Genomic DNA, 54833 nt, shown 5'->3' with positions numbered 1-54833 from the left:
GGATGGTCACCGGGCCGCACGCGCCGGTGCCGTTCAGCCCCGAGCTGGAGGACGCCTTCGCCCCCGGCCCGGACCAGGTGGTCGCCGCCGTGCGCGCCACCGGCCTGGTGAAGGACGCGGCCGTCCTGCCGCGCTGACGATCGACCAGTTTCCGCACCGCTGTTCCGCCGGGCCCCGACCGGGGCCCGCCGACCGAGGAGGAACCGAGTGACGTCCCAACCGTTCGTGAAGCAGCCCGACGAGGGTCGCGCCATCTGGCACGTGGGCGCGCTGCTCCAGTTCAAGGCGACCGGCGCCGAGACCAACGGGCAGTTCTGGCTCGCCGAGCAGCTCTCCCCGGCGGGCTACGCCTCGCCGGTCCACCTGCACACCCGCGAGGACGAGTTCTTCATCGTCCAGGAGGGTGAGATGGTGCTGCGGATCGGCGACGACGAGCACAAGGTCGGTCCGGGCGCCACGGTCTTCGCGCCGCGCGGCATCGCGCACCAGTACCGGGTGGAGACCGAGGGCACCCGCTTCCTGGTGCTCGGTACCCCGGCCGGTTTCGAGGAGTGGTTCTTCAGGACCGGCGAGCCGGCCACCAGCCTCGAACTGCCGCCGCCGCTCCAGGGCCCGCCGGACTTCGCCCGGCTGCTGGGCGAGCTCGCGCCGCTCGGAGTGCAGCTGGTCGGGCCGCCGCCCGGTGTCGGCGGGCCCGCCGGGCCGCCCCGCTGAGCGGCGCCACCGCTGAAGCCTGCCCCGCCGGCCCCGGCGCCCCTCGCGGGCGGCGGGGCCGGCGCGCCGTTCGGGGTGCCCGGCGAAACCGGTGAGCGGGTACTCACCTGCGCGCTATCCTTCGGGTGCCCCTCCGCAGCCGCGGCCCGCTCGGAAGCCGGCCGCCCCATCCCTTCGGAGCCTTCATGAGTATGCGCGAGCAGATCGTCGACGCCGCCGAGCGGGTGATCCGTGACCTCGGCATGGCCCGCTGCACCACCAAGGAGATCGCCGAGGTCGCGGGCTGCTCCGAGGGCACCATCTACCGGCACTTCCGCAGCAAGGAGGACGTCTTCCTGGCGGTCCTCGCCGAGCGGCTGCCCGGCCTGCTGCCGGTGCTGCGGGCGCTGCCGGAGGAGATCGGCAGCGAGGGCGAGGTGCGGGCGTCCCTCCAGCAGGTGGCGGAGGAGGCGCTCGCGTTCTACCGCGCGTCGATGCCGATGCTGCTGTCCGTCTTCGCCGAACCCAAGCTGCTCGACCGTCACCGGGAGTGGATGCAGGCCAACAACGCCGGCCCGCACCGGGCCGTCGAGCTGCTGGCCGACTACCTGCGCCGGGCCCAGCGGACCGATCTGGTCAGCCGGGACGCGGATCCGGTGGCGGCCTCCCAACTCCTGCTCGGCGCCTGCTACCTGGCCGCCTACGGGGGCGTGTTCGCGGCCCCGGGCACCGGATCGGAGCCGCTGCGGGAGGCGGAAGCCTTCGTCCGGCAGCTCTGGCGGACGCTGGCCCCGGCCCAGGCTCCGGCGGCCGCGCCGGCGCGGGGTCGCGCCAAGGCCCGCTGAACCACCGGGCCCGCCCGCCCGCGGAGCGGCCCGTCGCCCGGTGAGCAGCACCGGGCGACGGGCTTTCGCATGCCCGCGGCCGGCCCGCCGGCCGCGCCCGGGCGAGGTCCGTACGGGCGAGGTCCGTACGGACCCGTACGCGGGTGCCACCACGACACCCGGCAACGGGGAGGGGGGGGGGGGGGGGGGGGGGGGCGGGGCCCCCCCCCCCCCCCCCCCCCCCGCCCCCCCCCCGCGGCCCCCCCCCCCCGCCGGCGGGGCGGCGCCCCCCCCCCCCCCCCCCCCCCCCCCCCTCCCCGCGCTCCCGCCGTGGTCAGCCCTGGAGGCCCAGCACCTGGGCCGCCGCCTCGACCTGGCCGAGGTCCCCGGCGCAGGGCATCAGCAGCAGCTCGTCGCAGCCCACCTCGGCGTACTTGCCGACCAGCCCGCGCAGCTTGCCCGGGTTGTCGGCCGCGCCGCGCAGGATGTGCTCGACGAACGGCCCGGCGTCGCGGTAGTACGACCGCAGGTAGCCCTCGGTGTGCTTGGTGCCCTCCGCGCCGAGCGCGAAGTAGGCGAGCGCCACCAGTCGGGGCGCCCCCTCCCGGCCCTCGGCCGCCCACTGCTCGCGCAGCGCCTGGGCACCCTGGGCGAACATGATCGGGCCGGTACCGCCGCCGATCCATCCGTCGCCCAGTCGGGCCGCCCGGGCCAGCGCGGCCGGAGAGTGTCCGCCGAGGATCAGCTCCGGCCCGTTCGGCCGGATCGGGGCCGGCCCGACCGAGGGCTCCCGGCCGGACTGCGCGTCGGCCCAGTGCCGGCGCAGCTCGGCGACCTGGGTGCCGGTCCGGGCGCCGCGCCCGGCCTTCTCGACCTGGCCGACCTCGAAGTCGTCCGGCCGCGAGCCGACCGCCATGCCGAGGGTGAGCCGGCCGCCGGAGAGCCGGTCCACGGTGGCCGCCTGCTTCGCCAGCAGCGCGGTGTTGGCGCGCAGCGGCGAGATCAGAATGCTGGTCGCCAGGCCGATCCGCTCGGTCACCGCGGCGGCGGCGGCCAGCGTGGTGAGCGGTTCCCAACTGCTGTGCACCAGACGGTCGATGGTGCCGAGGGTGGAGTACCCGGCCTGCTCGGCGAGGCGGGCCCAGGCGACCACGTCGGCGCCGGCCGCGCCGGGCAGCGAGGTGGGGAGTCCGATTCCGATCTTCATCGCGCTCACTCGCCTTCGAGCGGCTGGTCGTGGCGGCGGGAGAGCACGTTCTCCATCGAGGCGAGCCGGAAGAACGCCTGCGCGCCCTCACGGCTGGTCATGTCGCGCGGGACGGCGAGGTGCTTCTCCAGCTCCCGCTCGAACTCGCGGACGGCGGGCTGCTGGCTCATGTGCGCGGCCACCAGCGGCAGCGGGCCCTCGATCTCGATCACCCGGACGGCCAGTTCCTTGCCGACGAACGCCTGGGTGCCGAGGAGCTTGCCGACCACGGTGCCGTCGGGGCTCTTGACGTCGAAGTCCGGACGGCCGCTCCTGCGGAACAGGTCCTTGACGATGTCCTCGCTGCCCGGCAGCAGCGGGTAGTACAGCGCGTGCCACGTGCTCATGGTCGTCTCCTGGGTTCTCCGGGCCGGGCGCGGCCCGTCGGTGGGTGTGGGGCGGGGCGGGCGGGTCCTCACTGGCTGGTGGTGACGCCGCCGTCCACGTACAGCACCTGGCCGCTGATGAAGCCGGCCCGGGGCGAGGCGAGGAAGGTGACCGCGTCGGCCACCTCGTGCAGTTCGGCGGTGCGGCCCAGTGGGATCCGGCCGAGCACCATCCGCATGAACTCCGGGTTGCTCGCGTTCTCCTGGACGAAGTCGGTGCGGACGAAGCCGGGGGCGACCGCGTTGACCGCGATCCCGTGCCGGCCCCATTCCGCGGCCAGCTGCTTGACCAGCAGGTCCAGCCCGGCCTTGCTGGCGCCGTAGGCGCTGAAGCCGCGCCGGGCGCCGAACTTGCCGCGCACGGAGGAGAGGTGGACGATCCGGCCGCCGCCGGCCGCGATCATCGCCCGTCCGACCGACTGGGAGAGCCAGAAGGCGCCCAGCAGGTTGGTGTCGACGATGGTGCGCCAGTCCTCCTCGGAGATGGTCTCGGCGCCGACGGTGACCAGCGCGCTGGCGCAGTTCACCAGGACGTCGACGCCGCCCCAGTCGGCGGTCACGTCCGCGACCAGCCGGTCCACGTCGGCGCGGTCGGCGACGTCCACCGCGTGGGGCACCACCGTGCCGCCGCGGGCGGCCAGCGGGGCGAGCCGCTCGGCGGTCTCCTGGGCCTTCTTCAGTGAACGGCCGGCCACCGCGACCCGGGCTCCCTGGGCGGCGAGGTCCTCCGCGACGGCGGCGCCGATGCTGCCGTAGCCGCCGACCAGCAGGACCCGACTGCCGAGGAACTCCCGGTCGGCGGGGACGCGTTCGGGCGCCGGGCGGGGCGGGGCGGCGAAACCGGGAGGCGGTCCGCCGACTCCCGGAGGAGGCCCGCCGAAGCCGGGGGGCGGTCCGCCGGCACCCGGGGGCGGTCCCCCGAAGCCCGGTGGTGGCCCGCCGAAGCCGGGGGGCGGTCCGCCGGCGCCGGGCGGCGGTCCGCCGCCGGGGCGTCCGCCGGGCGGCCCGGACGGTGGGGTCGGTGCGGCTGCCGTCATGACAGCACCTCCCTGTCGCGTGTCGGTGGTGCGGGGAATCCGACGGAGCGTCGGATCGGGGGACGCCGGGGGTGGTGATGAGCCCGGGCCCGGTGCTGTCCGGGTCCGCTCGACCGGCGTCGGGTCCGGTTCCGCCCGGTGCGGGCGGGACCGGGTTCAGGTCGCGTCGGGTGCGCCGGGCAGGCCGAACAGCCCGGCGGCGTTGCCGTGCCGGATCCGCGCGACGTCGGCCGGGTCCAGGCCGAGCCCGTTCAGCCGGGTCAGCGAGGCGTCCAGCGGCGCGCTCATCGGCGGGGAGTCGGTGCCGAACATGACGTTGCCGGCTCCGAAGGCGTCGACGGCGGCGGCCACGGCCCGCAGGCTCGGGGTCGCGGTGTCGACGAAGACCCGGCGCAGGGCCTCGGCCAGCGGGGGAACGGCGGGTCCGGCCTGAGCGGCGCCCGGTGCACCGGGTCCGCCCGGTCCGCCGGGCCGTCCCGGCCCACCGGTCCCCGGTCCGCCGGGACCACCGGCACCGGGACCACCGACCCCCGGCGGAGGCCCGCCCGGAGCCCCGGCGGGAGCCCCACCGGGAGGCCCGCCCGGGGCCGCGCCGGGCCGGCCGAAGGTGACCGGCATCCGCCGGGCCAGTTCCAGCCGCTCCAGCAGCAGCGGCAGCCCGCCGCCGCAGACCGGGGCGACGATCCGCAGTTCCGGGTACTTCTCCAGCCACCCGGCGAACAGCACCGCCGCCGTCCCCAGCGTGACGTCGCACGGCCGGGCGATCTGCTCGACCAGCCGCAGGTCGTCGAGCTCCCCGGCCCCGGCCGGTTCGGCCGGCGGGTGCAGCATCACGGGGGTGCGGTACTGCGCGGCCATCGCGAAGAAGGCGTCGGCCTGCGGAGTGTCCAGGAACCGGCCCTCGACGCTGGAGTTGACCATCAGCCCGACGAACTCGTCCTGTTCCAACCGCTTGGCGGCGGCGGCGAGTTCGACGTCGGAGCCGAGCGGGTTGGTGTAGACGTAGCCGCGCAGTGCCGCGGGCCGGGCCCGGACCTGCTCGCCCAGCCAGTCGTGGAAGCGTTCGAGGGTGTCCAGCGGCTGGCGGTAGTTGTCCAGTCCGGGCGTGCGCACCATGGTGCCCGCGCCGACGGGACTGCCGACCAGGGACATGGTGATCCCGGCCGCCGCCTTGAGTTCCACCATGCCGTCGACGTCGACGAGGCTCGGCGGCATGGGGAAGCGGCGGAAGAGTTCGGGCGACGTGATGTGGCCGTGCACATCGATCGTCATCGGCTCGGCACCTCCTGGGATGTCCGCCGGCCGGTCGGCGCGGCGGGCTGGTCGCGGGCCCCGGGCTCTCGGTGAGTGAGTGCCCGCTCGCACCGTAGGGTGCGTCCGGTGGGCGCGTCAACATGGCCCGGAAGTCGGGCGGTTGGTGCAACGAACCGGCTGGGCGAACGGCCCGGAACGGCCGGGACGCGGTCCGTGACGGCCGGGGCGACGTCCCAGCCCGGTGGAGACGGATGCCTCCTGACACTGGGACCACCCGGCGGCAAGGATGAGGCCGCGGGGCAGCCCCGGGGGCCGAGATGCCCCGGCCTCCGGGGTCCCGCGTCTCTCGCATCGGGCGACCCCGCCCCGGTTCGCCGCATCGACGCGGCGGACGTTCCGCGATCCCGGATCGATTCGAGGAATCGATATGAAGGACATGAAGGACAATTCGGACGTCTGGTTGGTGACCTCGTCCAGCGTTCAGCTCGGCACGCTCTGGATCATGAAGACCTCGATCCTGCCGATGCTCAACTCCCTGCCCTACGACCGGTATGTCAACACCTGCCAGCTGATCGACATGCACGTGTTCCACCCGATCGCCTTCTGGAACGGCCTGGCCACCGCCGCTGTCGGCGCGACCAAGGCGGTCCGGTCGGAGAGCAAGGTGGCCAAGGTGCTGTACGCGGCCGGCACCGTCGGCATGGCGACCGTCGCGGTCGCCTCCGAGGGGGTCAACCGGCCGATCTGGCGCCAGATCGAGCGCTGGAGCCCCTACCGCGACACCGACGCCGCCTGGCGCGGCAAGCGTCGCCGCTGGCACCTGGCGCACGAGACCCGGACCATGGGCGCGATCGGCGCGGCGGCCTGCTTCGTCCTCGCCTCGCTCATCTGACCGGTCGGCTCCCCGCACCTCGCGCCGCAACGCGCACCGGCCGGCTCCCGGAGCCTCCCCGTTTCCCGGGCCGGCCGCCGCCCCACGCCCACCCGGACCACCCTCGGCCGTGCACCGGCCGGGGTCGTCCGCCGAGCAAAGGACTGTCATGACCTCGTCCAGCGAGAGCGTGGTGGAGGCCAACAAGGCCCTCATCCGCAACCTGACCGAGCGGGCGTTCAACGACGGCGACCTCTCCGCCATCGGTGACCGCTTCGCCGAGGACTACGTGGTGCACGCCCCCGGCCTGCCCCCGATGCCCCCCGGCCCGGACTCCTTCCGGGAGGCCGTGCTGCTCTGGCGCAACGCCTTCCCGGACGTCCACGTGACCGTGGAGGACGTGGCCGGCGACGGCGACCGGGTCTACGCCCGGTTCACCACCCGCGGCACCCACCAGGGGAACCTGTTCGACATCCCGCCGACCGGCAAGCCGGTCACCGTGCACGAGATGTCCTGCCACCGGATCGTCGACGGCCGCGTCGTCGAGTCCTGGATCGGCGACAACGTGCCCCGGATCCTGCTCGACATCGGCGCCATCCAGCCGGTCGGCCGCCCGCAGCACTGAACCGCGGCCCCGGAACAGCGCCAGCCCCAGCCCCAGCCCGAGAGAGCCCGTACCCGAGGGGAGCCCGCATGCACCGCACACTGATCATCGCCCGGATGCTGCCCGGCGCGGAGGGCGACGTCGCCCGCGTGTTCGGTGAGTCCGACGAGACCGACCTTCCCCGTCTCGCCGGCGTCACCCACCGCTCGCTGTACAAGCTCGGCGATGCCTACGTCCACCTGCTGGAGACCGACGACCCGGGTCAGGCGGCGGTCGACGCCGCCCGCCGCCACCCGGAGTTCGCCCGGGTCAGCGAACGGCTCACCCCGTTCATCTCGCCCTACCTGCCCACCTGGCGTTCGCCGCAGGACGCGGTCGCCCAGTGCTTCTACACCTGGGAGTCCGGCACCGGCGGTCGGTGAGCCCGCCCTCCGCCGGCGGCGCCGGCCGAACGGGGGCCCGTTCACCCCGTACGGCCGCGCCGCGAGGCCCAGGAGCAGTCCCCACACCGGAGAAACGAGAGGCAGCACCATGACCGACCACCAGGCCGGCGGGACGACCACGGTCGTCACCGCGGAGGAGATCGAGAACGTCCTCATCACCAGCGCCGGCGCGGCGCCGGACGTGTTCGAGGGCTCCCGGCACGTCCCCCTGGAGGAGCTCGGCCTCGACTCGCTGGCCGTGCTGGAGCTGGAGGCGGTGATCGCCGACCGTTACGGCCTGAAGGTCCCGGACGGCGCCGTCGCCCTCAGCGTCGACCAGATCGTCGCCGAACTGCAGACCGCCGGGGCGGTGGGCTGAGCGATGGCCGGACACACCGAGAACAGCATCGTCATCCAGGCCCCGCTCAAGCTCGTCTGGGACGTCACCAACGACGTCGCCGGCTGGCCGCAGCTGTTCACCGAGTACGCGTCCGCCGAGATCGTCGAGCGCCGCGGCGAGACCGTCCGGTTCCGGCTCACCATGCACCCGGACGAGGAGGGCCGGATCTGGAGCTGGGTCAGCGACCGCACCGTCAACGTCGCCGACCGCACCGTCCACGCCCACCGGGTGGAGACCGGCCCGTTCGCTTACATGCAGATCCACTGGCGGTACGAGGAGCTGCCCGAGGGCGGCGTCCGGATGACCTGGATCCAGGACTTCTCCATGAAGCCCGTCGCCCCGGTCGACGACCAGGGCATGACCGAGCGGCTGAACATCAACTCGCCCGTGCAGCTGGAGATCATCCGGCAGAAGGTCGAGGCCCTCGCCGCCGGTTCCACCGCCGTCCCCGCCGAGAAGGAGTGAGCGCCGTGGCCGCCAGGAACATCCGCATCATTTCCGCCGCCGACGTCCCCGCCAACCGCAAGCGCGGCGGCGAGACCCGCGCGGTGCTCTCGCCCGCCACCTGCGGCGCCACCTCCGGCTTCATGGGGACCGCCCGGCTCCAGCCGGGGGAGCGGATCACCGAGCACTACCACCCGTACAGCGAGGAGTTCCTGCTGCTCGTCCGCGGCGAGCTGACCCTCGACCTGGACGACAAGCCGTTCGAGCTGTTCGCCGGCCAGGGCGTGCTGATCCCCAAGGACATCCGGCACCGGCTGCGCAACACCGGCTCCGAGGAGGCGTTCGCGGTCTTCCACCTCGGCCCGCTGGCGCCGTCCCCCGAGCTCGGCCACGTCGACACCGAGGACGGCCCGGGCACCAAGGCCGAGGGCCACATAGTGCTGGGGGAGCGATGACCGCTTCCCCGAACACGGGTGACCGCCGCGTCGTGGTCACCGGCATCGGCGTGGTGGCCCCCGGGGGCACCACCCGGGAGACCTTCTGGGAACTGATCACCTCGGGCCGCACCGCGACCCGTCGGATCTCCGCCTTCGACCCCTCGGCGTTCCGCTCGCAGATCGCCGCCGAGGCCGACTTCGACCCCGTCGCGGCCGGCCTCACCCCGCTGGAGCTGCGCCGCGCCGACCGCTACGTGCAGTTCGCGCTGGCCGCCTCCCAGGAGGCGGTGCTGGACGCCGGACTGGAGCTCGACGAGCGCACCCGGGAGGCCACCGGTGTGGTGCTCGGCTCGGCGGTCGGCGGCACCATCGTCCTGGAGGACGAGTTCGTCGTCGCCAGTGACTCCGGCCGCAACTGGCTGGTCGACCCCGACGTCACCAGCCCGTTCCTCTACCAGGGCCTGATCCCGAGCAGCCTGGCCGCCGACGTGGCCGTCCGGCACGGGGCGCACGGCCCGGCGGTGGTCGTCTCCACCGGCTGCACCTCCGGCATCGACGCCATCGGCCACGCCTACCAGCTGCTGGTGGACGGCGAGGCCGAGGTGATGATCACCGGTGCCTCGGACTCCCCGATCTCCCCGGTCACCGTCGCCTCCTTCGACGCCATCAAGGCCACCACCCCGGACAACGACGACCCGGCGCACGCCTCCCGGCCGTTCGACCGGGACCGGCACGGCTTCGTGCTGGGCGAGGGCTGCGCGGTGCTCGTGCTGGAGGAGCTGGAGCACGCCCGCCGGCGCGGCGCCCGGATCTACTGCGAGGTGGTCGGCTACGCCAACCGCGGCAACGCCTTCCACATGACCGGTCTGCGCCCGGACGGCCTGGAGATGTCCGAGGCCATCACCGAGACGCTGCGCCAGTCCCGGCTCAACCCCGAGGACATCGGCTACATCAGCGCCCACGGCTCCGGCACCCGCCAGAACGACCGGCACGAGACCGGCGCCTTCAAGCGCTCGCTCGGCCACGCCGCCTACGGGGTCCCGATCAGCTCGATCAAGTCGATGGTCGGCCACTCGCTGGGCGCGATCGGCGCGATCGAGATGGCGGCCTGCGCGCTGGCGGTCGACCGGGGGGTCGTCCCGCCCACCGCGAACTGGCAGAACCGCGACCCGGAGTGCGACCTCGACTACACGCCCAACACCGCCCGCGAGGTGCGGGTCGGCGCGGCGCTCTCGGTCGGCAGCGGCTTCGGCGGCTTCCAGTCGGCGATGCTCTTCGCCAAGCTGGGGAGGGGCCGATGAGCACGCGACGGGCCGTCATCACCGGCATCGGCGTGGTCGCGCCGAGCGGCATCGGCAGCGAGGCGCACTGGAAGTCGGTCTGCGGCGGCGAGAGCCGGATCGCTCCGATCACGCTCTTCGACGCGGCCCAGTACGAGACCACGCTGGCCGGCGAGGTCCCGGACTTCGACGTCAACCGGTACGTCGACCGCCGGCTCCAGGTGCAGACCGACCGGTGGACCCACCTCGCCTACGCGGCGGCCGAACTGGCCTTCGGCGAAGCCGAGCTGGACCCGTCCACGGTCGAGCCGTACAAGCTGTCGGTGGCGCTCGCCAGCTCCTCCGGCGGCAACCAGTTCGGCCAGCGCGAGCTCCAGCGGCTCTGGCAGCCGGACACCTCGCGGACCGTCGGCGCCTACCAGTCGATCGCCTGGTTCTACGCCGCGACCGTCGGGCAGCTGGCCATCAAGCACCAGGCCAAGGGTCCGTCCAGCGTCCTCGTCTCGGAGGGCGCCGGCGGCCTCGACTCGCTGGCCCACGCCGCCCGGCTGGTCCGCCGGGGCGCCGACGTGGTGCTCGCCGGCGGCACCGAGGCACCGCTCGGCCCGTACGCGCTCGCCTGCCAGCAGCGCAGCGGCCGGCTCTACACCGGCACCGACCCGGCCGAGTCCTACCTGCCCTTCGACGAGCGGGCGGCCGGCTTCGTGCCGGGCGAGGGCGGGGTGGTGTTCGTGGTCGAGGACCTCGACCACGCGCTCGCCCGCGGTGCCCGGATCCGGGCCGAGATCGCCGGCTGGTCCGCGACCCAGGACGCCGTCGCCTCGACCAGGACCGGCTCCGGCTCGGTCCGCCAGTACGCCAGGGCGCTCGGCACCGCGGTCGAACGGGCCGGTCTCACCCCCGGGGACGTCGACGTGACCTTCCCGGACGCGGTGGGCCTGCCCGCCTACGACCGCACCGAGGCCGAGGCGCTGCGCGCGGTCTTCGGCGACGCCGGCCCGGCCGCCGTCACCACCCAGAAGCCGCTCACCGGCCGCCTCTACCAGGGCGGCAGCGCGCTGGACGCGGCCACCGCGGTGCTCGCCATGGACAACGGCCTGATCCCGCCCTCGGCGGGCCCGGCCCGTCCGGCGGACGGCTGCGACCTGGCCTTCGTCCGCGAGGAGCGGGCCACCGAGGTGCGCACCGCGCTGATCGGCGCCCGCGGCTTCGACGGCTTCAACAGCGCGGTCGTGCTGCGCGCGCACTCCTGACCCCCGGGAGCGGCACGGCCACCACGAGCAGCACGAGCAGCACGAGCAGCACGACCACCCACGACCATCCACGACCCGGAAGGAGACCGCCATGCCGGTCGACGAGGGCGCGGCCCAGGGCCGCGTGCTCTTCCTGATCACCGTCAAGGAGGAGCGCCGGGAGGACTTCCTCAAGGCGTACGAGCAGATCCGCCACCTGGTCGCCGAGGGTGTCCCCGGACACGTGCGCGACCAGGTCTGCCAGTCCTCCACCGACCCGGAGCAGTGGCTGATCACCAGCGAGTGGCGCTCGCTGGACGACTTCGTCGCCTGGGAGCGGACCGAGGAGCACCGGGACCTCGTGCGCCCGATGCGCGAGTGCTTCAGCGACGCGAAGTCCATCCGCTTCCACATCAAGGCCGAGACCTCCCGGGACACCCCGAAGGCGGGCCTTTCCACTCCTACCACCGCGGGGTGAGGTCATGACACGGACTCTGATCATCGGCGGCAGCGTCGCCGGCCTGGTGGCCGCGCTGGCGTTCGCCGACCTGGGGCACGACGTCACCGTGCTGGAGCGGGACGCCAACGAGGCTCCCGACACCGTCGACGAGGCGCACGGCGACTGGCAGCGGCCGACCGTGCCGCAGCTCCACCACTCGCACGCCTTCGGCTCGCTCGGCACCAACCTGCTGCGCGAGCGGCTGCCCTCCGTCTACCAGGCGCTGGTCGCGGCCGGCGTGCGGGAGATCGAGCTGGGCAAGGCCATGCCGCCGACCCTGGCCGACAAGACCCCGCACCCGGCCGACGCCGAGCTGCGGATGCTCGGCAGCCGGCGGACCACGTTCGAGCTGGTGCTGCGCCAGGAGGCGCTGCGCAAGCCGGGCATCTCGCTGCGCCGGGGCGAGACGGTGCGCGGTCTGACCGTCGCCGACCGGGGCCCGGCCCGGGTGACCGGAGTGGTCACCAAGGACGGCCGCACCATCGCCGCCGATCTGGTGATCGACGCCAGCGGCCGCCGCTCGCAGGGCCACGAGTGGCTGCGCGAGCACGGCCTGGCCGAGCCGGAACTCGTCGCCCAGAGCGCCGACATCACCTACTACACCCGCTACTACCGCGCGCACGGCCCGCGCCCGGTCGGCCCGCTCAACCGGGGCTTCGGCGCCGGCGGGCTGTGGGACCACTACACCGGCGTGATGTTCCTCGGCGACAACAACACCTTCGCCATCTCGTTCGGCATCCTGCCGGACGACACCGAGCTGAAGCAGATGCGCGCCGAGGACGTCTTCACCGCCGTGGTCCGGGCCACCCCGCTGCTCGCCCCCTGGGTGTCGCCGGAGGCGTCCGACCCGATCTCGCCGGTGCACGCGATGGCGGGGCTGGACAACTCGCTGAAGCTGTACGGGCAGGACGTCCAGCCGGTGCCCGGCTTCCTTCCGGTCGCCGACGCCGTCTGCACCACCAACCCGGCGTTCGGCCGCGGCGTCTCGCTGGCCATCGCCCATGTGCTCGGCCTGGCCGACCTGGTGCGCGAGCACCCGGAGCCGGACGCCGAGCAGGCCGCGCTGGCGGCCGGCCTGGCCGGGCGGACCTTCCGGCCGTGGTTCGAGGACGCCGTCCGCAACGACGCGGGCCGCGCCCGGCTCTGGCGGGCCACCGTGGCCGGCCAGCAGCTGCCGCCGCTGCCGCCGGACGTGCTCACCTTCGGCACGGTCGCCGAGGCGGCCGGCACCGACGAGGTGGTCTGGCGCCGCCTGGTCCGCACCATGATGTCGCTCGACAACCCGGCCGGCCTGTACGAGGACGAGGAGATCCGGCTGCGGGTCAAGCAGGCGGTCGCGGGCGGGCCCCCGCCGTTCCCCGCCCCGGACCGGGCGACCCTCGTCGACATCGTCCGCCGCGCGGCGAACTGACGAACCGTCATTCACGCGTCGAGCGGCGCCGGTCGAACCGCGCCGAGCGACGCCGCTCCACCGCACGACCCCGCTCCACCGCACGTCCCAGCTCTATTGCACGGCCCCGCATCGCACCGTCGCACAGCTACAGGAGGAGAGTCATGAAGGTCGTCGACCACCCCAACGCCAAGCTCATGGAAGCGGTCTACGCCGCGTTCACCGTGGGCGACGTGCAGAAGGCGGCCAGCTACTGGACCAAGGACTGCGTGCACTACTACCCGGGCACCAGCGAGCTGTCCGGCGCGCACGAGGGCATCGAGTCCGCACTGGCCTTCGCCGGCCGGATGTTCGAGATCTGCCAGGGCCGGATCACGATGGAGATCCACGAGATCGGCGCGAGCGACTCGTTCGCCTTCGCGACCGTCTTCACCCGCTACGAGCGCGAGGGCAAGAGCCTGGAGATGCCCTTCGTCAACGTCGCGCGGATCCAGGACGGCCTGATCGCCGAGTTCTGGACCTACCCCGAGGACCAGTACGCCGTCGACCAGTTCTGGGCCTGACCGCCCCCCGACTATTGAGAGGTCGCATCACCATGGCAGGCATCATCAGCAGTTGGGGTGACAACACCAACGGCCAGCTCGGCGACGGCGGGACCGTCAACCGGAGCACCGCGCAGGACATCAAGGGCCTGGAGAACGTGGTCAAGGTGGCGGCCGGCAGCGGCCACGCGCTGGCCCTGACCGGCGACGGCGAGCTCTGGGGCTTCGGCCGCAACGCCTTCGGCCAGCTCGGCGACGGCTCCACCGAGAACCAGGCCACCCCGGTCCGGACCGTCGGCCTGCCCGGCCGGGTCCGCTCGGTCGGCGCCGGTGGCGGCCACACCGCCGCCCTGCTGGAGGACGGCACCGTCTGGGCCTGGGGCGCCGGCTTCTTCTGCGCCCTCGGCGAGGCCAACTTCGGCGTGCAGCCGGTCCCGGTCCGGGTCGACGGCCTGGAGGACGTCGTCGAGCTGGCGGTCGGCGGCGCGCACAACCTCGCGCTCAAGGCCGACGGCACCGTCTGGTCCTGGGGCCGCGACGACCGCGGCCAGCTGGGCGACGGCCCCGGTTCGACCCGCGAGGGCCGGATCGTCCGCTCCTACATGACCGCCTCCTTCGACTGCCGGCCGCGTCCGGCCGTGATCGAGAACCTGGAGCCGGCCGTCAGGCTGAGCGCCGGCGGCGGCCACAGCATGGTCGTGCACGCCGACGGCACCGCCTCGGTCTGGGGCTTCAACGACCGCGGCCAGCTCGGCGACGGCACCACCGAGGACCGCGCCGCCCCGCAGAAGGTCGCGGGCCTGCGCTCGGTCACCCAGCTGGTCGGCGCCTACCACCACACGGTGGCGCTGCTGGCCGACGGCACCGTCTGGGCCTGGGGCCTCAACGACGGCGGCCAGCTCGGCGACGGCACCACCGCCGACCGCGCGGTGCCGGCCCCGGTGCCCGGTCTGACCGGCGTCAAGGCCGTGTCCGTCAGCGGCGGCGGCACCGACGCGGCCCCCGGCAACGGTGGGCACGCGCTGGCGCTGCTGGCCGACGGCTCGGTGCAGGGCTGGGGCTGGAACAACTGGGGCCAGCTGGCCGCCGGCCAGGTCCAGATCGTCCCCACCCCGTCCCGGATCGCGCTGAGCGGCCCGGCCATCGGCGTCGCGGCCGGCGGTGAGATCCCGCCGACCAACAAGTTCATGGCCAACCCCGGCGGCGGCTTCGCCTTCGCCCTGCTGGGCTGAGTCCCGGCCACGCGCGACCGCCGGACGGCCCGGCCCGTCCGGGCCGCCCGGTGCGGGGCCGTCCGGCCCGTCCACCCATGACCGCTGACCTCGGGCCGGGGGCGCCGTCCGCCCCCGGCCCGGTCCCCGCAGGGAGGCTCACCCCATGACCGCCGTTCCCCAGACCGCCCCTGCTTCGGCCGGCGCGGTGTTCCTCTCCGAATTGATGTTCCCGTCCACACCGCGCTGCCTGGCACTGGCCGCCGAGTTCAAGCTCGCCGAGCTGCTGGCCGACGGCCCGCTGCCGGTGGCCGAGCTCGCCGAGCGCGCCGGAGTGACCGCCGGCCCGCTGGCCAAGGTGCTCTCGCTGCTCACCGAGGACGGTGTGTTCGAGGAGGTCGAGCCCGGCGTCTTCGCCAACACCGGGCTCTCCGAGCTGCTGCGCCCCGGCGTGCCCGGCTCGATGGACGCGATGGCCCGGATGGTCGGCGCCGAGTGGCTCTGGGCCTCCTGGGGCGCGCTGGACCACAGCCTGGCCACCGGGAAGCCCGGGTTCGAGAAGGTGCACGGCACCGCCCTGTGGCCCTGGCTGCAGAAGAACCCGTCGGCCGCCGCGACCTTCAACCAGGCGATGACCGACTTCACCGACGCGCTCTCCGACGCCCTGGTGTCCGCGTACCCCGAGTTCGCCGAGGCCGGCGCGGTCTGCGACCTGGGCGGCGGGCAGGGCACCTACCTGGCCGCGATCCTGCACAAGTACGACGCCCTCGCGCGGGGCGTGCTGGCCGATCTGCCGAGCGTCATCGAGCAGGCCAGGACCCAGCCCGACGTCGCCAAGCTGGCCGAGCAGGGCCGGCTGGACTTCGAGCCGGTGGACTTCTTCGCCGGGGTCCCGGCCGGGATCGGCGCCTACGTCACCAAGCAGGTCTGGCACTCGTGGCCGGACGAGGCGCTGGTCCGGCTGCTGCGCAAGTGCCGGGAAGCCTCGCCGGGCGCCCGCTTCGTCGCGGCGGAGCTGGTGCACCGCGAGGGCGTGCCGAGGTTCGTGAAGAACTTCGACCTGGTCATGCTGGTCACCATGAGCGGCGAGGTCCGCACCGAGGAGCAGTTCGCCGAGGTCTTCCGGCGCGGCGGCTTCCGGCTCAACCGGGTGGTGTCCACCGGGACGGCCTTCGCGCTGCTGGAGGCCGTGCCGGACCCCGACCCGCTGGACTGACCGGACGCCCGGACGCCGGACGCCCGGAGCCACCGAACGCTCGGAACCGCCCGGGGGGGGAATTCCTCCGGGCAGTTCCCGGAAATTTCGGACGATATTGCGAGTGGGCCCGGATCCGATCTCGGATCCGGGCCCCCGGCATTCCCTCCGGGTATTTCCCGGAGGGAATGTGCCACTCAGTCGAACCGGAATTCCGACAGGCCGCCGCGGGAGCGGTAGCCGAGCGAGCCGAACAGCGCCTGCACCGTGTCGTTGCCCTCGGCGGTCACCGCCATGCCGACCAGTCCCTCGGCGCGCACCTCGGTCGAGGACTCGGTGAGCAGTGCCCGGGCGTAGCCGCCGCGCCGTGCGTCGGGCTTCGAGTAGATCGGGCCGTAGCGGACCACGCCGGCGACGGCGGCGGTCCGGCCGAGGATCGCGACCGGCTCGCCGTCGAGCTCCCAGGCCCGCAGCAGGCCGCCGGCGATCTGGCCCCGGACGGAGCGGGAGGCCATTTCCCGGCTGAGCCCGGCGCCGTGCGCGGCCTCCAGGCACCAGTCGGTGAACAGCTCCGCTTCCTCCTCGCGGGCGGCCCTGGACCGTCCCTCCGGGGCCGGACGGCCGTCGGTGGTGACCGCGTCGTCCAGGCAGAGCATCCGCTCGCGGCGGTCGGCCCGGGCCGGTCGGCCGGTGGCCTCGGACCAGGCCGCGGCGAAGGCGGCGGCCGCCTCGTCCGGCCCGATCACGCCGGGCAGGAGGTCGGGCCCGGCGCCCAGTTCGGCGCCGAGCGCGGCCGCGGCGGCCGCCGGCATCCCGCTCAGCACGACCAGGTGCGGCGCCGTGAACGCCGCGACGCCGACCACCGCCGCCGTGTCCGAGGCCGGGTCCTCGACCCGGCTCCAGGCTATCGGCGGGGCGGTCGGCGGTCGGAATTTCGCGCCGGCCAGCATGGTCAGCAGGATGGAATTCTCGACGGGGTTGCCGGCAATCCACCCACCGGTTTCCGAGATGAACTCTTCGGTGTTCCTCGTGGTTTTTACGAACATATCGAAAAAATAGCCGGAGGGTGGATTGCTGGCAATGGGACGAGAGGGGAACGGGCCCCGGTGCGTCCGGTTCCGGTCAGTTGCCGCCGGGCCGCCCGGCGCCGGGACCGCCCTGGCCGCCCTGCGCACCCGGACCGCCCTGGCCGCCGCCGGGCCGTCCCATCGTCCCGGCCGTGACGCCGGCCGTCATGCCGCCCTCCAGCCCGAACAGCGAGCCGGTGACGAAGCTGGCCGCGTCGCTGCCGAGGAAGACCACCGCGTGGGCGACCTCCTCCTCGGTCGCGATCCGCCCCAGGGCGGTGGCCGCGCCGGCCCGCTCCAGCGCGCCCGGCTGCCCGCCGACCCGCTGGCGGAAGTCCTCGGTGTCGACCGGGCCGGTGATCAGCGCGTTGACCCGGATGCCCGCCGGGCCGGCCTCCAGCGCGGTGGCCCGGGTCAGGCCGACGACGCCGTGCTTGGCCGCGGTGTACGCGCCCAGGCCGAAGGCGGTGCCCTGGACACCGGCGGTGGAGGCGTTGTTGATGATGCTGCCGCCGCCGCTCGCCCGCATGGCGGCGATCTCGTGCTTCAGCGAGTGGTAGGTGCCGATGAGGTTGACCGCGATCACCGCGGCGAAGGCGTCCGCCGGGACCCGGTCCAGCGGGCCGAAGGCCCCGCCGCCGCCGGCGTTGTTGAAGGCGATGTCGAGGCGACCGTGTCGCTCGACCGTGGTACTCACCAGACGGGCGACGTCATCCTCGACGGTGACATCGGCGGCGACGAAGTCCGCCTGCCCGCCCTTCTCCCGGATCCGCTCCACCACGGCGTTGCCCAGCTCGGCCCGGCGGCCGGAGACCACCACGTGCGCCCCGGCGGCGGCGAGCGCCAGTGCGGTGGCGGCCCCCATGCCCGAGGTAGAACCGGTCACGAGCGCGATCTTCCCCTGGAGTTGGCTCATCGTTAGCTGCCCTTCCGGGCGGCCGCGGCCGCCCTTGACGTTGGCTCTTGACGGCTTATTTTGATTGTATAGTCTATACGAATTCAAGCTCGGAGCAAGGTCTCCGAGTCGGCGGACGCCTCTCAAGGAGTACCCAATGAGCGCCCCGTACGCTGCACCCGCCCCGGAAGTCCCACGTAAAACCTTCTTGACGATCTTTGCTGCCCTGGTGCTTGCCATGTTCCTGGCAGCCCTGGACCAGACGATCGTGGCGACGGCCCTGCCGACCATCGCCGGTGACCTCGGCGGCGTGACCCACCTGGCGTGGGTCATCACCGCCTACATGCTGGCCGCCACCGCGGCCACGCCGCTCTGGGGCAAGCTGGGCGACCTCTACGGCCGCAAGCTGATGTTCCAGTCGGCCATCACGATCTTCCTGCTCGGCTCGGCGCTGTCCGGCCTGTCCGCCAACATCGGTCAGCTGATCGGCTTCCGCACCCTCCAGGGTCTGGGCGCCGGCGGTCTGATGGCGCTGGCGATGGCCCTGATCGCCGAGCTCGTCCCGCCCCGCGAGCGCGGCAAGTGGCAGGGCTACGCGCAGTCCTGCTTCGTGATCGCCGGTGTGGTCGGCCCGCTGATCGGCGGCGCCTTCGTCGACCACCTGTCCTGGCCGTGGATCTTCTACATCAACCTGCCGATCGGCGCGGTCGCGCTGGTGGTCGTCAGCTCGGTGCTGAAGCTGCCGGTCAACAAGCAGAAGAAGAAGCTCGACTACCTCGGCTCGGCGCTGCTCAGCTCCGCCATCGTCGCGATCCTGCTGGTCTCGGTCTGGGCCGGCGACCAGTACTCGTGGGGCTCGGTCCAGATCATCGGCCTGCTGGTGCTCGCCGCGGTGCTGCTGGTCGGCTTCGTCCTGCAGGAGAAGCGGGCCAGTGAGCCGGTCGTCCCGCTGGAGCTCTTCAAGGACCCGGTCATCCTGGTGGCCACCGTCGGTCTCTTCCTCGCCTCGATCTCGCTCTTCGTGGCGACCGTCTACACCCCGCTCTTCCTCCAGGTCGCCAACGGGGACACCGCCACCGAGTCCGGGCTGCTGCTGGTCCCGCTGATGATCGCGACCGTGGTCAGTCTGACCGTCTCGGGCAAGGTCGTCGCGGCGACCGGCAAGTACAAGCTGTTCCCGATCGCGGGCCTGCTGATCATGGCGGTCGGCCTGTACCTGATGTCGACCCTCAAGGCCGACTCCTCCCAGGTGGCCGCGGGCGGCTTCCTGGCGGTCTTCGGCATCGGCTTCGGTCTGGTCACCCAGGTGCTCATCGCGGCGGTGCAGAACTCCGTCGAGATGCGTCAGCTGGGTGTGGCGACCGCCGCGGCGAACTTCTTCCGCTCGCTCGGTGGCGCCATGGGTGTGACCGTCTTCGGTGCCATCCTCAACGCCCAACTGCGCGACCAGCTGCCGAAGAAGGTGCCGGCCGAGGCGCTGGCCCGGCTCGGTACGGACGGTCTGCTGACCTCGCCGGCCAAGGTCCGGGCGCAAGCGCCCGAGGTGCGCGACGGTGTGGCCTCGGCGCTGGCCGAGTCGCTGCACACGGTCTACCTGATCGGCATGGTCATCGCGCTGCTCGGCGCCCTGGTCGTGGTCTTCCTCAAGGAGCGTCCGATGCGGGCGCCGATGGGTGCGCCCGGCGGCAAGGGCCAGGGCGGCCAGGGCGGCCCCGGTGGCCAGCAGCAGGGCCAGGGCGGCCAGGGCGGCCAGTGGCAGGGTCAGGGCGGCGGCCAGGGCCAGGGGCAGGGCGCGCCCGCCGGTGGCGGCCAGTGGCAGGGCCAGGGCCAGGGCGCCCCGGCCGGTCAGGGTGGCCAGGGTGGTCAGCCCGGTCACGCCGGCCCCGCGGGCGGCCGGCCGGAGACCGCGGCCGGCTGACGGCCGCCGAACCGCCCCGGTCGACGGACCGGTGTCCGCCCCGATAGCCCCTCCTCCCCCACTGTTACCCCCGGCGGTGGGGGAGGAGGCTTGTCCGGAACCGGAACTGAACAAGCGTCAGGGCCGGATACGGCTCGAAACGGACGCCGAAAGCCGTCGCGGAGTGAGTGTTCACCCGCTAGGCTGGACGGGCAGTCGGCACCCCGGCCGCGGTGGGGCGGGGTGTCTGGCACGGCCTTCCCCGCCGCACTCCGAGCGCCGGGAGTACCGGCGCGACCAGCCCACCAGGAAGCGGGTCGACTCCATGGCCGACATACCCAGCCGGCGGCGTGCACTCTCCCGGGACCTCCCGCCCGCCGCCCCCGGCATTCCCCCGGCGACCAGGATCGGCGTCATCGGTCTCGGCGTCATGGGCGGCGGCATGGCCTCCCGCCTGCTCGACCAGGGCCACCGGATCGTGGTCCACAACCGCACCCCCGAGCGCACCGCCCCGTTCGCCGCCCGCGGCGCCGAGGTCGCCGCCACCGCGGCCGAACTGGCTTCCCGGGTGGACGTGGTGCTGCTCAGCCTGGCCTCCGAGGCCGCCGTCGAGGAGCAGTTGTTCGGCGCCGGCGGAGTGCTGGAGACGCTGCCCGCCCACGGCATCGTGATGGACACCAGTACCGTCTCCCCGGACTTCGCCCGGTCGGTGGCCGAGCGCGTCGCCGGCCGCGGCCGCAGCGCCGTGGACGCCTGCATCATCGGCAACGGCCAGCACGCCAAGGACGGCGAACTGCGCTTCATGGTCGGCGGCTCCGCCGAGACCTTCGAGCGGCTGAGCGCCGTGCTGGAGCCGCTGGCCAAGGAGATCCGCCACCTCGGCCCGAGCGGCCTCGGCGCCACCGCCAAGGTGATGCTCAACGTGCTGATGGGCGTCGAGATGCAGGTGCTCGCCGAGTCGGTGACGCTGGCCCAGCGGGCCGGCATCGACCGCGAGCTGGCCCTCTCGATGATCAGCGAGAGCGGCTTCAGCTCGCCCGTGATGAAGTACAAGGCCGGCGTGATGCGCCGCCGGGCCTACGGCGAGCCGCAGTTCCGGCTCGACCTGATGCGCAAGGACCTCCGGCTGGCCACCGCCGAGGCCGGCCGCCTCGGTGTCGCGACCCCGGTGTGCGACGCCACCCACGAGACCCTCGTCGCCGCCGCCGAGGCGGGCCTCGGCGAGCTGGACTGCGCCGCCGTGCTCTCCCACGCGGAGATCGCCGCCGGGCTTCCCGGCACTCCGGACCGTACGTGAACCACACGCCCTCACCGAGGAGTTGATCCACGTGTCCCAGCCCCAGTCCCAGCCAAGACGGTCCCGGGCGGCCGGTTTCGGCACCGCCCTGGTGGCCCTGTTGACCGCCCTCGTCCTGCTCGCCGCCACCAACGGCGCGGGCGCCGAGGACACCGAGTCCCGCCACCGCCCCCCGGCGAACTGGAGCAGCTGGCAGTTCGACCAGGCCGGCAGCCGGTTCAACGGCCAGGAGAGCCGGATCACCCCGGCCACCGTCGGCAACCTCGGCCTCAAGTGGGCCTTCGGCCACGAGAAGGTCCAGGGCGTCTACCTGGGCAGCCAGCCCGCCGTGGTGGACGGCACCCTGTACGTCGGCGGTGCCGAGGGCACCTTCCACGCCATGGACGCCAGGACCGGCGCCGCGCGCTGGACCTTCGACGTCGCCCCGGTGGCCGGCGCCCACTCGGCCACGAACCCGGACCCGGTCCGCAGCAGCCCTGCCGTCGAGGGCAACACCGTCTACTTCGGTGACAACCGCGGCTACCTGTACGCGCTCGACCGCCGCACCGGCGCCCTGCGCTGGTCGCTGAAGCTGGACGCCCACCCGCAGGCCCAGATCACCAGCTCGCCGCTGGTCTACAACGGCCAGGTCTACGTGGGCGTCTCCAGCAAGGAGTCCGGTGCCACCTTCGACCTGACCTACCCGTGCTGCACCTTCCGCGGCTCGGTGGTCGCCGTCAACGCGTACACCGGACAGCTGAGCTGGCGGCACTGGACCACGCCCCAGCCGCAGCAGGTCGGCACCTGGCCCAACGGCGCGGCCCGGTACGAGCCCTCCGGCGTCGCCGTGTGGAGCTCGCCGGTGGTCGACCGGGAGACCGGCACCATCTACGTCGGCACCGGCCAGAACTACACCGGCGCGGCCGGCGACACCGACTCGGTGCTCGCCCTGGACGCCCGCAACGGCAACGTCCGCTGGCGGTCCCAGGAGGTCTTCCCGGACACCTTCACCGTCGCCTGCGGCATCGCCGGAGCCGACGCCTACTGCCCGAGCAAGGCCAACGGCACCGACCACGACTGGGACTTCGGCGCCAGCGCCAACGTCTTCAGCATCGGCAACCGCCGGGTGATCGGCATCGGCCAGAAGAACGGCATCTACCACGTCTACGACGCGCTGACCGGTGCCAAGGTCTGGGACCGCGCGGTGGTCGCCGACCCCAACACCAAGGGCGGCAGCTCGGGCATCCAGTGGGGTACCAGCTACGACGGCACCCGGCTGTACGTCGCCACCTGGTTCGCCAACCCGGGCACCCTGTACGCGCTCGACCCGGCGACCGGCGCGATCCTCTGGCAGACCCAGAGCCCGGCCGACGGCTGCCAGTGGGGCGGCGCGGCCGCCAACCCGGAGCTGTGCCAGCGGGCCTTCACCCCCGCGGTGACCGCCACCCGCGGCCTGGTCTACGAGGGCGGCGCCGACGGCAAGATGCGCGTCTTCTCGGCCACCACCGGCGCGGTGCTCTGGCAGTACGACGTGGTCCGCGACTTCACCACGGTCAACGGCGTGCCGGGGCACGGCACGGCACTGTCCGGCGGCGGTGGCGCGGTGGTCGCGGACGGCATGCTCTACGTCCAGGCCGCGTACTACCCGCAGTATCCGAGCAATGCGGGCGGCGTTCTGCTCGCCTTTTCCCTACCGTAGGACCCGTCGGCGTAGCGAAGGTCAACTCACGGCCGGCGGCAACCAGTTGCCGCCGGCCCCGGCAAGGAGGAAATTATGGAGATCGTCGTGGTGGGAGCGGCCGGTCGGACCGGACGGCTGCTCGTCGAGAAGGCCCTGGAGAACAAGCACAGCGTCACCGCGCTGCTGCGCGACCCGGCGAAGCTGCCGATCGAGCACGAGCGGCTGAGCAAGGTCCGCGCGGACGTGTTCGACGTGGAGTCGCTGACCGGCCCGCTGGCCGGCAAGGAGGCCGTCGTGATCGCGCTGGGGGTGACCACCCGCACCACGACCACGGTGTTCTCCGAGGGCGCGCGCAACGTCATCGCCGCCGCCCGGGCGGGCGGGGTGCGCCGGCTGGTCACCATGTCCTCGGCCGGCCTGGAGACCAAGCACCTGCCGATGATGCAGCGCTTCGTCGCCGAGTTCGTGGTGGACCGGGTCTACCGGAACATCCACCTGGACCTGGCCCGGATGGAGGACGAGGTCGAGGCCAGCCCGCTGGACTGGACGATCGTCCGGGTGCCGATGCTGACCGACGGTCCGGCCACCCCCAACTACCAGGCGGTGGTGGGCGGCCACATCCCGAAGGCGTCGCGCATCGCGCGGGCGAACGTCGCCGACTACATCGTCACCCATCTGGATGACACGGCCACCTACGGCCGACGCGTCGAGGTGGCCAACTGATGACCCCCGGCGGGGGCCGGCCCGTCCGCGGCACGTCCGCGGCGCGGGCCGGCCGCGCGCCGGCCACCCGCCACCGGGGCTGACCCGGCCGGAGCGGGCCGGCCCGCGCCGGACCGCGAGGGAGCGAGCCAGTCCGGACCGGACCGGGCCGAGTGAGGCCGAGCCAGGCCGACCGAGGCCGATCGAGGGGGAAACGCACCGTGAACATCGTCGTCTTCGGCGCGACCGGTGGTACCGGCCGCCACTTCCTGGAGCTGGCCGCCGAGGCCGGGCACTCCACCGTCGCCTTCGCCCGCGACCCGCTGGCCCTGGCCGACGCCCGCCCCGGCACCATCCGCCAGGGCGACGTCCTCGACCCGGACGCGGTGGCCCGTGCCGTCGAGGGCGCGGACGCCGTGGTCTCCGCGCTCGGCATCGGCTACAGCCGGGCCGCCACCACCGTCTACTCGGCCGGCACCGACCACATCCTCAAGGCGATGCGCGCCACCGGGGTCCCCCGGGTGCTGTGCGTCTCCACCACCAGCATGAGCCCGGTGCCCTGGCGCGCCGCCCCGTTCCAACGGGCCCTCACCTCCTGGGTGCTGCACCCGATGCTCCGCCGGCCGTACGCCGACATGGCGCGAATGGAGCGGTTGCTGCTGGAGGACACCGAGCTGGACTGGACGCTGGTCCGGGCCGCCCGGCTCACCGGCGGCCGGGCCCGGGGCCGCTACCGCACGGCGGCCGGTGGCCGGCTGCCCGGGGCCTGGTCGATATCCCGGGCCGACCTCGCGCACTACCTGCTGGCCGCGGTCCAGGAGTCGTCCGGTCGGCGCGAGGTCGTGGAGATCGCCTACTGACCGCCCGTCGACCGCCTGCCCGCCGTCCGCCCGTTCGCCCGTCCGCCGGCCGTCCGTCGTCCGTGTGCGGCCCGCCCACCGAACGATCCCGGCCGTCGGCCGCCCGCGCGCCGCGCCGCCCGTACTCAAGGGGCGGTACGGCCGGCTACTCCCGCCGTGCGATGCCCCGCCCACTCCGGCCGGGCAGAGTAGGGGGTGATCCCGTGGATCACCCGAGCCGTGGGCCGGCGGCCGTACACCATCCACCCGGTGGCCGCCGGCCCGTGGCCCGCGTCGCCCCTCGCCCTCCGGAGCACAAGCCGATGCCCACACCTCCTGGCCCGCCCGCCGCCGACACCCCCGAGGCCCCGACGGCCCCCGCCGGGCCCGCGGCCGACCGTGCCGACCGCGCCGACCGGCCGGAGCCCCCGGCCGGCCTCGCCGGGCGCCTGCGGCTGCCCAAGCACGCCCGCCGGGTCTGGCTGACCGTGCACGTCGCCTGCTCGGTCGGCTGGCTGGGCCTGACCGCCGGTGTGCTCGCCCTCGGCATCGCCGGCCGCTTCTCCGACAACCCGGACACCGTGCGCGCCGCCTACCTCGCGCAGGAGATCTTCGCCGACTGGCTGCTGATCCCGATCAGCCTGCTCTCGCTGCTCTCCGGCGTGCTGCTGTCCCTCGGCACCACCTGGGGCCTGCTGCGCCACCGTTGGGTCGCCACCAAGTTCTGGCTCACCCTGGCCGCCACCCTGGCCTCGATCTTTGCCCTGCGCGCCTTCATCCACGACGCGGCCGGCCAGGTCGCGGCCGGCACCGTCCCGCCGGACGGCCGCGCCCCGCACGTACTGGTGATCGCCCCCTCGGTGGCGCTGACCATCTACCTGACCGCCACCGTGCTCTCCGTGGTCAAGCCCTGGGGCATGACCAAGCGGGGGAAGCGACTGGCCGCCGAGGCCCGCGCCGCGCGCGTCAACCGGGCCGCGGGCGCGGCGCCGGGGCGGTGACCGTTACCCGTTCATGAGCACCGACCACGTGAGCACCGGCCACGACCCCTATCCCGGACCACCGTGGACCAGACCCTCCTGGACCAGGCTCTCCGCCCTCCTGGTGGCCCTGGTCCAGGTGGTCGGCTCCACCGCCGCCGCCCGCCAGCAGACCGACCGGGCCGCGCTCGACGCGGTCGGCTACGCGCTGCTGCTGCTCGGGCCCGCCCTGCTGCTGCTGCGCGACCGCTTCCCCGGCCCGGTGGTGGCCGGCGTCACCGCCGTCACCATCGGCTACCTGCTGGCCGGCTACCCGTACGGCCCGGTGTTCTTCAGCCTCGCCGTCGCCGTCTACGGCGCGCTCGCCCGGGGCCGCCGCTGGTGGGCCTGGATCTCCCTGGCCGCCGGTTACCTGCTCCACCTGGGCAGCTCCCACCTGCTGCCGCACGGCTGGCAGCGCGCCCCCGGGCCCGGGCCCAGCTGGTGGCAGGAGGCCGGGGCGGCGGCCTGGCTGCTGCTGATCCTGGCCGGCGCCGAGATCATGCGCTCGCGCGGCGAACAGCTCGCCGCCCGCCGGCTGGCCCGGCGGCAGGCGGAGGAGAACCGCGCCGCCGAGGAGCGGCTGCGGATGGCCCGCGAACTCCACGACATCCTGGCCCACTCCATCTCGGTGATCCACCTCCAGGCCGGAGTGGCACTGGAGCTCATCGACGAGCACCCGGACCAGGTGCGGGCCGCGCTGACCGTCATCAAGGCGACCAGCAAGGAGGCGCTCGGCGAGGTCCGCCAGGTGCTCGGCACCCTGCGCGGCCCGGACGGCCAGGCCCCCCGTACCCCCGCCCCCGGCCTGGCCCGGCTGCCCGAACTCGTGACCCAGGCCGGCCACGCCGGGCTCACGGTCACGGTCGACACGGTGGGCACCTCCCGGCCGCTCCCCGCCCAGGTCGAGCTGGCCGCGTTCCGGATCGTCCAGGAGGCGCTCACCAACGTCATCCGCCATTCGGCCGCGCGGAGCGCCACGGTTCTGATGGACTGGTCCTCCCCGGCGGGGCTGCTGCTCCGGGTGGACGATCCGGGCCCGGCCGCCGGCGGTGACGGCGGCGGCTCCGGCAACGGCCTGGTCGGCATGCGCGAGCGGGCCGCGGCCTTCGCCGGCGAGCTGACCGCCGGTCCGCACGGCGGCGGCTTCCGGGTCCGGGCCTGGCTGCCCGACCCGACGGGGCAGGGCGCGGCGAGCGAGGGGAAGCGGACGGGATGATCCGAGTACTGCTGGCGGACGACCAGGTCCTGGTCCGGGCGGGCTTCCGGGCCCTGCTCGACGCCCAGCCCGACATCGAGGTGGTCGGTGAGGCGGACGACGGCGGGGCGGCCGTCCGCCTGGTGGAGGAGCTGCGGCCGGACGTCGTCCTGATGGACATCCGGATGCCCGGCACCGACGGCCTGGAGGCCACCCGCCTGATCTGCTCCCGCCCCGAGCTCTCCGCCGTCCGGGTGGTGGTGCTGACCACCTTCGAGCTGGACGAGTACATCTTCGAGGCCCTGCGGATGGGCGCGGCCGGCTTCCTCGCCAAGGACACCGAACCGGCCGACCTGCTGCGCGCCGTCCGGGTCGCCGCGGTCGGCGACTCGCTGCTCTCCCCGGGCGTGACCCGCCGGGTGATCGACGAGTTCGCCAGCCGCTCCCGCGAGCCCTCGGCCGGCGGGCAGTTGCTGGACGCGCTGACCGACCGGGAGCGCGAGGTGCTCACCCTGGTCGGCATGGGCCTGAGCAACGACGACATCGCCCGCCGTCTGGTGGTCAGCCCGCTCACCGCGAAGACCCATGTCAGCCGCGCCATGGTGAAGCTCGGTGTCCGCGACCGCGCCCAGTTGGTCGTCCTCGCCTACGAGTCCGGCCTGGTCCGCCCCGGCTGGCTGTAGCGGCCGTCCCCTCGGCGGGGCCGGGTCGGCGCCCCGGGAGCAGTCCACGCCCCGGGGCGTACTCCCGGTGTCGTACCCGCGGTGCCGCTCCCCGGAGGACGCGGTGGACCCCCTTCCGGCGAGAAGCTCGTGGTGGCCTCGGGGAACGTCCGGGGCGGCGCGGCCCCCGTCCGAATGTGCGGGGCACACCGAGGAGTTGACCGATATGCAGAGCACCGCACTGCTCGCCGACGCTTACTGCCGGGAGGGCTGGGGCCCGTGGAACGGGGGCGGCCCCGGTCCCTGGTTCCTGCTCTTCCCGCTGTTCTGGCTGATCGTCCTGGTCACCGTGTTCACCGTCTTCCGCCGCCGCGGCTTCGGCCGGCGCGGGCCGTGGGGCCCGCCGTGGGCCGGCGGCCAGTGGGGCGGCCCCTGGGGCGGCGGCCCGGGTTGGCGCGGCGGACCCCCCTGGGCCGGCGGCGGCACCGAGGCCCCGCTGGCGAGCCTGGCCCGCCGGTACGCCGACGGTGAGATCACCGAGGAGGAGTACCGCACCCGCCGGGACACCCTGCTGGAGCACCTCCAGGGCGGCCCGGACGACACCAAGCCGGGTCAGGGCGGTGGCAAGTGACCACGTTCCCGGTCCTCGAACTGGTCGGGACCGACCGGATGGCCGCCCGGGTGACCGACGCGGTCAAGGTCTACGGCATCGGCCGCACCGAGGTGCGCGCCCTGGACCACGTGACCGTCGGCTTCCCGGCCGGCCGGCTCACCGCGATCATGGGCCCGTCCGGCTCCGGCAAGTCCACCCTGCTGCACTGCGCGGCGGGGCTGGACCGGCTGACCGCCGGCACCGCGATGATCGGTGACACCGAGCTGGAGAACCTCAACGACCGCAGGCTGACCCTGCTGCGCCGGGAGCGGATCGGCTTCGTCTTCCAGTCCTTCAACCTGGTGCCGGTGCTGACCGCCCGGGAGAACATCACGCTGCCGGTCGACCTGGCCGGCGGCGAGGTGGACCGGGAGTGGGTGGAGACCCTGATCGACGCGGTCGGCCTGCGGGACCGGCTGGAGCACCGGCCGACCGAGCTCTCCGGCGGCCAGCAGCAGCGGGTCGCGCTGGCCCGGGCGCTGGCCGGCCGGCCGGAGGTCGTCTTCGCGGACGAGCCGACCGGCAACCTGGACTCCCGGACCGGCGCCGAGGTGCTGGAGCTCATGCGCCGCGCGGTGGACGAGATGGGCCAGACGGTGGTCATGGTCACCCACGACCCGACCGCCGCCGGCTACGCGGACGAGGTGCTGTTCCTCGCCGACGGCCGGCTGGTGGACCGGATGGAGCGGCCCACCCCGGCCGGGGTGCTGGACCGGATGAAGGACTTCGACCACGCTCCCGCGGCCGTCCGGGGTGGGGCGGGAGCATGAGCAGCACCGGCGCCACCCTGCGGATCAGTCTCCGCTCGCTGGCCGCGCACAAGCGCCGGCTGGCCGGGACGTTCACCGCGATCCTGCTCGGGGTGAGCTTCCTGACCGGCACCCTGGTGCTCGGCGACACCCTGCGCGGCAGCTTCGACACCCTGTTCGCCGATGCCAACCGCGGCACCGACGCGGTGGTGCGCAGCGCCGACGTGATGGACACCGAGAACACCTTCGGCGGCGTCCGCGCCCCGGTGGACCTCGCGCTGGCGGACCAGCTGCGCCAGGTGCCCGGGGTCGCGGCGGCCGAGCCGGCCATCCAGGGCTCCGGGCAGCTGATCGGCAAGAACGGCAAGGCGGTGGGCGGCCAGGGTCCGCCCACGCTGGCCGGTTACTGGCAGCCGGACAGCGGGCTCAACCCGTACCGGCTGGCCGAGGGCCGGGCGCCGCAGCAGCCGGGGGAGGCGGTGATCAACCGGGGCGCGGCCAAGGCCGGTGAGCTGAAGATCGGCGACTCGACCATTCTGCGCGCCCCCGACCCGGTGCCGGTGACGATCGTCGGTATCGCGACCTTCGGCGCCTCGGCCGACGGCATGGGCCAGAACACCTACACCGGGCTGACCCTGGCGGATGCCCAGCGCTACCTGACCCCGAAGGGGCAGGGCCAGGCCACCTCGATCCAGTTCCGGGCCTCGGGCGGCGTCTCCCAGCAGGAGCTGGTGACGGCGCTGACGGCGAAGCTGCCGGCCGGGCTGGAGGCGGTGACCGGGACGAAGGTCTCCGAGGAGGCCACCGCGCAGGTGTCCAGCCGCTTCCTGACCATGTTCACCACCCTGCTGCTGGTCTTCGCGGGCATCGCGCTGCTGGTGGCGACCTTCACCATCCACAACACCTTCGCCATCGTGGTGGCACAGCGCACCAGGGAGAACGCGCTGCTCCGGGCGCTGGGCGCGGCCCGCGGCCAGGTGCTGGGGGCGACCCTGGCGGAGGCCGTGGTGGTCGGGCTGGCGGCCTCGGTGGCCGGAGTGCTCGGCGGGATCGGGATCGCGGCCGGGCTGAAGTCGCTGTTCAAGGTGATCGGCTTCAGCCTGCCGACCGGCAGCCTGGTGATCGGCGCGGTCTCGGTGGCGCTGCCGCTGCTGGTGGGCACGCTCACGGCGGTCGGTTCGGCGGTCGCGCCGGCCGTGCGGGCGGGCCGGACGGCTCCGCTGGCCGCGATGCGGGCGGTGGCGGTGGACGGCGCGGCCGACGGCCGGGCCGGCCGGATCCGCTGGACCGTCGGCGCCGTGCTGGTCGCGGCCGGTGCGGCCGCCACGGTGGTCGGCGCGACGGACGGTCCCTCGGTGGGGCTGACCGCGGGCGGGGCGGTGGCGACGCTGCTCGGTGTGGTGGTGCTCGGCCCGGTGTTCGCGACCTTCGTGGTGCGGCTGCTGGGCGCTCCGCTGCCGAGGCTGCGCGGCATGCCGGGCGTGCTGGCGCAGCGCAACGCGACCCGCAATCCGAAGCGGACGGCCGCGACGGCCAGCGCGCTGATGGTCGGGGTGACGGTGGTATCGCTGTTCACCGTCTTCGGCGCGTCGATCAAGGCGACCATGGACGACACGGTGAGCCGGACCTTCGCCGGGGATCTCGCGATCTCCACCGGCGGTTTCCGGGCCGGCGCGCTCAGCCCGAAGCTGGCGGACGCGGTGGCCGGTCTGCCGGAGGTGCGGCAGAGCGTCGGCCTGGGCCGGGGTGTGGCGCGGGTGGACGGCCACGGCCGGACCCTGGACGTCACCGACCCGACCCGGCTGGCGGGGATCGTGGACCTCGGCCGGGTGGACGGTTCGCTCCAGCTGGGCACCGACGGCCTGGCGGTGTCCAGGACGGAGGCGGAGAAGCAGGGCTGGCAGGTGGGCACCACCGTGCCGGTGCGGTTCAGTGACGGGGCCGAGGCGCCGTTCACGGTGAAGGCGCTGTACCAGGGCAGTGAGCTGGCCGGCGACTACCTGGTCACCCGGGAGGCGTGGGCCCCGCACAAGGGCCAGGACGCCGACTCGCTGGTGGCGGTGGCGTTGAAGGACGGGGTCTCGCTGTCGGCCGGCAAGGCGGCGGTGACGGCGGCGGCGGTGCCGTTCGGCGACCCGAAGGTGCAGACCCGGTCGGAGTACGCGAAGAGCGCGGCCTCGGTGGTCGACATCATGCTCTCGGTGGTCTACGCCCTGCTGGCGCTCGCGGTGCTGATCGCGCTGCTGGGGATCGCCAACACGCTGACGCTGGCGGTGCACGAGCGGACCAGGGAACTGGGCCTGCTGCGCGCGGTCGGCCAGACCCGCAGCCAACTGCGCGCGATGGTGCGCTGGGAGTCGGTGCTGGTGGCGCTGTTCGGCACGATCGGCGGCCTGGGCCTGGGGGCGTTCCTGGGCTGGGCGCTGGTCCGGGCGGCCGACACGGAGGGGACGGGCAGTTTCGCGGTCCCGCCGCTCCAGCTGTCCGTGGTGCTGCTGGCCGGTCTGGTGGCGGGTGCGGTGGCCGGGCTCAGGCCGGCCCGCCGGGCGGCCCGGCTGGACATCCTGCGGGCGATCGCGGCGGGCTGACGACCGCCGCGCTCGGGCCGCGCGGCCTTCGGGCCGCGGCCGCGCACACCGGAGCCCGGGCCCCCCGACCAACGGGGCCCGGGCTCCGGACGTGTGTGCGGTGCGGTGCTCAGGCCGCGGCGGGCAGCTCGTCCAGGCCCTGCTGGACCAGCGCGGCCAGGCGGTCCAGGGCCTCGTCGGCGCCCTCGGCGTCGGAGGCCAGCACGACCTCGTCGCCGCCCTGCGCGCCGAGCGCGAGCAGGCCGAGCATGGAGCCGGCGTTGACGGGGTTGCCGCCCGGCTTGGTGATGGTGATCGGCACGCCGGTGGCCGCGACGGCCTTGACGAAGACGGAGGCGGGACGGGCGTGCAGGCCCTCGGCCCAACCGATGGTGACGCGGCGCTCGGCCATGAGACGTGCCTTTCCGGTGAAGCTGGTCACAGCCGTGATGGGGGAAACGGCCATGTTGTCTAGACCAGTGTTGCACGCAGCCGACCCCTGCGAGCCGCCGCGTTCGGGACTTGTGATTGTTTCTTTCAGAGCCATAAACGGCGCATAATCCCCGTTCAGAGGCCCTGCCCACCCTGCCGTGAACACACGCCCGGCGCCATTCGGCCCGCCGCCGGATAACCTGACGATCGTGGACGACTCCGCGGCACCGAACCCCGAGCAGGACCCGAGGCCCGCCCGGACGGCGGGCCGCCCGGAGCACGGCCCGGACGGCCCGGACTACCCCCAGCACTGGGAGGCCGACGTCCTGCTGCGCGACGGCGGCACCGCCCGGATCCGCCCGATCACCCCGGCGGACGCCGCCCGTCTGGTCGAGTTCTACGAACAGGTGTCGGACCAGTCCAAGTACTTCCGCTTCTTCGCGCCCTACCCCCGGCTGTCCGACAAGGACGTCCGGCGCTTCACCCACCACGACTTCGTCCACCGGGTCGGCCTCGCCGTCGTCGTCCGCGACCGCTTCATCGCCACCGTCCGCTACGACCGGATCGACACCGACGGCCGCCCCTCGGAGACCGGCACCGACGCCGAGGTCGCCTTTCTGGTCCAGGACGCCCACCAGGGCCGGGGCGTCGCCTCCGCCCTGCTGGAGCACATCGCCGCGGTCGCCCAGGAGCGCGGCATCCGCCGCTTCCAGGCCGAGGTGCTGCCGGAGAACCGCAAGATGGTGAAGGTCTTCACCGACGCCGGCTACGTCCAGCGCCGCAGCTTCGCCGACGGCGTCGTGCACCTGGAGTTCGATCTCGAACCCACCGCGGCCTCGCTCGCCGTCATGCGGGCCCGCGAGCACCGCGCCGAGGCCCGCTCGGTCCAGCGGCTGCTCACCCCGCGCTCGGTCGCCGTGATCGGCGCCTCCCGCACCCCGCAGACCGTCGGCCGGGCCCTGCTGCGCGACCTGCTCACCGGCTTCGCCGCCGCCGACCGCCCGGTGTACGCGGTGAACCGCAACGCCCCGCCCGGCACCGAGCTGGACGGCCTCCCGGTGCACCGCTCGGTCCTGGACATCCCCGGCCCGGTCGACCTCGCGGTGATCGCCGTCCCCGCCTCCGCCGTGCCCGAGGTGGTCGCCGAGTGCGGCGCGCACGGCGTCCAGGGCCTGGTGGTGGTCACCGCCGGCTACGCCGAGACCGGCCCCGAGGGCCGCGACCGCCAGCGCGCCCTGGTCGGCCAGGCCCGGGCGGCCGGCATGCGGGTGATCGGCCCGAACGCCTTCGGCCTGATCTCCACCGACCCGGAGCACCCGCTGAACGCCTCGCTCGCCCCGGTGCTGCCCGCCCGCGGCGCCTTCGGCGTCTTCTGCCAGTCCGGCGCGATCGGCGTCGCCCTGTTGGAAGCCGGCCACCGGCGCGGCCTCGGCGTCTCCTCCTTCGCCTCGGTCGGCAACCGCTCCGACGTCTCCGGCAACGACTTCCTCCAGTACTGGGCCGAGGACCCGGCCACCGAGGTCGTCCTGCTCTACCTGGAGTCCTTCGGCAACCCCCGCAAGTTCACCCGGATCGCCCGCCGGCTCGCCCAGGCCAAGCCGGTGGTCGTGGTCAAGGGCGCCCGCCACACCGGCAGCCTGCCGCCCGGCCACGCCGTCCCGGCCACCGCCAGCGGCCTGCGGGACGCCACCGTCGACGCCCTCTTCGAGCAGGCCGGCGTCACCCGGGTGGAGACCATCACCGAGCTGTACGACACCGGAGACCTGCTCGCCCACCAGCCGCTGCCGCCCGGCGACCGGGTCGCGGTGGTCGGCAACTCCGACTCCCTGGGCCTGCTCACCCACGACGCCTGCCTCTCGGCCGGCCTGCGCCCGCGCACCCCCGTCGACCTCACCACCGCCGCCACCGGCGAGAACTTCCGGATCGCGCTGGACACCGCGCTGACCGACCCCGGGGTGGACGCGGTGATCGCCGTCGCCATCCCGCCCCTCGGCAGCCAGTCCTGGGGCCCCCGCCCGCCCGGCCGCCCGACCGGCCCGGACGGCGCCGAGCTCGGCTCCGACGATCCGGAGATCGCCGCCGCCCTGCTCGCCGCCGGCGAACGCGCCCGGGCGGCCGGCAAGCCGCTGCTCCTCGCCCACCTGGCGCTCACCGACCTGCCGGGCCGGCTGCGCCCCGGCGGCATCCCCGCCTACCCCGCGCCCGAGCGGGCGGTCCGGGCCCTCGCGCACGCCGTCCACTACGCCGACTGGCGTCGCCGGATGACCGCGGCCGAGGAGACCGCCAGGGTCCCCGAGCTCGACCGGATCGACGAGGCCGGCGCCCGCGTCCTGGTCGACGCCGCGCTCTCCACCCGCGCCGCGGTCGCCGCCCGCACCCAGCCCGGCGGTGCGCGGGTCACCCTGCCCGACGCCGAGGCGGCCGCCCTGCTCGCCCGCTACGGCATCGACGTCTCGCCGACGCTGCCCGCCCCGGACGAGGAGAGCGCGGCGCGGGCCGCGGCTTCCCTCGGCTACCCCGTCGCGCTCAAGGCCACCGCCCCGCATCTGCGCCACCGGCCCGACCTCGGCAGCGTCCGGCTCGACCTGACCGGCGAGGCCGGACTGCGCCACGCGCACCGCGAGCTCGACGAGCTGCTCGGCGGGGCCGCCCAGGCCGCGCTGGTGGTCCAGCGACTCGCCCCCCGCGGGGTGGACACCGTGATCGGTGCCACCGTCGACCCGGCGGTCGGCGCGATCCTCTCCTTCGGCCTGGCCGGCGCTCCCGCCGAACTGCTGGGCGACGTCGCCCACCGACTGGTTCCGGCCACCGACCAGGACGTCGCCTCACTCGTCCGCGAGGTCAGGGCGGCGCCGCTGCTGTTCGGCTGGCGGGGCGCCGAGGCGGTCGACACCGACGCCCTGGAGGAACTGCTGCTACGGGTGTCCCGGCTGGTGGACGACCTGCCGGAGGTCGCCTCGGTGGACCTCGAACCGGTGGTCGTCGCCCCGCACGGACTGGCGATCCTGGGGGCGCGCGTCCGCATCGCGCCCCTGCCGGTCCGCAGCGATCTGGGCCCGCGCGCCATGAGCACGCTGTAACCTTCCTTGGTTGCGTCCGGACCCCGCGGGCGCCGTTGTCCGAAGCTCGGCGCCGTGCCGTCCGCTTCGTCGGCGGACCATGCCAGGATGGAGTTATGGCGAAGACCGGTACCACCACCACACAGGACCTGCGTTCCGCGATCGAGCGCAGCGGCTACTACCCGGCCCTGGTGTCCGAGGCGGTCGAGTCCGCGGTGGGTCCCGAGCTGATCAGCTCCTACCTGGTGCACCAGGAGACCACCTTCGACGCCAACGAGGTGCGTCGGCACGTCACCGTCCTGGTCCTGACCCCGACCCGCTTCGTGGTCAGCCACACCGACGAGCAGACCGGGGACGGCAGCAGCCCCGCCGTCCCGCTCGCCACCACCTCCACCGAGAGCGTCCGGCTGGACCGGATCAACTCCGTGGTGGTCAGCCGGATGGTCGCCAACCCGGAGACCTACACCCCGGGCACGCTGCCCCGCGAGGTCGTGCTGACCATCGGCTGGGGCGCCGTCCAGCGGCTCGACCTCGAACCGGCCGGCTGCTCCGACCCGAACTGCGAGGCGGACCACGGCTACACCGGCTCCGCCACCGCCGACGACCTGTCCCTGCGGGTCAGCGAGGCCGGCGACGGCCCGGAGACGGTGGCCCAGGCCCTGGTCTTCGCCCGTGCCCTCTCCGAGGCGACCGTCACCAGCGGCCCCCGGGTCTGACTCCGCCCCGGCCCGAACCGCGCCGACCCCTCACCGCACCCCCACCGCGCCCACCGGCGCCGCCCCGCGCGGTCGCGCGCTGATCGCCGCCGACCCGCCGCCGACCCGCCGTCGTCCGGACACCGCCCGCCACGGGTCCGGACCGCCCCGGCCAGCCAGGAAGCCACCCCCGCCACCATGCCCTACGCCCCCGACGGCCACGACGCCTTCGAGCTCCTCGACCCCGCCACCGCGCCCGCGCCGCCCTACGGCAGCGGCTCGCTCTGCGACCTGCTGCCCTCGGTGGCGGCCGGCCTCGGCGTGCCCGGCTTCACCGCCGCGCTGCCGCTCGCGCCGGCCGACCGCGCGGTGGTCTTCCTGGTCGACGGCCTCGGCTGGGAGCTGCTGCTGCGCCACCCCGAGTACGCGCCGTTCCTCTCCTCGCTGACGGCCGGCTCGCTCGGCGGCACCGGCCGACCGCTGACGGCGGGCTTCCCGTCCACCACCGCCACCTCGCTGGCCTCGGTCGGCACCGGCACCCCGCCCGGCCTGCACGGACTGGCCGGCTACACGGTGGCGGTCCCCGGCGCCGGGCACCTGATGAACCAGCTGCGCTGGCAGCCGCCGACCGACCCGGCCGCCTGGCAGCCGTACCCCACCGTCTTCGAGCAGGTGCACGCCGCCGGGGTGGCCACCGCCCAGGTGTCCTCCCCGTTGTTCGCCCAGACCCCGCTCACCCGGGTCGCGCTCTCCGGCGGCACCTTCCTCGGCCGCACCACCGGCGAGGAGCGGATGGACCGGGCCGCCGCCTGGCTCGCCGAGCACGACCGCGCGCTCGTCTACACGTACGTCAGCGAACTCGACGGCGCGGGCCACCGCTTCGGGGTGGACTCGGACGAGTGGCGGATGACCCTGGACGCGGTCGACCGGCTGGCCCGCCGGCTCGCCGAACAGCTGCCCCCGCGCTCGGCGATGTACGTCACCGCCGACCACGGCATGATCGACATCGCCCCCGAGGACCGGATCGACTTCGACGAGGACTGGGAGCTCGGCGCCGGCGTCGCCCTGCTCGGCGGCGAGGGCCGGGCCCGTCACGTCTACGCCGTCCCCGGCGCCGCCGCCGACGTGCACACGGTCTGGAGCGAGGTGCTCGGCGACCGGATGTGGGTGGCCACCCGGGACCAGGCGATCGAGGCCGGCTGGTTCGGTCCCACCGTGGACGACCGGGTCTACCACCGGATCGGCGACGTGGTCGCCGCCGCCCGCGACGACATCGCCGTCGTCGCCTCCCGCAACGAGCCCGGCGAGTCCGCGATGATCGGCCTGCACGGTTCGATGACCCCGGTCGAGCAGTTCGTGCCCCTGCTCGAATTCCGCCGCTGAACTCCCCCGACGTGAAAGGCCCTCGCACCACCCATGGCTGAACTGGTGTTCTTCTCCGGCACGATGGACTGCGGGAAGTCGACCCTCGCGCTCCAGATGGACCACAACCACGCCGCCCGCGGCCGGCAGGGCATGATCCTCACCCGCAACGACCGGGCCGGCGCGGCCACCATCTCCAGCCGGCTCGGCCTGCGTGCCGACGCGGTCGAGGTGGCCGACGGCTTCGACTTCCACGCCCATGTGGTGCACCGGCTCTCGGCCGGCGGCCGGGTGGACTACCTGATCTGCGACGAGGCCCAGTTCTTCGCCCCCGAGCAGATCGACCAGCTGGCCCGGGTGGTCGACGAACTCGACATCGACGTCTTCACGTTCGGCATCACCACGGACTTCCGCACCCGGCTCTTCCCCGGCTCCCAGCGGTTGATCGAACTCGCCGACCGGGTCGAGGTGCTCCAGGTCGAGGCGCTCTGCTGGTGCGGCGGCCGGGCCACCCACAACGCCCGCACCGTCGGCGGGGTCATGGTGGTCGAGGGCGCGCAGGTCGTCATCGGCGACATCTCGGTCCGTGACGACGAGGTCGGTTACGAGGTGCTCTGCCGGCGCCACCACCGCCGTCGCCTCACCGCCGCCACCGCTCGCGCCGCCGTGCTCTCCCCGGACGTCCTCCCCTTCGAGGAGCAGCAGGTCTGAGAGCGGCGGGTCCGGGAACGGCGGGTCCGGGAACGGGCTCCGCAGCAGCGGGCCCGAGCGGCCGTCAGCCCGCCTGCAGCACCGAGAAGTGCCCGCCGCGCGGGTCCGCCAGCCGGGCCGCCCGGCCGCGCGGCGTCGCCTGCGGGGCCACCAGCACCCGGCCGCCCAGCTCGACCGCCCGACGGGCCGTCAGGTCGACGTCGACCACGGCGAAGTGGGTGCGCCAGCGCGGCGGATGGCCGCGCAGCTCGGCGCCGTGCCGGACCCCGGCCACCGGCCGGCCGCCGACCAGCAGCGCCGACCCGCCCTCGGCCCCGGCCACCGCCACGCCGAGCACCGCGCGGTAGAACGCGGCCGCGCCGTCCGCGTCCGGGGTGAGCAGTTCCGTCCAGGCCGGTCCGCCCGGCCCCGGCCCGCTCTCCCGGCCGAGGTGCTCCTCGCCCTGCCAGAGCCCGAACACCGCGCCGGAGACGTCGGCCGCGATGGCGAGCCGCCCGGCCCGCTCGGCCTGGAGCGGTCCGACCGCGACCGTGCCGCCGCACTCCCGCACCAACTGGGCCGCGCGGTCCGCGCTGTCGACCGCGAAGTAGCTGGTCCACTGCACCGGGAAGCCGGTCACCGCGGCCACCCCGAGCCCGGCCACCGGCTCCTCGCCGAGCCGGGCCCGGACGTAGTCGCCCAGTTGCGCCGGGCCGGGGGCGAAGGTCCAGCCGAGCAGCTCGCCGTAGAAGGCCCGGGTGCCGGGCAGGTCGTCGGTCATCAGGCTGACCCAGCACGGGGTGCCCTGGGCCAGCCGGAGTGTCAGCGCGGGCATGACATGTCTCCTCAACGGGCGGTCGGCGCACGAAACGGCGCAGTGAGGGTGATGCTTCCACCGTGGCGCTCGTCGAACCCTCGGGCCGCGCGGAAAGTCCGGCAAAGAGCGCACAAAGAGCGCCGCCCCGCCGCACGGGTCCGGCCCTGCGCCAGAATGACCGCCATGACCACCCTTCACGATGACTCCCCGCTGGTGTCGGTGACCGGTTTGCGGGAGTCGCTCGACTCCGGGCGCCCACCGATCCTGCTCGATGTGCGCTGGCAGCTCGGCGGCCCGCCCGGCATCGAGGACTACACCGCCGGCCACCTGCCGGGCGCCCGCTTCGTCTCCCTCGACACCGACCTCGCCGCCCCGGCCGGCCCGCCCGGGCGCGGCGGCCGCCACCCGCTGCCCGACCCGGAGGAGTTCGGCGCCGCGCTGCGCCGCCTCGGTGTCTGCGCCGACCGCCCGGTGGTGGTCTACGACGGCGCCACCTCGCTGGCCGCCGCCCGCGCCTGGTGGCTGCTGCGCTGGGCCGGCCACCCGGACGTCCGGGTGCTGGACGGCGGCTTCGCGGCCTGGCGCGAGGCCGGACTGCCGGTCACCACCGAGGTCCCGCCGGCCGGGGACGGCGACTTCAAGCCCGTGCCGGGGCAGCTGCCGGTGGTCGACGCGGACGGCGCCGCCGCCTGGGCCCGTGACGCGCTGCTGCTGGACGCCCGGGCCGGGGAGCGCTACCGGGGCGAGACCGAGCCGATCGACCCGCGCGCCGGCCACATCCCCGGCGCGGTCTCCGCGCCCACCACCGAGAACGTCGGCCCGGACGGCCGCTTCCGGCCGGCCGCCGAACTCGCCGCCCGGTTCCGGGCGCTGGGAGCGGGGGAGCGGGGCACCGCCGTCTACTGCGGCTCCGGGGTGACGGCCGCGCACCAGATCCTGGCCCTCGCGGTGGCGGGCCTGCCGGCCACCCTCTACCCGGGGTCGTGGAGCGAGTGGTCCGGTGACCCGGCCCGCCCGGCCGCCGTCACCGACCAGCCCGGCTGAGTCGGTCCGCGGGCGGAGCCCGTACGCACCGAAGGCGCGGACGACCGGGGTCGTCCGCGCCTTCGAGGTGTCCTGCCGGTCCCGGCCCGGCCGCTACTCCTGCTTCTTGCGCCGGCTGCCGAAGACGATCTCGTCCCAGCTCGGCACGGTGGCCCGGCGTCCGGGCCGCACGCCGTCGGCCTCGGCCTGGCGGTCGGTGGTGCCGACCAGCCGCTCCCGGTGCGGTGCCACCGCCCGGGGCATCAGGATGTCCGCGTACGCCGAGCCCGCGCCGACGGCCGGAGCCGCGGCGGCCGCGGGTTCCGCCTCCTCCTCGGCCACCTCGGCGGGCGCCGGCTCGACCGGCGGCGGCGCGCCGACCGCGAGGTCGCCGCGGAAGGCGGGCACCACGTCCAGCAGGCTGGTCAGCGAGTCCCGGGCCTCGGCCGTCGCCTCGCGGGACTCCCGTACCTCCCGGGCCGACATGATCCGGTCGGCCGAGGGCCGGTCGATCATCGGGCGCAGCGGCCGGTCGTGGGGGAGTCGGGCGATCCGCGGGATGAACGGGAAGACCGAGTCGTCCTCGCGCTCGACCGATTCGCCGATCAGGGCGCGGGCCTCGTCGTCGTTCGGCTGGACCAGTCGCCGGGGCGGGTCGTACGTCCAGGACGCGCTGCGGCCCTCGCCGTCGGCCCGGTAGGAGAGGATGACCTCCCAGGTGCCGTCGTCGCGCCGCCAGGAGTCCCAGCGCTCGGTCTCCTTCTCGGCGCCGCGCAGGGCCAGCCGCTCGGACACGGCCTCGCCCAGCTGCGGGCCGGTGGCCTCGCCGTGCCGGCGGATCGCGGTCTTGCGGGCCCGCTCGGCCATGAAGGCGCGCTCGGCCAGCACCGGACCCTCGAAGCGGCGGACCCGGTCGACGGAGATACCGGCGGCCTGCGCGACCTCCTCGGCGGAGGCACCGGCTCGTATCCGCGCCTGGATGTCCCGGGGACGGAGGTGGCTCTCGACCTCGATCTCGATCTGGCCGAGGCGCGGCCGGTCACCACGGATGGCGGCTCGCAGCCGCTCGTCGATGGGGAGGGTGTACTCCGTGCTGTCGGCAGCCTTGAGCACCAGCCGTGTGCCGTCGTTGCTGACGGCCACAACCCGCAGTTCGGGCACGGTTACCTCCCGGGTGGTGCCTGCCGACGTCACCTGCGTCGCTGCTCCCGTACTGAGTGTGGCCTGCCCACTGGCGGCTGGCCACAACCTTGCTGAGTTCCCCGGCGTGTCGGGCTTACGCCCGGCCACGCCGCTGTGGCACGGTTGCCTTTTTGCCACGTCATCCGTCGACGTCGCGCCTGGGTGCCCCGACCGTCCTCGCACGTGGAGTGACGCGACGATCCGGGACCGGTGTCGCCGTGCGCGCCTGCGCCACCGCTCCTTGTCAAGCTGCCGGTTGATGGGCAGTCGACAAGTCGACCTGGGCTCGGGCTTTACGAACAGTACTCCATTCGTGGCATCCGAAGGGGCGGCTCGCCGCTCAAGTCTCCCGCGATTCACGGGAATCTCAAGAGCGCACGACCCCAATGGCCGAGGATCGACCGGTCGACGGTGATCATCTTCACATATATCTCTCGCGAAGAACCGTATTTTCGACCCTTGTGTCCTTCTTTGTGCAGGATGGAGTGACTTGTTCGAAAGACAGTCGTACTGACGCGAGGGATGTCGATGCCGGAGCAGAAGCCCGACCGGGGCGGCGCCGAGGAAGGTCGCAGGCGAATTGATCTGAGTGGGACTCAGGTCGCCGCCAGCGCGCTGGCCACCGTGGTGGGGGCGGTACTCGCGTCCGAACTCGGGGTCTACGGAACCATTCTCGGCGCGGCGGTGGTGAGCATCGGCGCGACCACCGGCGGGGCGCTGTTCCAGCACCTCTTCCGCCGGACCGGGGAGCAGCTGCGTGGCGCGGTGGACCGCGCCTCCGGTCCGGGGCAGCTGGTGAACGGGCTGCGGCAGGCGCCGGACCGGACCGACCCGGCCGATCCGGCCACGCCGCCCGGCTCGGCGGAGTGGAGCGAGCCGCGGGTGGTCCGGGCGCGGCGCCGGTGGGGCTGGAAGACGTACGCGGCCGTCTCGGCCCTGGTGTTCACGGTCGCGATGGTGCCGATCCTGGCCTTCGAGCTCGCGACCGGCCGGCCGGTGTCGGCGACGGTCCAGGGCGAGTCGGGCACCGGTACCTCGCTGGGCGGCCGGGTCGACCGGAAGCCGTCGGGCGACGCGCCGCCCTCCGGGCCGGCCGCCGTGCCCTCCCCTTCCGCCGGCCGGGACGGCGGCGGATCCGGGCGGCCGAGCCCCGGTGCCCGTCCGGGGACGGAGGGCGAGGGGAGTTCCTCCGCCCCGTCGGCCTCCCCGTCCGGCGGTCCGTCGGGCGGCTCCGGGGCGACGCCGTCCGGACCGGCCTCCGGGTCCCCCTCGGCCCGGCCCTCCGCCGAGCCGTCCGGGTCGGCCCCGCCCTCGGCGCCGTCCGGCGGCGGGAGCGCCTCCGCGAAGCCGTCCGGCGGCGCGACCCCGAGGCCCCCGGACCCGACCACCGCCGTCGTCCCCCCGCCGGCGCCGGACCCGGCGACCGCGCCCCGGGCCCCGCAGCCGCCGCAGGCACCCCAGCCGTCCTAGGAACCGAGCACCCGGCGCAGGTGGTCGTTGCCGAAACGGCGGTCCGGGTCGAGCGTGTCGCGCAGCGCGGTGAAGTCCGCGAAGCGCGGGTACACCCCGGCCAGGTACTCGGCGTCCCGGGTGTGCAGCTTGCCCCAGTGCGGCCGGCCGCCGTGCTCGGTCATCAGCCGCTCCACCGCCGTGAAGTACCCCTGCTCCGCGGTGCCCCGGTAGAGGTGGACGGCGATGTACGCGGTGTCCCGGCCGTGGGCGGTGGAGAGCCAGACCTCGTCGGCCGGGGCGAACCGCACCTCGACCGGGAAGCTGATCCGCCAGCGGGACCGTTCGACCATCGCCCGCAGCTCGCGCAGCACCTCGCCCACCGAGGCGCGCGGCACCGCGTACTCCATCTCGACGAAGCGCACCTTGCGCGGGCTGGTGAAGACCCGGTGGGCGGTGTCGGTGTAGCTGCGGTCCGACCAGGCACGGCTGGCCAGCGCGGCGATCGTCGGCACCGAGGCGGGGAAGCGCCGCCCGACCCGGCAGGCGCCCGCCCAGACGGTGTTGGAGAGGAAGTCGTCCTCCAGCCACTCCTTGAACCGGGGCAGCGGCGCGGCCGGTCCCTGGCTGCGGTTGTTGCGCTTGGTGGAGCAGCGGTCGGTGTGCGGGAACCAGTAGAACTCGAAGTGCTCGTTGACGGCGGTGAGGTCGTCCAGCCGGTGCAGCACCTCGTCGAAGCGCATCGGCTGCTCGTGCGCGGTGAGCAGGAAGGCCGGCTCGACGGCGAGGGTGAGCGCGGTGATCACGCCGAGCGCGCCGAGGCCGAGCCGGGCGGCCTCGAACAGCTCCGGATGCTCGGTGGGGGAGCAGCGCCGGACGCTTCCGTCGGCGAGCACGATCTCCAGTCCGCGGATCTGGGCGGCCAGCGAGCCGGAGTCCCGGCCGGTGCCGTGGGTGCCGGTGCTGGTGGCGCCGGCCACGGTCTGCGCGTCGATGTCGCCCATGTTGGTGAGCGAGAGGCCGGCGGCGGCGAGCAGCCGGTTGAGCCGGTGCAACGGCAGTCCGGCCTCGACGGTGACGGTGCCGTTCGCGTGGTCGATCCCGCGCACGGCGGTCAGACCGTGCGGGCGGACCAGGACGCCGTGCCCGGGGGAGGCGATCGCGGTGAAGGAGTGGCCGGAACCGACCGCCTTGACGGTCTCGCCCCGGTCGGCGGCGCGCAGGACCTCCTCGGCCAGCTCCTTCGCACTGCCGGGGGTGACCACCCGGGCGGGGACGGTGCTCTGGTTGCCCGCCCAGTTGGTCCAGCGGGCGCGGGTCGCGGTCCTGGCCTGGGGCATTGCGGCGCCTCCTGCTCGGTGGCCGGACGGGAGCCGGCCCACCTCGTTCCCTACCCACGGGTAGGCCGCGGGTAGGGAGGAGGGTAAGGCAGGTCAGCGTCCGAGGTCCACGGTTTCGGCGGCCGCGGGGCCGGCCGGCTCGGCCGCCAGACCGGCCCGCAGCCGCTTGAGTCCGGCCGCCGCCGTCAGCACGCCGAACACCCCGGCGGTCAGCGGCACCCAGTAGCCGGCCGCCGCCCCCGCGGCGTCGACCGTCCAGCCGCCGACCGAGGAGCCGACCGCGACGCCGATCGCCAGCCCGGTGGTGGTCCAGGTCATGCCCTCGGTCAGCTTGGCGGCCGGGACCAGCCGCTCGACCAGGGCCATCGCGGTGATCAGGGTGGGGGAGATGGCGATGCCCGCGATCAGCAGCGCGCCGCCGACCGCGACCAGGCCGCCGATCCCGCTCACCGACTCGGCGACCAGCAGCAGCGGGACCATGCTGACCGCCATGAAGACCACCCCGCCGAAGAACCGGCTCGCCATCGACCCGGTGAGCTTCAGGGTGCCGAACACGAAGCCGGCCGCGCAGGAGCCGAGCGCCCAGAGCGCCAGGACCACGCTGGAGATCGCCTTGTGGCCCTGGTCCTCGGCGTAGGCGACGGTCACCACCTCGACCGAGCCGAAGATCGCCCCGGTGGCGACGAAGGTCAGCACCAGGACGATCAGGCCGCTGTTCAGGATCGCGCTGCCGCCGGTGCGGGTGTGGGCGGGGTGCAGCGGCGGCTCGGTCCGCCGCTGGGCGGTGAACAGGGTGATGCCGACGGCGAGGAAGATTCCGGCGAGCAGGAGGCCCGCCTCCGGGAAGACCGCGGTGGCCAGTCCGATCGACAGGATCGGGCCGACGATGAAGCAGACCTCGTCGACCACCGCCTCGAAGGAGTAGGCGGTGTGCAGCTTCGGGGCCTCGTCCCGGTAGAGGTGCGCCCAGCGGGCGCGGACCATGGCGCCGGTGCTCGGCATCCCGCCCATGCCGGCCGCGAAGACGAACAGCGTCCAGGTCGGCGCCCCGAAATGGGCGCAGAGCAGCAGTCCGGTGGCGGCGGCGATCGTGATGACGGTCGCCGGCACCGCGACCCGGCGCTGTCCGTGCCGGTCCACCAGCCAGGAGACCATCGGCCCCAGGACCGCCGCCGAGACCGCCAGCGTCGCCGAGACCAGGCCCGCGATGCCGTAGGAGCCTCTCAGCTGGGAGAGCATGGTGACGATGCCGATGCCGGTCATCGAGATCGGCAGCCTGGCGATGAAGCCGCTGGACGAGAAGGCCAGAGTGCCGGGGGCGGCGAATATCTGGCGGTAGCTGGACAGCACGGGAGCTCCGCAAATCGGGGGGTAAGGGACGAGGCTGGTAACGACAGCTTACGAACCTTGGCAATCGGTATTTTCCGGACACCGGGCGCCGTCCCGGCATCGGCCCCCGGGCCCACAGTGGCAGGATCGGTGCCATGTCCGACGCGCGCAACACCTCCCGCACCGGCGCCGCCCCGTACGACGCCCTGCTGCTGCTCTCCTTCGGCGGGCCCGAGGCCCCCGAGGAGGTCGTGCCGTTCCTGGAGAACGTCACCCGGGGCCGCGGCATCCCCACCGAACGGCTCCGGGAAGTGGGCAAGCACTACTTCCTGTTCGGCGGCGTCAGCCCGATCAACGAGCAGAACCGGGACCTGCTGGCCGCGCTGCGCAAGGACTTCGCCGAGCACGGTCTCGACCTGCCGGTGTACTGGGGCAACCGGAACTGGGCGCCCTACCTGGTCGACACCCTGCGCGAGCTGGCCGCCGACGGGCACCGCCGGATCGCCGTCCTCGCCACCAGCGCCTACGCCGGCTACTCCGGCTGCCGCCAGTACCGGGAGAACCTCGCCGACGCGCTGGCCACGCTGGCCGGGGAGGGCCTGCCGGAGCTTCGGGTCGACAAGCTGCGGCACTTCTACAACCACCCCGGCTTCGTCGAGCCGATGGCCGAGGCCACCCTGGCCGCCCTGGACCGGCTGCCGGCGGAGGTCCGGCCCGGCGCCCGGCTGGCCTTCACCACCCACTCGATCCCGGACACCATGGCCGAGACCTCCGGCGCCCCGGACGACCCGGCCCGGGGCCGCCCCGGCGGCGCCTACGTCGCCCAGCACCAGGAGGTGGCCCGGCTGGTCGCCGCCGCCGTCGCCGGCCGCACCGGTGTCGCGGACCGCCCCTGGGAACTGGTCTTCCAGAGCCGCAGCGGAGCCCCGCACACCCCGTGGCTGGAACCCGACATCTGCGACCACCTGGAGGCGCAGCACGCCGACGGCGCCCCGGCCGTGGTGATGGTCCCGATCGGCTTCGTCTCCGACCACATGGAGGTCAAGTACGACCTCGACACCGAGGCTGCGGCCAGGGCCGCCGAGCTGGGCCTGCCGGTCGCCCGGGCCGCCACCGTCGGGGCCGACCCCCGGTTCACCGCCGCCGTGCGCGAGCTGGTCCTGGAGCGGGCCGCCGCCGAGCGCGGCGAGCCGGTGTCCCGCTGCGCCCTGGGCGCCCTCGGCCCCAGCCACGACGTCTGCGCGGTGGCCTGCTGCCCCAACCCGCGCGCACCCCGCCCGGCCGCCGCCGAGCACTGACCGCCGAGCACCGACCGCCCCGCCCCGCCCCCGGAGGAGAACCCCGTGCCCAGCCCCGCCGTGCCCGACCCCGCCCCGCTCGACGAGGCCCTGCTCGACGAGCTGCTCGACGTCGCCCTGGACGCCGCCCGCCGGGCCGGTGCGCTGCTGCTCGACGGCCGCCCCGCCGACCTCGGTGTGGCCGGCACCAAGAGCAGCCCGGTCGACGTGGTGACCGAGATGGACCTGGCCTCGGAGAAGCTCGTCCTGGAACTGATCACGGCCCGCCGGCCCGAGGACGGCTACCTCGGCGAGGAGGGAGCCGAGCGGCCCGGCACCAGCGGGGTGCGCTGGGTCGTCGACCCGCTCGACGGCACCGTGAACTACCTCTACGGGCTGCCGTCCTGGGCGGTCAGCGTGGCCGCCGAACTGGACGGGCGCGCGGTGGTCGGGGTCGTGTACGCCCCGGCCCGCGGTGAGCTGTTCCACGCCGTGACCGGCCGCGGGGCGTACCGGGACGGGCAGCCGCTCTCCACCCGCCCGGCCCCGCCGTGGGGCCAGGCGCTGATCGGCACCGGCTTCGCCTACGTCCGGGAGGTGCGGGTGAGGCAGGCCGAGGTGGTGCTCGCCCTGATGGCCGAGGTGCGCGACATCCGCCGGGCCGGCGCCGCGGCCGTGGACCTGTGCGACGTCGCGGCGGGCCGGCTGGACGGCTACTACGAGCGCGGGCTGGCCCCCTGGGACCGGGCGGCGGGCTGTCTGATCGCGGCCGAGGCCGGGGCCGTGGTCGGCGGCCGCCCCGGGCGCGGCCCGGACGGCGAGCTGACGGTGGCCGCCGCGCCCGGGGTGTACGAGCCGCTGCAGGAGCGGCTGGCAGCCCTGCGCGCCTGGGCGGACCGGGCCGACCCCACCGGGTGACGCCGTCCGGGCGCCGCCCGGCGGCGCCCCTCCGGGGGCGTTTCCCGGGGGCGCCCGGGCAGCGAAGAGCCCTGACATACGGGGGATGCCAGGGCCTGGGTTTTCGCACGGCCCCCGTAGGGCCGCTGGTGCCGGAGGTCCGGCGACGGGTCGGACGGTCGGTGGATCAGGCGGCGGTGCGGTGGCGCTCCAACACCGTGTCCACGCCGTGCTCGGCGGCGAGACGGCGCAGATCGTCCAGCTCGGACTGTTCCACCTCGGCGAGGAACTCGTCCCCGGCCTCGATCGCGCGGTGCAGGTCCTGCTCGGCGTTGGCGATGCGCTGCAGGATTCCGGCGGTGAAGGCGTCCATACGGGCCCCCTTACTGTGTCGGACGTGCACGGTCGTGCGCCCCCTGCCCCAGGTGTGCGGTTGCCAGCGGAAGCGTCCGATCCGGTTCGGTGAAGATGTCCGGTCGGGCGCGGAGACGGCCCTCGGCCGCTCCCGTGACGCCCCGAGCCCAGGGCCGGCGCGGATGAACGCACGGCGGGTGGGTGCGATCGGCTCAGAAACCGGATCGCGGGTGTGCAGCACTCCTCCCCGCCCCGGGACCGGGGAAACCTCCCGCCGCGAGAAAGTTGCCCGCGTCACAGTCCAACCGGACTGCTCCCGCCACGAACCCCGTCGCGAACCCCGTCGCGGTGCCGGCCGCGGAACCCGCCGGCGGACCCCGCCCCGGACCCGGCGCCGCCCGTGGGCGGACCTGCCTCCGGGGCAGCTTATCGCTGCTTTACCGCAGGACCAGGCAGGATGGAGGCACCGTCGGAGCCGCGCGTCCGCTTCCGGGGCCGGCCAGGAGAAGGGACAACGACTGTGCGGGTTCTCGTCGTCGAGGACGAGCAGCTGCTCGCCGAGGCAGTCGCCACGGGTCTGCGCCGCGAGGCGATGGCCGTCGACGTGGTGTACGACGGGGAGGCCGCGCTCCAGCGCATCGCGGTCAACGACTACGACGTGGTCGTGCTCGACCGCGACCTGCCGCTGGTCCACGGCGACGACGTCTGCCGCAGTGTCGTCGAGCAGGGCCTCGCCACCCGGGTGATCATGCTGACCGCCTCCGGCGACATCAGCGACCGGGTCGAGGGCCTCGAAATCGGAGCGGACGACTACCTTCCGAAGCCGTTCGCCTTCAGCGAACTCGTCGCCCGGGTCCGCGCCCTGGGCCGCCGCGCCACCGTCCCGCTGCCCCCCGTCCTGGAACGGGCCGGCATCTCCGTCGACCCCGGCCGCCGCGAGGTCATCCGGGACGGCCGCCCGGTCCAGCTCGCCCCCAAGGAATTCGCCGTCCTGGAGGTGCTGATGCGGGCCGGCGGTGCCGTCGTCTCCGCCGAGCAGCTGCTCGAAAAGGCGTGGGACGAGCACACCGACCCGTTCACCAACGTCGTGCGCGTCACCGTGATGACGCTGCGCCGCAAGCTCGGCGACCCGCCGGTGATCGTCACCGTGCCCGGTTCCGGCTACCGGATCTGACCGGACCCGCCCCCACCACGCGCCCGCCCCGGCGGACGCCCCGAGAGGACCATCATGACCACCCCGCCCTCGGCCGGCGGGCCCTCCGGCGCGCCCTCCGGCGGGCGCGACGTGCCCGGCCGGCCCGTTCCGCCCCGGCCCCCGCACCCCCCGCGCGCCCCCCGGCTGCACCAGCCCGAGAGCTACGTGCCCGGTGACGGCATGCTCGCCTGGCTGCCGTTCCGCCCGACCATCAGGATCCGGCTCACCCTGCTCTACGGCGGGATGTTCCTGATGGCCGGGGTGGTGCTGCTGCTGCTGATGTACGTGTTCGTGCGGCAGGCCATGCAGGATGTCCGGCCGCCGACCCTGGACTTCGGAGCGAACGGCGTCCGGGTCAACGGCACCTGGATGAGCACCGAGGGCTTCAACCAGTACCTGGCCAACAGCCACACGGACAAGGCGAACAGCGCGCTCAACATGCTGCTGCGCAAGTCGCTCACCATGCTGGTCTGCCTGGCCGTGATCGCCTTCGCGGCCGGCTACGCGATGGCCGGCCGGGTGCTGCGCCCGCTCGGCCGGATCACCCGCACCGCCCGCGAGGTCGCCTCCTCCGACCTGCACCGGCGGATCGAGCTGGACAGCCCGGACGACGAGCTCAAGGAGCTCGCCGACACCTTCGACGACATGCTGGAGCGGCTGCACCGGTCCTTCGACTCCCAGCGGCGCTTCGTCGCCAACGCCTCGCACGAGCTGCGGACCCCGCTGGCGATCAACCGGACCCTGCTGGAGGTCCAGCTCTCCGACCCGGCGGCCTCGCCGGACCTCCTGCAGCTCGGCAAGACCCTGCTGGCCACCAACGAGCGCAGCGAGCAACTGGTCGAGGGCCTGCTGCTGCTCGCCCGCAGCGACAACGAGCTGACCGACCGCCGTCCGGTCGAGCTGTCCGAGGCGGCCACCCGGGCGCTGGAGCAGACCAGGGCCGAGGCCACCAAGCGGGAGGTCGACCTGCGGGCCTCGCTGCACCCGGCGATGGTGGCCGGCAACGGCATCCTGCTGGAGCGGATCGCGCTCAACCTGCTGCAGAACGCCGTCCGCTACAACTCCCCGGACGGCTGGGTCGAGATCACCACCGCCCCGGTCCCCGGTGGCGGCGAGCTGGTGGTCTCCAACACCGGTCCGGTGGTGCCCGGCTACGAGCTGGAGCACATCTTCGAGCCGTTCCGCCGGGTCAAGGGCGCCGACCGCACCCGCAGCGACAAGGGAGTCGGTCTCGGCCTCTCCATCGTCCGCTCGGTGGTCCGGGCGCACCACGGCACCATCGAGGCCACCCCCCGCGCCGGCGGCGGCCTCACCATGCGCGTGCGCATCCCCGGCATCTAGCCCCTCTCTTTCGGATCCCGCCGGGCGCGCGACGCCGGGACGGGATCCGAAGGAGAGGACCTGGCGGGCGCTCCCGGGCGCCCCTCCCGACCCGGGGCCACCGGACGATTCCCGGAGCCGCCACGACCCCCTCACGGCCCTTCTCGGGGCCCGCCCGCCGCCCCGTGCGGACCAGCTCCGTGCGCGACCGTTCCCGGCCGCCCCCGTCAGGCATGTCAAGAGGACATAAGCCCTGGCGGGGGCGGCTTGTCTTTTCCGGTCCGGGCAACTTACGGTGTCGTAACCTACGCGACCGTAAGTGCGGTCGTCCCGTACTCCGGTGTTGCCCGTCCAGCGCGCTCCTCCGGCGCGTGACCTCCCACAGGAGCCAGACCCGTGACCATCGCCCCCGTGCAGCGCAGTACCTCGCTCGGTTCGAGCGCCTGGACCGACGCGCGACTGATCCTGGCCCTCGAAGAGGTCGTCGAGAAGGAGCTCGACCGTCACCTCAAGGTCGCCAAGGAGTGGATGCCGCACGAGTTCGTCCCCTGGAGCCGGGGGCGCGACTTCCCCGGCGCGCTGGGCGGCGAGGCGTGGGAGCCCGGCGACTCCAAGGTGACCCCGCTCGGCCGGGTCTCGCTGGTGGTCAACCTCCTCACCGAGGACAACCTCCCGAGCTACCACCACGAGATCGCGACCATGTTCGGCCGCGAGGGCGCCTGGGGGACGTGGGTCCACCGCTGGACGGCGGAGGAGGGGCGGCACGGAATAGCCATCCGTGACTACCTCCTCACCACCCGGGCCGTCGACCCGGACGAGCTGGAGCGGGCGCGGATGTCGCACATGTCGGAGGGCTTCGTGTCCGACAACGCGCACAGCATGCTCCAGTCGGTCGCCTACGTGGCCTTCCAGGAGCTCGCCACCCGCATCTCGCACCGCAACACCGGCCACTACGCCGGCTGCCCGCTGGCGGACCAGCTGCTCGCGAAGATCGCCAACGACGAGAACCTGCACATGGTCTTCTACCGGAACCTGCTGAAGGCCGCCCTGGAGATCGCGCCCGACCAGGCCATGCGCGCCATCGCGGACGTGGTGACCGACTTCCGGATGCCCGGCCACGGCATCCCCGGCTTCGAGCGGGCCGCCGCCCAGATCGCCCTCGGCGGGGTCTACAACCTCCGCATCCACCTCGACGACGTGCTGCAGCCCGTGCTGCGCCACCTCAAGGTGATGGAGGTCGCGGGCCTGGGCCCCGAGGGCCTGCGGGCCCAGGAGGAGCTCGGCGTCTTCCTCGACGGGCTGGACGCCCAGGCGACCAAGTTCGACGAGCGGCAGGCGGCGCGGCTGGCGCGCGTCGCGGCCCGGCAGTAGGAGCGCCCCGGGGGTGGGACGCGCGGGGCGGCGGGCGCGGCGGTCGGCGCCGTGACAGGCGCTGGCTTGGGCGGATTTCCCATCTTTTGCCCGGGCCGGGGGTGAACGTGAGCAAGGTCACACCGTGTCGCTCCAAGGGGTGGGGCAACCCCGGAGAGTGATCATCGTTCCGACCCCTCCGATTGCCGTCCGTGAGCGGAACGGCGATCGGAGGCGGATCGAAGGATCGGCTCCCCGGCCTGGTGGGCAAGGGAATTGGCGGGTGCGCGGCGGACCTTCGCTCACGGAGCGTGTCCGCCGGGCGCTCATCGGCACGCTCCGCCGATGGCCCTGCGTGAGGCTTCGCAGGTCCAAGTGGATCATCTCGGCGGGCGCCCGGATGAGTGTCGATTGAGTAACAGGGCTTGAAGTAAGGCAAAATCTCCGCCTCGGGTCGGGCACAAGACCGACCCCCCATGCGTTACGTGCCCTGGAGATACCGCACACACCGCACAACCCGGAGGGGGAGAGCGACATATGGCTACCGACTACGACACCCCACGCAAGACCGATGATGAGCTCAACGAGGACAGCATCGAGGAGCTCAAGGCCCGCAGGAACGACAAGGGCGGCAACGCGGTCGACGTCGACGAGTTCGAGGCCGCCGAGGGAATGGAGCTTCCCGGCGCGGACCTCTCGAACGAGGAACTCTCCGTCCGGGTCCTGCCGCGGCAGGCCGACGAGTTCACCTGCATGAGCTGCTTCCTGGTCCACCACCGCAGCCAGCTGTACAGCGAGAAGAACGGCAACCCGATCTGCCGGGACTGCGGCGCCTGAGGACCAGGGCGGTCATGACTCGGACCTCGCGGTCTCCGCGAGACCGGTGCGACGCCCCTTCCGGCCCCGGGCAGCGGGGCCGGACGGCAGCTCCGGCGTCCGTCCCGACGGACGCACCAGTCATACGGTCTGATGGACACGCGTCTGCCGCAGACGCCGAGGGACGGTACCGCGAGGCGGTACCGTCCCTCTCCGTCTGTCCGGGCCCTTCCCGTTCCGGGCCCTTCCGTCCCGGCCCGGGAGCCCCTGCGGGGCCGGCTCAGGCGCGGGTGTTCCGGCGGGCGTCCTCCAGGGCCTCGGCGAGCTTCATCGGCGAGCGGGTGGAGAGGTAGAGGTAGGGCGTCGGGTCGGCCGGATCGCTGACCTCGACCCGGAGCGCGGTCGGAACGTAGCTGCGCAGCAGCATGAAGGCCCGCGGGTCGGCCTTGGGACCGCGCCAGGCCGCGGCCTCGGCCGGGCTCAGCGCGTGGGCGGCGCCCAGGGCGTCCACCGGGATCCGGGCCGGGCCGGCCACCAGGGACCCCTGGACCACCCGGATCCGGGCGGAGCCGTAGCTGCTGATCGCTGCGGCGCCGGCGGCGATGCCGACCACCAGCCCGACCAGGGCGCCCACCGCGCTGATCCGCAGCAGGATCAGGGCGAGCGTGAGGCCGATCAGGACCGGGAACAGCCACCAGGAGCGCGGCGCGGTGAGGCGTTCGTCGTACATGCCCCCCATTGTGGGCGTCGATACACCGGGCCCCGGACCCAACCCCCGCCCCGGACCGGGCTACCGGTCGGTAGGGTGGGGCGCCGTGACCGGTTCGACTGCCCCCACCGCGCCCCTGACCCCCGCCGCCCCCAGCGAGTCCGCGGCCCCGGCCCACCCGGCGTCGCCGACGACGCCCCCGCCGGAGGCCGTCCTCCCGCCGCGCGCCCCCGAGGCCCCGGCCCCCGGCACCCGCCTCGGCTCCCACTACGAGCACTGCTTCGGCTGCGGCCCGCAGCACCCCGGTGGACTGCGGATCGACGCGGTCGCCGGGACCGGCCTCGACGTCACCGCCGAGTTCACCGTCCGCCCGGAACACCAGGGCGGCCCCGGACTGGCCCACGGCGGCCTGCTGACCACTGCCATGGACGAGACCCTCGGCACGCTCAACTGGCTGCTGCACGTCCCCGCCGTCACCGGCCGGCTGGAGACCGACTTCCTCTCCCCGGTACCGGTCGGCTCCGTGCTGCACCTGCGGGCCTGGATCACCGGCGCCCACGGCCGGAAGATCTACAGCGCGGCCGAGGCGCGGATCGACGGCCCCGACGGTCCGGTCGCGGTGCGCGCACGGGCACTCTTCATCCAGGTGAAGCTGGAACACTTCACCAAGCACGGTCGTCCCGAGGACATCGAGAAGGTCCTCGACGACCCCGACCTGATGCAGCGTGCCCGAACCTTTGAGGTGAACCCTTGAGCACCACCCCCCGCGAGCCCCTCGACGTCCTGATCCGTCGGCTCGACCCCGAGCTGCCGCTGCCCGCGTACGCGCAGCCCGGCGACGCCGGTGCCGACCTGCGGACCACCGTGGACGCGGAGCTGGCCCCCGGCGAGCGGGCGGTTCTGCCCACCGGTATCGCCATCGCGTTGCCCGACGGCTACGCCGCGTTCGTCCACCCCCGGTCCGGGCTGGCAGCTCGTTGCGGCGTTGCTCTGGTGAACGCCCCAGGGACGGTCGATGCCGGGTACCGTGGAGAGATCAAGGTGATCGTCGTCAATCTGGACCCGCGCGAGGCGGTCAGCTTCCGCCGAGGGGACCGGATCGCCCAGCTGGTCGTCCAGCAGGTCGAGAAGGCCCGCTTCCACGAAGTGGCCGAGTTGCCGGGGTCGGCACGCGCCGAGGGCGGGTTCGGGTCGACCGGTGGCCACGCCGCGGTCTAGGCTGCCCGCGGCCTCGCAGGAAGCCGAGCAGGTATTCGCATCGGTCTTGGACCGGGAAGGACAGTGACCGTGTTCCGTCGTCGCCAGAAGAGCGAGGACGCTGTCGAGCAGCTCGCCGACGACGCCATCAGCGCCGACGAGACGGCCGATGACGTCGAAGGTTCCGCCGAGAGCGAGAACGTGACCGACCTGGACCCGGCGGACCGGGTCGGCCTGCCGCCGGCTCCGCGTCCGGACGGTCCGTGGGACCACTCCGAGCTGGAGAACCCGGAGGAAGGGCGCGTCGACCTCGGGGGTCTGCTGGTCCCCGGTGTCGAGGGCATGGAGCTCCGGGTCGAGGTGGCCGGCGACGCGATCGTGGCCGCCACCCTGGTCCTCGGCAGCAGCGCCATCCAGCTGCAGGCGTTCGCGGCCCCCAAGTCGGAGGGCATCTGGGGCGAGGTCCGCGAGGAGATCGCCACCGGCATCACCTCGCAGGGCGGCCTCGTCGAGGAGGAGGAGGGCCCGCTGGGCTGGCACCTCCGCGCCCAGGTCCCGGTGCAGCTGCCGGACGGCACGCAGGGCGTGCAGCTGGTGCGCTTCGTCGGCTGCGACGGTCCGCGCTGGTTCCTCCGCGGCGTGATCTCCGGCCAGGCCGCCGTCCAGCCCGAGATGGGCGGGATCCTGGAGCAGGTCTTCCGGCAGACGGTCGTCGTCCGCGGCGAGACCCCGATGGCGCCGCGCGACCCGATCGTGCTGAAGCTCCCCGAGGACGCGCAGATGGTCGCCGACGGCGGCGGCGCCGTCGCGGCCACCGGTGAGGGCGACAACCGCTACGGCGGCACCTCGCTCGACCCGTTCGCCCGCGGCCCGGAGATCACCGAGGTCCGCTGAGCACAGCGCCCCGAGTACGCCGATCGCCCCCGCCCGGACCCCGGGCGGGGGCGATTTGCTTCGGACGGTCCCGTCCCCGTACAGTTCCGGAGTCGCCGCGAGAGAGCGGGGACAAGCGGAAAGCGAAGTCGGCTGAATGAAACTCCGGAAAACGGAGCGGAAAACGTCTGATAAGCTTGAAACACGAAAGAACGAAGCGCCCGGAGGGCCGGTGTGAAAGCCGCCTGAAGGAAGCGTCCGTTCCTTGAGAACTCAACAGCGTGCCAAAAGTCAAC

55 protein-coding genes (1 of these 55 running past the window's edge) are annotated in these 54833 nt (G+C 74.1%); 42 read left to right on the top strand and 13 right to left on the bottom strand.

All coding sequences use genetic code 11. The features are described from left to right. The 3 genes from ACIQ9P_RS30490 to ACIQ9P_RS30480 form a co-directional block, all read left to right on the top strand. Positions 1 to 137 carry the 3' end of an alpha-ketoacid dehydrogenase subunit beta gene (locus tag ACIQ9P_RS30490; protein ID WP_402363183.1) on the top strand. Its footprint begins 853 nt before the window's first position, so 137 of the gene's 990 nt are visible here — the last part of the coding sequence; the start codon falls outside the window, past its left edge; it ends in the stop codon at positions 135 to 137. 70 nt (positions 138 to 207) lie between these two features. After that, the gene (locus tag ACIQ9P_RS30485) at positions 208 to 714 is read left to right on the top strand and encodes a quercetin 2,3-dioxygenase (RefSeq protein ID WP_231978554.1); all 507 of its coding nucleotides are present in this window, start codon (positions 208 to 210) and stop codon (positions 712 to 714) included. Positions 715 to 899: 185 nt separating this feature from the next. Further along, on the top strand, positions 900 to 1538 hold the full coding sequence (locus tag ACIQ9P_RS30480) for a TetR/AcrR family transcriptional regulator (RefSeq protein WP_402363180.1): 639 nt from the start codon (positions 900 to 902) through the stop codon (positions 1536 to 1538). Between the two features lie 313 nt (positions 1539 to 1851). Here the strand turns inward: ACIQ9P_RS30480 and ACIQ9P_RS30475 are convergent, their stop codons facing one another. From ACIQ9P_RS30475 to ACIQ9P_RS30460, 4 genes are all read right to left on the bottom strand, one after another. Then, positions 1852 to 2724, bottom strand: coding sequence for an LLM class flavin-dependent oxidoreductase (locus ACIQ9P_RS30475; protein ID WP_402363177.1), 873 nt, complete (start codon positions 2722 to 2724; stop codon positions 1852 to 1854). Between the two features lie 5 nt (positions 2725 to 2729). After that, complete coding sequence (locus ACIQ9P_RS30470) at positions 2730 to 3110, bottom strand: SchA/CurD-like domain-containing protein (protein ID WP_402363174.1); 381 nt, start codon at positions 3108 to 3110, stop codon at positions 2730 to 2732. Between the two features lie 68 nt (positions 3111 to 3178). Continuing rightward, complete coding sequence (locus ACIQ9P_RS30465) at positions 3179 to 4186, bottom strand: SDR family NAD(P)-dependent oxidoreductase (protein WP_402363170.1); 1008 nt, start codon at positions 4184 to 4186, stop codon at positions 3179 to 3181. A 156-nt stretch (positions 4187 to 4342) separates the two neighbouring features. Beyond that, complete coding sequence (locus ACIQ9P_RS30460; RefSeq protein ID WP_402363167.1) at positions 4343 to 5458, bottom strand: amidohydrolase family protein; 1116 nt, start codon at positions 5456 to 5458, stop codon at positions 4343 to 4345. Positions 5459 to 5867: 409 nt separating this feature from the next. Between ACIQ9P_RS30460 and ACIQ9P_RS30455 the strand changes: the two genes are divergently transcribed. The 13 genes from ACIQ9P_RS30455 (at position 5868) to ACIQ9P_RS30395 (ending at position 15988) form a co-directional block, all read left to right on the top strand. After that, the gene (locus ACIQ9P_RS30455; RefSeq protein WP_231978553.1) at positions 5868 to 6332 is read left to right on the top strand and encodes a DUF1772 domain-containing protein; all 465 of its coding nucleotides are present in this window, start codon (positions 5868 to 5870) and stop codon (positions 6330 to 6332) included. A gap of 148 nt (positions 6333 to 6480) precedes the next feature. Next, entirely contained in the window at positions 6481 to 6936 is a 456-nt protein-coding gene (locus ACIQ9P_RS30450; RefSeq protein ID WP_402363163.1) for an ester cyclase, read from the top strand. A gap of 68 nt (positions 6937 to 7004) precedes the next feature. Next, the gene (locus ACIQ9P_RS30445; protein WP_402363160.1) at positions 7005 to 7337 is read left to right on the top strand and encodes a TcmI family type II polyketide cyclase; all 333 of its coding nucleotides are present in this window, start codon (positions 7005 to 7007) and stop codon (positions 7335 to 7337) included. 109 nt (positions 7338 to 7446) lie between these two features. Continuing rightward, positions 7447 to 7716 carry an acyl carrier protein gene (locus ACIQ9P_RS30440; protein WP_030301380.1) on the top strand — a complete coding sequence of 90 codons (270 nt, stop codon included), beginning with the start codon at positions 7447 to 7449 and terminating at the stop codon, positions 7714 to 7716. A gap of 3 nt (positions 7717 to 7719) precedes the next feature. Then, entirely contained in the window at positions 7720 to 8202 is a 483-nt protein-coding gene (locus ACIQ9P_RS30435; RefSeq protein WP_030396591.1) for an SRPBCC family protein, read from the top strand. 5 nt (positions 8203 to 8207) lie between these two features. Continuing rightward, on the top strand, positions 8208 to 8636 hold the full coding sequence (locus ACIQ9P_RS30430; RefSeq protein WP_402363157.1) for a cupin domain-containing protein: 429 nt from the start codon (positions 8208 to 8210) through the stop codon (positions 8634 to 8636). Next, positions 8633 to 9919, top strand: coding sequence for a beta-ketoacyl-[acyl-carrier-protein] synthase family protein (locus ACIQ9P_RS30425; RefSeq protein WP_402363154.1), 1287 nt, complete (start codon positions 8633 to 8635; stop codon positions 9917 to 9919). The genes ACIQ9P_RS30430 and ACIQ9P_RS30425 overlap by 4 nt, the downstream gene beginning before the upstream one ends. Beyond that, positions 9916 to 11151, top strand: coding sequence for a beta-ketoacyl synthase N-terminal-like domain-containing protein (locus ACIQ9P_RS30420; RefSeq protein ID WP_402363151.1), 1236 nt, complete (start codon positions 9916 to 9918; stop codon positions 11149 to 11151). The genes ACIQ9P_RS30425 and ACIQ9P_RS30420 overlap by 4 nt, the downstream gene beginning before the upstream one ends. Before the next feature lie 91 nt (positions 11152 to 11242). Further along, on the top strand, positions 11243 to 11608 hold the full coding sequence (locus tag ACIQ9P_RS30415; RefSeq protein WP_030396587.1) for an antibiotic biosynthesis monooxygenase: 366 nt from the start codon (positions 11243 to 11245) through the stop codon (positions 11606 to 11608). Between the two features lie 4 nt (positions 11609 to 11612). Beyond that, positions 11613 to 13040, top strand: coding sequence for an FAD-dependent oxidoreductase (locus ACIQ9P_RS30410; RefSeq protein WP_402363147.1), 1428 nt, complete (start codon positions 11613 to 11615; stop codon positions 13038 to 13040). 143 nt (positions 13041 to 13183) lie between these two features. Beyond that, entirely contained in the window at positions 13184 to 13582 is a 399-nt protein-coding gene (locus tag ACIQ9P_RS30405) for a nuclear transport factor 2 family protein (protein WP_030301365.1), read from the top strand. 32 nt (positions 13583 to 13614) lie between these two features. Beyond that, positions 13615 to 14793 carry an RCC1 domain-containing protein gene (locus tag ACIQ9P_RS30400; protein WP_402363144.1) on the top strand — a complete coding sequence of 393 codons (1179 nt, stop codon included), beginning with the start codon at positions 13615 to 13617 and terminating at the stop codon, positions 14791 to 14793. A gap of 145 nt (positions 14794 to 14938) precedes the next feature. Next, positions 14939 to 15988: an ArsR family transcriptional regulator gene (locus tag ACIQ9P_RS30395; RefSeq protein ID WP_402363142.1), complete on the top strand. Its 1050-nt coding sequence runs from the start codon at positions 14939 to 14941 to the stop codon at positions 15986 to 15988. A gap of 176 nt (positions 15989 to 16164) precedes the next feature. On the opposite strand, the gene ACIQ9P_RS30390 is transcribed toward ACIQ9P_RS30395, so the two are convergent. Next, complete coding sequence (locus tag ACIQ9P_RS30390; RefSeq protein WP_402363139.1) at positions 16165 to 16917, bottom strand: GNAT family N-acetyltransferase; 753 nt, start codon at positions 16915 to 16917, stop codon at positions 16165 to 16167. A gap of 172 nt (positions 16918 to 17089) precedes the next feature. Further along, on the bottom strand, positions 17090 to 17950 hold the full coding sequence (locus ACIQ9P_RS30385) for an SDR family NAD(P)-dependent oxidoreductase (RefSeq protein ID WP_402363136.1): 861 nt from the start codon (positions 17948 to 17950) through the stop codon (positions 17090 to 17092). A gap of 187 nt (positions 17951 to 18137) precedes the next feature. Here ACIQ9P_RS30385 and ACIQ9P_RS30380 point away from each other — a divergent pair, with 187 nt between their 5' ends. From ACIQ9P_RS30380 to ACIQ9P_RS30330, 11 genes are all read left to right on the top strand, one after another. Continuing rightward, a complete protein-coding gene (locus ACIQ9P_RS30380) occupies positions 18138 to 19847 on the top strand; it encodes an MDR family MFS transporter (RefSeq protein ID WP_402363133.1) in 1710 nt (569 codons plus the stop codon). A 304-nt stretch (positions 19848 to 20151) separates the two neighbouring features. After that, on the top strand, positions 20152 to 21123 hold the full coding sequence (locus ACIQ9P_RS30375) for an NAD(P)-dependent oxidoreductase (protein WP_402363130.1): 972 nt from the start codon (positions 20152 to 20154) through the stop codon (positions 21121 to 21123). Between the two features lie 31 nt (positions 21124 to 21154). Then, a complete protein-coding gene (locus ACIQ9P_RS30370; RefSeq protein ID WP_402363126.1) occupies positions 21155 to 22801 on the top strand; it encodes a PQQ-binding-like beta-propeller repeat protein in 1647 nt (548 codons plus the stop codon). 75 nt (positions 22802 to 22876) lie between these two features. Beyond that, positions 22877 to 23506, top strand: coding sequence for an NAD(P)-dependent oxidoreductase (locus ACIQ9P_RS30365; protein WP_402363124.1), 630 nt, complete (start codon positions 22877 to 22879; stop codon positions 23504 to 23506). A gap of 200 nt (positions 23507 to 23706) precedes the next feature. Beyond that, positions 23707 to 24345 (top strand): NAD(P)-dependent oxidoreductase, encoded by a 639-nt coding sequence (locus ACIQ9P_RS30360; protein WP_402363121.1) that lies wholly within the window; start codon positions 23707 to 23709, stop codon positions 24343 to 24345. A gap of 302 nt (positions 24346 to 24647) precedes the next feature. Continuing rightward, positions 24648 to 25325, top strand: a complete 678-nt coding sequence (locus tag ACIQ9P_RS30355) for a DUF2269 domain-containing protein (protein WP_402363118.1) — start codon at positions 24648 to 24650, stop codon at positions 25323 to 25325. Positions 25326 to 25338: 13 nt separating this feature from the next. Continuing rightward, positions 25339 to 26562 carry a sensor histidine kinase gene (locus ACIQ9P_RS30350; RefSeq protein ID WP_402363115.1) on the top strand — a complete coding sequence of 408 codons (1224 nt, stop codon included), beginning with the start codon at positions 25339 to 25341 and terminating at the stop codon, positions 26560 to 26562. Beyond that, the gene (locus ACIQ9P_RS30345; RefSeq protein WP_402363112.1) at positions 26559 to 27224 is read left to right on the top strand and encodes a response regulator; all 666 of its coding nucleotides are present in this window, start codon (positions 26559 to 26561) and stop codon (positions 27222 to 27224) included. The genes ACIQ9P_RS30350 and ACIQ9P_RS30345 overlap by 4 nt, the downstream gene beginning before the upstream one ends. Before the next feature lie 205 nt (positions 27225 to 27429). Further along, the gene (locus ACIQ9P_RS30340) at positions 27430 to 27834 is read left to right on the top strand and encodes an SHOCT domain-containing protein (protein WP_402363109.1); all 405 of its coding nucleotides are present in this window, start codon (positions 27430 to 27432) and stop codon (positions 27832 to 27834) included. Between the two features lie 38 nt (positions 27835 to 27872). Next, complete coding sequence (locus ACIQ9P_RS30335) at positions 27873 to 28625, top strand: ABC transporter ATP-binding protein (protein ID WP_402363442.1); 753 nt, start codon at positions 27873 to 27875, stop codon at positions 28623 to 28625. After that, positions 28622 to 31192, top strand: a complete 2571-nt coding sequence (locus ACIQ9P_RS30330; protein WP_402363106.1) for an ABC transporter permease — start codon at positions 28622 to 28624, stop codon at positions 31190 to 31192. Before ACIQ9P_RS30335 ends, ACIQ9P_RS30330 begins: the two co-directional genes overlap by 4 nt. Positions 31193 to 31301: 109 nt before the next feature. Here the strand turns inward: ACIQ9P_RS30330 and ACIQ9P_RS30325 are convergent, their stop codons facing one another. After that, the gene (locus tag ACIQ9P_RS30325) at positions 31302 to 31583 is read right to left on the bottom strand and encodes an HPr family phosphocarrier protein (protein ID WP_030396570.1); all 282 of its coding nucleotides are present in this window, start codon (positions 31581 to 31583) and stop codon (positions 31302 to 31304) included. A 229-nt stretch (positions 31584 to 31812) separates the two neighbouring features. Between ACIQ9P_RS30325 and ACIQ9P_RS30320 the strand changes: the two genes are divergently transcribed. From ACIQ9P_RS30320 to ACIQ9P_RS30305, 4 genes are all read left to right on the top strand, one after another. Beyond that, a complete protein-coding gene (locus ACIQ9P_RS30320) occupies positions 31813 to 34683 on the top strand; it encodes a GNAT family N-acetyltransferase (protein ID WP_402363102.1) in 2871 nt (956 codons plus the stop codon). A 95-nt stretch (positions 34684 to 34778) separates the two neighbouring features. Continuing rightward, complete coding sequence (locus ACIQ9P_RS30315) at positions 34779 to 35378, top strand: DUF5998 family protein (RefSeq protein ID WP_402363099.1); 600 nt, start codon at positions 34779 to 34781, stop codon at positions 35376 to 35378. 177 nt (positions 35379 to 35555) lie between these two features. Then, positions 35556 to 36740, top strand: coding sequence for an alkaline phosphatase family protein (locus tag ACIQ9P_RS30310; protein WP_402363097.1), 1185 nt, complete (start codon positions 35556 to 35558; stop codon positions 36738 to 36740). Positions 36741 to 36773: 33 nt separating this feature from the next. Then, positions 36774 to 37430, top strand: coding sequence for a thymidine kinase (locus ACIQ9P_RS30305; RefSeq protein ID WP_402363094.1), 657 nt, complete (start codon positions 36774 to 36776; stop codon positions 37428 to 37430). 64 nt (positions 37431 to 37494) lie between these two features. Here ACIQ9P_RS30305 and ACIQ9P_RS30300 read toward each other — a convergent pair whose 3' ends face one another. Further along, a complete protein-coding gene (locus tag ACIQ9P_RS30300; RefSeq protein ID WP_402363091.1) occupies positions 37495 to 38244 on the bottom strand; it encodes a VOC family protein in 750 nt (249 codons plus the stop codon). A 165-nt stretch (positions 38245 to 38409) separates the two neighbouring features. Here ACIQ9P_RS30300 and ACIQ9P_RS30295 point away from each other — a divergent pair, with 165 nt between their 5' ends. Next, a complete protein-coding gene (locus ACIQ9P_RS30295; protein WP_402363088.1) occupies positions 38410 to 39270 on the top strand; it encodes a sulfurtransferase in 861 nt (286 codons plus the stop codon). 93 nt (positions 39271 to 39363) lie between these two features. Here ACIQ9P_RS30295 and sepH read toward each other — a convergent pair whose 3' ends face one another. After that, positions 39364 to 40443, bottom strand: coding sequence for a septation protein SepH (gene sepH / locus ACIQ9P_RS30290; RefSeq protein ID WP_402363085.1), 1080 nt, complete (start codon positions 40441 to 40443; stop codon positions 39364 to 39366). Positions 40444 to 40959: 516 nt separating this feature from the next. On the opposite strand from sepH, the gene ACIQ9P_RS30285 reads away from it, so the two are divergent. Beyond that, positions 40960 to 41901: a hypothetical protein gene (locus ACIQ9P_RS30285; protein WP_402363083.1), complete on the top strand. Its 942-nt coding sequence runs from the start codon at positions 40960 to 40962 to the stop codon at positions 41899 to 41901. Here the strand turns inward: ACIQ9P_RS30285 and ACIQ9P_RS30280 are convergent. Together ACIQ9P_RS30280 and ACIQ9P_RS30275 are read right to left on the bottom strand one after the other, a co-directional pair. Continuing rightward, entirely contained in the window at positions 41898 to 43220 is a 1323-nt protein-coding gene (locus ACIQ9P_RS30280) for a D-arabinono-1,4-lactone oxidase (RefSeq protein ID WP_402363080.1), read from the bottom strand. The two genes, ACIQ9P_RS30285 and ACIQ9P_RS30280, sit on opposite strands and share 4 nt — an antisense overlap. Positions 43221 to 43313: 93 nt before the next feature. Beyond that, the gene (locus ACIQ9P_RS30275) at positions 43314 to 44570 is read right to left on the bottom strand and encodes an MFS transporter (protein WP_402363077.1); all 1257 of its coding nucleotides are present in this window, start codon (positions 44568 to 44570) and stop codon (positions 43314 to 43316) included. A gap of 134 nt (positions 44571 to 44704) precedes the next feature. Between ACIQ9P_RS30275 and ACIQ9P_RS30270 the strand changes: the two genes are divergently transcribed. Then, entirely contained in the window at positions 44705 to 45847 is a 1143-nt protein-coding gene (locus ACIQ9P_RS30270; RefSeq protein ID WP_402363074.1) for a ferrochelatase, read from the top strand. Between the two features lie 45 nt (positions 45848 to 45892). Next, a complete protein-coding gene (locus ACIQ9P_RS30265; RefSeq protein WP_402363071.1) occupies positions 45893 to 46744 on the top strand; it encodes an inositol monophosphatase family protein in 852 nt (283 codons plus the stop codon). A gap of 166 nt (positions 46745 to 46910) precedes the next feature. Here ACIQ9P_RS30265 and ACIQ9P_RS30260 read toward each other — a convergent pair whose 3' ends face one another. Next, positions 46911 to 47096, bottom strand: coding sequence for a hypothetical protein (locus ACIQ9P_RS30260; RefSeq protein ID WP_030301315.1), 186 nt, complete (start codon positions 47094 to 47096; stop codon positions 46911 to 46913). A gap of 501 nt (positions 47097 to 47597) precedes the next feature. Here ACIQ9P_RS30260 and ACIQ9P_RS30255 point away from each other — a divergent pair. From ACIQ9P_RS30255 to ACIQ9P_RS30240, 4 genes are all read left to right on the top strand, one after another. Beyond that, the gene (locus tag ACIQ9P_RS30255; protein ID WP_209415376.1) at positions 47598 to 48251 is read left to right on the top strand and encodes a response regulator transcription factor; all 654 of its coding nucleotides are present in this window, start codon (positions 47598 to 47600) and stop codon (positions 48249 to 48251) included. A gap of 54 nt (positions 48252 to 48305) precedes the next feature. Then, positions 48306 to 49613 carry a sensor histidine kinase gene (locus tag ACIQ9P_RS30250; protein WP_402363067.1) on the top strand — a complete coding sequence of 436 codons (1308 nt, stop codon included), beginning with the start codon at positions 48306 to 48308 and terminating at the stop codon, positions 49611 to 49613. 375 nt (positions 49614 to 49988) lie between these two features. Further along, complete coding sequence (locus tag ACIQ9P_RS30245) at positions 49989 to 50963, top strand: acyl-ACP desaturase (protein ID WP_402363064.1); 975 nt, start codon at positions 49989 to 49991, stop codon at positions 50961 to 50963. A 516-nt stretch (positions 50964 to 51479) separates the two neighbouring features. Continuing rightward, the gene (locus tag ACIQ9P_RS30240) at positions 51480 to 51779 is read left to right on the top strand and encodes a DUF4193 domain-containing protein (protein WP_030396554.1); all 300 of its coding nucleotides are present in this window, start codon (positions 51480 to 51482) and stop codon (positions 51777 to 51779) included. A gap of 259 nt (positions 51780 to 52038) precedes the next feature. On the opposite strand, the gene ACIQ9P_RS30235 is transcribed toward ACIQ9P_RS30240, so the two are convergent. Beyond that, entirely contained in the window at positions 52039 to 52488 is a 450-nt protein-coding gene (locus tag ACIQ9P_RS30235) for a DUF3093 domain-containing protein (protein ID WP_402363061.1), read from the bottom strand. Between the two features lie 115 nt (positions 52489 to 52603). On the opposite strand from ACIQ9P_RS30235, the gene ACIQ9P_RS30230 reads away from it, so the two are divergent. The 3 genes from ACIQ9P_RS30230 (at position 52604) to ACIQ9P_RS30220 (ending at position 54558) form a co-directional block, all read left to right on the top strand. Next, positions 52604 to 53221: a PaaI family thioesterase gene (locus ACIQ9P_RS30230; protein WP_402363439.1), complete on the top strand. Its 618-nt coding sequence runs from the start codon at positions 52604 to 52606 to the stop codon at positions 53219 to 53221. Beyond that, complete coding sequence (gene dut / locus ACIQ9P_RS30225; RefSeq protein ID WP_328954830.1) at positions 53218 to 53685, top strand: dUTP diphosphatase; 468 nt, start codon at positions 53218 to 53220, stop codon at positions 53683 to 53685. Before ACIQ9P_RS30230 ends, dut begins: the two co-directional genes overlap by 4 nt. A gap of 69 nt (positions 53686 to 53754) precedes the next feature. Further along, complete coding sequence (locus ACIQ9P_RS30220) at positions 53755 to 54558, top strand: DUF3710 domain-containing protein (RefSeq protein ID WP_402363057.1); 804 nt, start codon at positions 53755 to 53757, stop codon at positions 54556 to 54558. Positions 54559 to 54833 lie beyond the last annotated feature (275 nt).

This window comes from Kitasatospora sp. NPDC094019 (assembly GCF_044764505.1).
Taxonomy (GTDB): Bacteria; Actinomycetota; Actinomycetes; order Streptomycetales; family Streptomycetaceae; genus Kitasatospora.
Note: the sequence above shows the minus strand (reverse complement) of the source record. Positions and strands in the feature narration are given on the sequence as shown.

Excerpts from the sequence above, each read along its gene's own strand:
- ACIQ9P_RS30340 (WP_402363109.1), top strand. The coding sequence starts at position 27,430 with ATGCAGAGCACCGCACTGCTCGCCGACGCTTACTGCCGGGAGGGCTGG.
- ACIQ9P_RS30310 (WP_402363097.1), top strand. The coding sequence starts at position 35,556 with ATGCCCTACGCCCCCGACGGCCACGACGCCTTCGAGCTCCTCGACCCC.
- ACIQ9P_RS30350 (WP_402363115.1), top strand. The coding sequence starts at position 25,339 with ATGAGCACCGACCACGTGAGCACCGGCCACGACCCCTATCCCGGACCA.
- ACIQ9P_RS30240 (WP_030396554.1), top strand. The coding sequence starts at position 51,480 with ATGGCTACCGACTACGACACCCCACGCAAGACCGATGATGAGCTCAAC.
- ACIQ9P_RS30470 (WP_402363174.1), bottom strand. The coding sequence starts at position 3,110 with ATGAGCACGTGGCACGCGCTGTACTACCCGCTGCTGCCGGGCAGCGAG.
- ACIQ9P_RS30395 (WP_402363142.1), top strand. The coding sequence starts at position 14,939 with ATGACCGCCGTTCCCCAGACCGCCCCTGCTTCGGCCGGCGCGGTGTTC.
- ACIQ9P_RS30365 (WP_402363124.1), top strand. The coding sequence starts at position 22,877 with ATGGAGATCGTCGTGGTGGGAGCGGCCGGTCGGACCGGACGGCTGCTC.
- ACIQ9P_RS30390 (WP_402363139.1), bottom strand. The coding sequence starts at position 16,917 with ATGCTGGCCGGCGCGAAATTCCGACCGCCGACCGCCCCGCCGATAGCC.
- ACIQ9P_RS30280 (WP_402363080.1), bottom strand. The coding sequence starts at position 43,220 with ATGCCCCAGGCCAGGACCGCGACCCGCGCCCGCTGGACCAACTGGGCG.
- ACIQ9P_RS30330 (WP_402363106.1), top strand. The coding sequence starts at position 28,622 with ATGAGCAGCACCGGCGCCACCCTGCGGATCAGTCTCCGCTCGCTGGCC.
- ACIQ9P_RS30235 (WP_402363061.1), bottom strand. The coding sequence starts at position 52,488 with ATGTACGACGAACGCCTCACCGCGCCGCGCTCCTGGTGGCTGTTCCCG.
- ACIQ9P_RS30410 (WP_402363147.1), top strand. The coding sequence starts at position 11,613 with ATGACACGGACTCTGATCATCGGCGGCAGCGTCGCCGGCCTGGTGGCC.
- ACIQ9P_RS30445 (WP_402363160.1), top strand. The coding sequence starts at position 7,005 with ATGCACCGCACACTGATCATCGCCCGGATGCTGCCCGGCGCGGAGGGC.
- ACIQ9P_RS30325 (WP_030396570.1), bottom strand. The coding sequence starts at position 31,583 with ATGGCCGAGCGCCGCGTCACCATCGGTTGGGCCGAGGGCCTGCACGCC.
- ACIQ9P_RS30300 (WP_402363091.1), bottom strand. The coding sequence starts at position 38,244 with ATGCCCGCGCTGACACTCCGGCTGGCCCAGGGCACCCCGTGCTGGGTC.
- ACIQ9P_RS30480 (WP_402363180.1), top strand. The coding sequence starts at position 900 with ATGAGTATGCGCGAGCAGATCGTCGACGCCGCCGAGCGGGTGATCCGT.
- ACIQ9P_RS30285 (WP_402363083.1), top strand. The coding sequence starts at position 40,960 with ATGCCGGAGCAGAAGCCCGACCGGGGCGGCGCCGAGGAAGGTCGCAGG.
- ACIQ9P_RS30250 (WP_402363067.1), top strand. The coding sequence starts at position 48,306 with ATGACCACCCCGCCCTCGGCCGGCGGGCCCTCCGGCGCGCCCTCCGGC.
- ACIQ9P_RS30295 (WP_402363088.1), top strand. The coding sequence starts at position 38,410 with ATGACCACCCTTCACGATGACTCCCCGCTGGTGTCGGTGACCGGTTTG.
- ACIQ9P_RS30385 (WP_402363136.1), bottom strand. The coding sequence starts at position 17,950 with ATGAGCCAACTCCAGGGGAAGATCGCGCTCGTGACCGGTTCTACCTCG.
- ACIQ9P_RS30375 (WP_402363130.1), top strand. The coding sequence starts at position 20,152 with ATGGCCGACATACCCAGCCGGCGGCGTGCACTCTCCCGGGACCTCCCG.
- ACIQ9P_RS30465 (WP_402363170.1), bottom strand. The coding sequence starts at position 4,186 with ATGACGGCAGCCGCACCGACCCCACCGTCCGGGCCGCCCGGCGGACGC.
- ACIQ9P_RS30355 (WP_402363118.1), top strand. The coding sequence starts at position 24,648 with ATGCCCACACCTCCTGGCCCGCCCGCCGCCGACACCCCCGAGGCCCCG.
- ACIQ9P_RS30315 (WP_402363099.1), top strand. The coding sequence starts at position 34,779 with ATGGCGAAGACCGGTACCACCACCACACAGGACCTGCGTTCCGCGATC.
- ACIQ9P_RS30335 (WP_402363442.1), top strand. The coding sequence starts at position 27,873 with ATGGCCGCCCGGGTGACCGACGCGGTCAAGGTCTACGGCATCGGCCGC.
- ACIQ9P_RS30305 (WP_402363094.1), top strand. The coding sequence starts at position 36,774 with ATGGCTGAACTGGTGTTCTTCTCCGGCACGATGGACTGCGGGAAGTCG.
- ACIQ9P_RS30475 (WP_402363177.1), bottom strand. The coding sequence starts at position 2,724 with ATGAAGATCGGAATCGGACTCCCCACCTCGCTGCCCGGCGCGGCCGGC.
- ACIQ9P_RS30460 (WP_402363167.1), bottom strand. The coding sequence starts at position 5,458 with ATGACGATCGATGTGCACGGCCACATCACGTCGCCCGAACTCTTCCGC.
- ACIQ9P_RS30345 (WP_402363112.1), top strand. The coding sequence starts at position 26,559 with ATGATCCGAGTACTGCTGGCGGACGACCAGGTCCTGGTCCGGGCGGGC.
- ACIQ9P_RS30455 (WP_231978553.1), top strand. The coding sequence starts at position 5,868 with ATGAAGGACATGAAGGACAATTCGGACGTCTGGTTGGTGACCTCGTCC.
- ACIQ9P_RS30400 (WP_402363144.1), top strand. The coding sequence starts at position 13,615 with ATGGCAGGCATCATCAGCAGTTGGGGTGACAACACCAACGGCCAGCTC.
- ACIQ9P_RS30405 (WP_030301365.1), top strand. The coding sequence starts at position 13,184 with ATGAAGGTCGTCGACCACCCCAACGCCAAGCTCATGGAAGCGGTCTAC.
- ACIQ9P_RS30440 (WP_030301380.1), top strand. The coding sequence starts at position 7,447 with ATGACCGACCACCAGGCCGGCGGGACGACCACGGTCGTCACCGCGGAG.
- ACIQ9P_RS30415 (WP_030396587.1), top strand. The coding sequence starts at position 11,243 with ATGCCGGTCGACGAGGGCGCGGCCCAGGGCCGCGTGCTCTTCCTGATC.
- ACIQ9P_RS30450 (WP_402363163.1), top strand. The coding sequence starts at position 6,481 with ATGACCTCGTCCAGCGAGAGCGTGGTGGAGGCCAACAAGGCCCTCATC.
- ACIQ9P_RS30420 (WP_402363151.1), top strand. The coding sequence starts at position 9,916 with ATGAGCACGCGACGGGCCGTCATCACCGGCATCGGCGTGGTCGCGCCG.
- ACIQ9P_RS30435 (WP_030396591.1), top strand. The coding sequence starts at position 7,720 with ATGGCCGGACACACCGAGAACAGCATCGTCATCCAGGCCCCGCTCAAG.
- ACIQ9P_RS30260 (WP_030301315.1), bottom strand. The coding sequence starts at position 47,096 with ATGGACGCCTTCACCGCCGGAATCCTGCAGCGCATCGCCAACGCCGAG.
- ACIQ9P_RS30425 (WP_402363154.1), top strand. The coding sequence starts at position 8,633 with ATGACCGCTTCCCCGAACACGGGTGACCGCCGCGTCGTGGTCACCGGC.
- ACIQ9P_RS30270 (WP_402363074.1), top strand. The coding sequence starts at position 44,705 with ATGTCCGACGCGCGCAACACCTCCCGCACCGGCGCCGCCCCGTACGAC.